Annotated in this window: 54 protein-coding genes (1 of these 54 cut by a window edge); 24 read left to right on the plus strand and 30 right to left on the minus strand. The window is 64.5% G+C overall.

The features are described 5' to 3' along the window. Together U4012_RS32265 and U4012_RS32270 are read right to left on the minus strand one after the other, a co-directional pair. A partial coding sequence (locus U4012_RS32265) for an SDR family NAD(P)-dependent oxidoreductase (protein ID WP_321803645.1) occupies positions 1-201 on the minus strand: 201 nt, incomplete at its 3' end. 51 nt (positions 202-252) lie between these two features. Continuing rightward, on the minus strand, positions 253-993 hold the full coding sequence (locus U4012_RS32270; protein WP_044846508.1) for an acetoacetate decarboxylase: 741 nt from the start codon (positions 991-993) through the stop codon (positions 253-255). 448 nt (positions 994-1,441) lie between these two features. Here U4012_RS32270 and U4012_RS32275 point away from each other — a divergent pair, with 448 nt between their 5' ends. After that, positions 1,442-2,023 (plus strand): undecaprenyl-diphosphatase, encoded by a 582-nt coding sequence (locus U4012_RS32275; RefSeq protein WP_044846507.1) that lies wholly within the window; start codon positions 1,442-1,444, stop codon positions 2,021-2,023. 39 nt (positions 2,024-2,062) lie between these two features. Here the strand turns inward: U4012_RS32275 and U4012_RS32280 are convergent, their stop codons facing one another. From U4012_RS32280 to U4012_RS32290, 3 genes are all read right to left on the minus strand, one after another. Next, on the minus strand, positions 2,063-2,287 hold the full coding sequence (locus tag U4012_RS32280; protein ID WP_124488982.1) for a hypothetical protein: 225 nt from the start codon (positions 2,285-2,287) through the stop codon (positions 2,063-2,065). A gap of 119 nt (positions 2,288-2,406) precedes the next feature. After that, positions 2,407-3,228 (minus strand): siderophore-interacting protein, encoded by an 822-nt coding sequence (locus tag U4012_RS32285; protein WP_321803648.1) that lies wholly within the window; start codon positions 3,226-3,228, stop codon positions 2,407-2,409. A gap of 38 nt (positions 3,229-3,266) precedes the next feature. Continuing rightward, positions 3,267-3,977: a PadR family transcriptional regulator gene (locus U4012_RS32290; RefSeq protein ID WP_321803650.1), complete on the minus strand. Its 711-nt coding sequence runs from the start codon at positions 3,975-3,977 to the stop codon at positions 3,267-3,269. 874 nt (positions 3,978-4,851) lie between these two features. Here U4012_RS32290 and U4012_RS32295 point away from each other — a divergent pair. The 4 genes from U4012_RS32295 (at position 4,852) to U4012_RS32310 (ending at position 11,735) form a co-directional block, all read left to right on the plus strand. Continuing rightward, entirely contained in the window at positions 4,852-7,635 is a 2,784-nt protein-coding gene (locus tag U4012_RS32295; protein ID WP_321803652.1) for a type VI secretion system Vgr family protein, read from the plus strand. Between the two features lie 11 nt (positions 7,636-7,646). Continuing rightward, the gene (locus U4012_RS32300; protein WP_321803654.1) at positions 7,647-9,821 is read left to right on the plus strand and encodes an effector protein Tle3 domain-containing protein; all 2,175 of its coding nucleotides are present in this window, start codon (positions 7,647-7,649) and stop codon (positions 9,819-9,821) included. Positions 9,822-9,970: 149 nt separating this feature from the next. Continuing rightward, positions 9,971-11,455, plus strand: a complete 1,485-nt coding sequence (locus U4012_RS32305; protein WP_321803656.1) for a type VI lipase adapter Tla3 domain-containing protein — start codon at positions 9,971-9,973, stop codon at positions 11,453-11,455. A 19-nt stretch (positions 11,456-11,474) separates the two neighbouring features. Further along, on the plus strand, positions 11,475-11,735 hold the full coding sequence (locus U4012_RS32310) for a PAAR domain-containing protein (RefSeq protein ID WP_027790130.1): 261 nt from the start codon (positions 11,475-11,477) through the stop codon (positions 11,733-11,735). A 69-nt stretch (positions 11,736-11,804) separates the two neighbouring features. On the opposite strand, the gene U4012_RS32315 is transcribed toward U4012_RS32310, so the two are convergent. From U4012_RS32315 to U4012_RS32325, 3 genes are read right to left on the minus strand one after another with little or no spacing between them, the layout of a single operon-like run. Continuing rightward, positions 11,805-12,926, minus strand: a complete 1,122-nt coding sequence (locus tag U4012_RS32315; RefSeq protein ID WP_321803740.1) for an aromatic ring-hydroxylating dioxygenase subunit alpha — start codon at positions 12,924-12,926, stop codon at positions 11,805-11,807. Continuing rightward, on the minus strand, positions 12,920-14,500 hold the full coding sequence (locus U4012_RS32320) for a GH3 family domain-containing protein (protein ID WP_321803660.1): 1,581 nt from the start codon (positions 14,498-14,500) through the stop codon (positions 12,920-12,922). The genes U4012_RS32315 and U4012_RS32320 overlap by 7 nt, the downstream gene beginning before the upstream one ends. A gap of 13 nt (positions 14,501-14,513) precedes the next feature. After that, positions 14,514-15,449, minus strand: coding sequence for a fatty acid desaturase (locus tag U4012_RS32325; protein WP_321803662.1), 936 nt, complete (start codon positions 15,447-15,449; stop codon positions 14,514-14,516). A 113-nt stretch (positions 15,450-15,562) separates the two neighbouring features. Here U4012_RS32325 and U4012_RS32330 point away from each other — a divergent pair, with 113 nt between their 5' ends. Continuing rightward, positions 15,563-16,447, plus strand: coding sequence for a metal-dependent hydrolase (locus U4012_RS32330; RefSeq protein ID WP_063927848.1), 885 nt, complete (start codon positions 15,563-15,565; stop codon positions 16,445-16,447). Then, on the plus strand, positions 16,444-17,364 hold the full coding sequence (locus U4012_RS32335) for a hypothetical protein (protein ID WP_321803667.1): 921 nt from the start codon (positions 16,444-16,446) through the stop codon (positions 17,362-17,364). Before U4012_RS32330 ends, U4012_RS32335 begins: the two co-directional genes overlap by 4 nt. On the opposite strand, the gene U4012_RS32340 is transcribed toward U4012_RS32335, so the two are convergent. Further along, on the minus strand, positions 17,352-18,470 hold the full coding sequence (locus tag U4012_RS32340) for a hypothetical protein (RefSeq protein ID WP_321803669.1): 1,119 nt from the start codon (positions 18,468-18,470) through the stop codon (positions 17,352-17,354). The two genes, U4012_RS32335 and U4012_RS32340, sit on opposite strands and share 13 nt — an antisense overlap. Continuing rightward, positions 18,463-19,152 carry a hypothetical protein gene (locus U4012_RS32345; RefSeq protein WP_321803671.1) on the minus strand — a complete coding sequence of 230 codons (690 nt, stop codon included), beginning with the start codon at positions 19,150-19,152 and terminating at the stop codon, positions 18,463-18,465. Before U4012_RS32345 ends, U4012_RS32340 begins: the two co-directional genes overlap by 8 nt. Here U4012_RS32345 and U4012_RS32350 point away from each other — a divergent pair. Then, positions 19,151-20,710: a fatty acid desaturase family protein gene (locus tag U4012_RS32350; RefSeq protein ID WP_321803673.1), complete on the plus strand. Its 1,560-nt coding sequence runs from the start codon at positions 19,151-19,153 to the stop codon at positions 20,708-20,710. The genes U4012_RS32345 and U4012_RS32350 overlap by 2 nt on opposite strands. 327 nt (positions 20,711-21,037) lie before the next feature. Then, positions 21,038-21,406 (plus strand): cobalamin-dependent protein, encoded by a 369-nt coding sequence (locus U4012_RS32355; protein WP_260444733.1) that lies wholly within the window; start codon positions 21,038-21,040, stop codon positions 21,404-21,406. 165 nt (positions 21,407-21,571) lie between these two features. Here the strand turns inward: U4012_RS32355 and U4012_RS32360 are convergent, their stop codons facing one another. Continuing rightward, a complete protein-coding gene (locus U4012_RS32360) occupies positions 21,572-22,519 on the minus strand; it encodes a 2-dehydropantoate 2-reductase (RefSeq protein WP_321803675.1) in 948 nt (315 codons plus the stop codon). Between the two features lie 10 nt (positions 22,520-22,529). Then, entirely contained in the window at positions 22,530-22,775 is a 246-nt protein-coding gene (locus U4012_RS32365; RefSeq protein WP_321803677.1) for a hypothetical protein, read from the minus strand. 264 nt (positions 22,776-23,039) lie between these two features. Here U4012_RS32365 and U4012_RS32370 point away from each other — a divergent pair, with 264 nt between their 5' ends. The 3 genes from U4012_RS32370 (at position 23,040) to U4012_RS32380 (ending at position 26,005) form a co-directional block, all read left to right on the plus strand. Beyond that, a complete protein-coding gene (locus U4012_RS32370) occupies positions 23,040-23,948 on the plus strand; it encodes a LysR family transcriptional regulator (RefSeq protein ID WP_124489030.1) in 909 nt (302 codons plus the stop codon). 352 nt (positions 23,949-24,300) lie between these two features. Beyond that, complete coding sequence (locus U4012_RS32375) at positions 24,301-25,233, plus strand: MBL fold metallo-hydrolase (protein WP_321803680.1); 933 nt, start codon at positions 24,301-24,303, stop codon at positions 25,231-25,233. A 241-nt stretch (positions 25,234-25,474) separates the two neighbouring features. Next, positions 25,475-26,005: a YbhB/YbcL family Raf kinase inhibitor-like protein gene (locus U4012_RS32380; protein WP_321803743.1), complete on the plus strand. Its 531-nt coding sequence runs from the start codon at positions 25,475-25,477 to the stop codon at positions 26,003-26,005. 16 nt (positions 26,006-26,021) lie between these two features. On the opposite strand, the gene U4012_RS32385 is transcribed toward U4012_RS32380, so the two are convergent. Then, the gene (locus U4012_RS32385) at positions 26,022-26,771 is read right to left on the minus strand and encodes an SDR family NAD(P)-dependent oxidoreductase (RefSeq protein WP_321803682.1); all 750 of its coding nucleotides are present in this window, start codon (positions 26,769-26,771) and stop codon (positions 26,022-26,024) included. Positions 26,772-26,881: 110 nt separating this feature from the next. On the opposite strand from U4012_RS32385, the gene U4012_RS32390 reads away from it, so the two are divergent. Both U4012_RS32390 and U4012_RS32395 read left to right on the plus strand, forming a co-directional pair. Next, positions 26,882-27,766 (plus strand): LysR family transcriptional regulator, encoded by an 885-nt coding sequence (locus tag U4012_RS32390; RefSeq protein ID WP_321803684.1) that lies wholly within the window; start codon positions 26,882-26,884, stop codon positions 27,764-27,766. 430 nt (positions 27,767-28,196) lie between these two features. Next, positions 28,197-29,192 (plus strand): alpha/beta hydrolase, encoded by a 996-nt coding sequence (locus U4012_RS32395; RefSeq protein ID WP_321803686.1) that lies wholly within the window; start codon positions 28,197-28,199, stop codon positions 29,190-29,192. 218 nt (positions 29,193-29,410) lie between these two features. Here U4012_RS32395 and U4012_RS32400 read toward each other — a convergent pair whose 3' ends face one another. Continuing rightward, a complete protein-coding gene (locus U4012_RS32400) occupies positions 29,411-31,135 on the minus strand; it encodes an ATP-binding protein (protein WP_321803688.1) in 1,725 nt (574 codons plus the stop codon). Between the two features lie 205 nt (positions 31,136-31,340). Between U4012_RS32400 and U4012_RS32405 the strand changes: the two genes are divergently transcribed. Beyond that, complete coding sequence (locus U4012_RS32405; RefSeq protein WP_321803690.1) at positions 31,341-31,562, plus strand: hypothetical protein; 222 nt, start codon at positions 31,341-31,343, stop codon at positions 31,560-31,562. Between the two features lie 281 nt (positions 31,563-31,843). Here U4012_RS32405 and U4012_RS32410 read toward each other — a convergent pair whose 3' ends face one another. Then, positions 31,844-32,794 (minus strand): helix-turn-helix domain-containing protein, encoded by a 951-nt coding sequence (locus U4012_RS32410; protein ID WP_321803692.1) that lies wholly within the window; start codon positions 32,792-32,794, stop codon positions 31,844-31,846. A 265-nt stretch (positions 32,795-33,059) separates the two neighbouring features. Between U4012_RS32410 and U4012_RS32415 the strand changes: the two genes are divergently transcribed. Then, positions 33,060-34,547 (plus strand): NAD-dependent phenylacetaldehyde dehydrogenase, encoded by a 1,488-nt coding sequence (locus U4012_RS32415; RefSeq protein ID WP_321803694.1) that lies wholly within the window; start codon positions 33,060-33,062, stop codon positions 34,545-34,547. A gap of 86 nt (positions 34,548-34,633) precedes the next feature. Here the strand turns inward: U4012_RS32415 and U4012_RS32420 are convergent, their stop codons facing one another. The 5 genes from U4012_RS32420 to U4012_RS32440 form a co-directional block, all read right to left on the minus strand. Beyond that, the gene (locus U4012_RS32420; protein WP_321803696.1) at positions 34,634-35,725 is read right to left on the minus strand and encodes a porin; all 1,092 of its coding nucleotides are present in this window, start codon (positions 35,723-35,725) and stop codon (positions 34,634-34,636) included. A gap of 207 nt (positions 35,726-35,932) precedes the next feature. After that, a complete protein-coding gene (locus tag U4012_RS32425; RefSeq protein WP_321803698.1) occupies positions 35,933-36,655 on the minus strand; it encodes an SDR family NAD(P)-dependent oxidoreductase in 723 nt (240 codons plus the stop codon). Beyond that, complete coding sequence (locus U4012_RS32430) at positions 36,633-37,754, minus strand: 2,3-butanediol dehydrogenase (protein WP_321803700.1); 1,122 nt, start codon at positions 37,752-37,754, stop codon at positions 36,633-36,635. Before U4012_RS32430 ends, U4012_RS32425 begins: the two co-directional genes overlap by 23 nt. Position 37,755: 1 nt before the next feature. Further along, positions 37,756-39,066 carry an MFS transporter gene (locus U4012_RS32435; RefSeq protein ID WP_321803702.1) on the minus strand — a complete coding sequence of 437 codons (1,311 nt, stop codon included), beginning with the start codon at positions 39,064-39,066 and terminating at the stop codon, positions 37,756-37,758. 18 nt (positions 39,067-39,084) lie between these two features. Next, a complete protein-coding gene (locus tag U4012_RS32440) occupies positions 39,085-39,618 on the minus strand; it encodes a 2,4'-dihydroxyacetophenone dioxygenase family protein (RefSeq protein WP_044846474.1) in 534 nt (177 codons plus the stop codon). 177 nt (positions 39,619-39,795) lie between these two features. Here U4012_RS32440 and U4012_RS32445 point away from each other — a divergent pair, with 177 nt between their 5' ends. Then, the gene (locus tag U4012_RS32445; protein ID WP_321803705.1) at positions 39,796-40,758 is read left to right on the plus strand and encodes a helix-turn-helix domain-containing protein; all 963 of its coding nucleotides are present in this window, start codon (positions 39,796-39,798) and stop codon (positions 40,756-40,758) included. Positions 40,759-40,850: 92 nt separating this feature from the next. Here U4012_RS32445 and U4012_RS32450 read toward each other — a convergent pair whose 3' ends face one another. The 4 genes from U4012_RS32450 to U4012_RS32465 form a co-directional block, all read right to left on the minus strand. Further along, positions 40,851-42,440, minus strand: coding sequence for a GMC family oxidoreductase (locus U4012_RS32450; RefSeq protein ID WP_415750425.1), 1,590 nt, complete (start codon positions 42,438-42,440; stop codon positions 40,851-40,853). A gap of 187 nt (positions 42,441-42,627) precedes the next feature. Then, positions 42,628-43,596: a helix-turn-helix domain-containing protein gene (locus tag U4012_RS32455; RefSeq protein WP_321803707.1), complete on the minus strand. Its 969-nt coding sequence runs from the start codon at positions 43,594-43,596 to the stop codon at positions 42,628-42,630. A gap of 629 nt (positions 43,597-44,225) precedes the next feature. Further along, a complete protein-coding gene (locus tag U4012_RS32460; RefSeq protein ID WP_124489009.1) occupies positions 44,226-45,173 on the minus strand; it encodes an aldo/keto reductase in 948 nt (315 codons plus the stop codon). A 359-nt stretch (positions 45,174-45,532) separates the two neighbouring features. Then, positions 45,533-46,153, minus strand: coding sequence for a LysE/ArgO family amino acid transporter (locus U4012_RS32465; protein WP_124489010.1), 621 nt, complete (start codon positions 46,151-46,153; stop codon positions 45,533-45,535). Between the two features lie 106 nt (positions 46,154-46,259). Here U4012_RS32465 and U4012_RS32470 point away from each other — a divergent pair, with 106 nt between their 5' ends. After that, positions 46,260-47,153, plus strand: a complete 894-nt coding sequence (locus U4012_RS32470) for a LysR family transcriptional regulator ArgP (protein WP_124663577.1) — start codon at positions 46,260-46,262, stop codon at positions 47,151-47,153. Between the two features lie 60 nt (positions 47,154-47,213). On the opposite strand, the gene fnr is transcribed toward U4012_RS32470, so the two are convergent. From fnr to U4012_RS32485, 3 genes are all read right to left on the minus strand, one after another. After that, complete coding sequence (fnr, locus tag U4012_RS32475; RefSeq protein WP_044846467.1) at positions 47,214-47,960, minus strand: fumarate/nitrate reduction transcriptional regulator Fnr; 747 nt, start codon at positions 47,958-47,960, stop codon at positions 47,214-47,216. 220 nt (positions 47,961-48,180) lie between these two features. Then, positions 48,181-48,648 carry a universal stress protein gene (locus U4012_RS32480; RefSeq protein ID WP_321803714.1) on the minus strand — a complete coding sequence of 156 codons (468 nt, stop codon included), beginning with the start codon at positions 48,646-48,648 and terminating at the stop codon, positions 48,181-48,183. 364 nt (positions 48,649-49,012) lie between these two features. After that, a complete protein-coding gene (locus U4012_RS32485; RefSeq protein WP_321803715.1) occupies positions 49,013-49,423 on the minus strand; it encodes a DUF3005 domain-containing protein in 411 nt (136 codons plus the stop codon). Positions 49,424-49,702: 279 nt separating this feature from the next. Between U4012_RS32485 and U4012_RS32490 the strand changes: the two genes are divergently transcribed. Further along, positions 49,703-49,936, plus strand: coding sequence for a hypothetical protein (locus U4012_RS32490; RefSeq protein ID WP_044846464.1), 234 nt, complete (start codon positions 49,703-49,705; stop codon positions 49,934-49,936). A 137-nt stretch (positions 49,937-50,073) separates the two neighbouring features. Beyond that, positions 50,074-50,994, plus strand: a complete 921-nt coding sequence (gene epsC, locus U4012_RS32495) for a serine O-acetyltransferase EpsC (protein ID WP_124524118.1) — start codon at positions 50,074-50,076, stop codon at positions 50,992-50,994. Positions 50,995-51,115: 121 nt separating this feature from the next. Here the strand turns inward: epsC and U4012_RS32500 are convergent, their stop codons facing one another. The 3 genes from U4012_RS32500 to U4012_RS32510 form a co-directional block, all read right to left on the minus strand. Next, positions 51,116-51,919 carry an SDR family oxidoreductase gene (locus tag U4012_RS32500; protein ID WP_124530168.1) on the minus strand — a complete coding sequence of 268 codons (804 nt, stop codon included), beginning with the start codon at positions 51,917-51,919 and terminating at the stop codon, positions 51,116-51,118. Further along, positions 51,919-52,548: a GTP cyclohydrolase I FolE gene (gene folE / locus U4012_RS32505; RefSeq protein WP_044846461.1), complete on the minus strand. Its 630-nt coding sequence runs from the start codon at positions 52,546-52,548 to the stop codon at positions 51,919-51,921. Before folE ends, U4012_RS32500 begins: the two co-directional genes overlap by 1 nt. Before the next feature lie 101 nt (positions 52,549-52,649). Beyond that, positions 52,650-53,576: a LysR family transcriptional regulator gene (locus U4012_RS32510; protein ID WP_124489016.1), complete on the minus strand. Its 927-nt coding sequence runs from the start codon at positions 53,574-53,576 to the stop codon at positions 52,650-52,652. 117 nt (positions 53,577-53,693) lie between these two features. Between U4012_RS32510 and pobA the strand changes: the two genes are divergently transcribed. The 4 genes from pobA to U4012_RS32530 all read left to right on the plus strand — a co-directional run. After that, a complete protein-coding gene (gene pobA, locus U4012_RS32515; protein WP_321803719.1) occupies positions 53,694-54,926 on the plus strand; it encodes a 4-hydroxybenzoate 3-monooxygenase in 1,233 nt (410 codons plus the stop codon). Between the two features lie 145 nt (positions 54,927-55,071). Continuing rightward, the gene (locus U4012_RS32520; RefSeq protein ID WP_124489018.1) at positions 55,072-55,788 is read left to right on the plus strand and encodes a 3-oxoacid CoA-transferase subunit A; all 717 of its coding nucleotides are present in this window, start codon (positions 55,072-55,074) and stop codon (positions 55,786-55,788) included. A 15-nt stretch (positions 55,789-55,803) separates the two neighbouring features. Next, a complete protein-coding gene (locus U4012_RS32525) occupies positions 55,804-56,460 on the plus strand; it encodes a CoA transferase subunit B (protein ID WP_012365076.1) in 657 nt (218 codons plus the stop codon). An 88-nt stretch (positions 56,461-56,548) separates the two neighbouring features. Then, positions 56,549-56,806: the beginning of a 3-carboxy-cis,cis-muconate cycloisomerase gene (locus tag U4012_RS32530; protein WP_321803722.1), read on the plus strand. Its footprint extends 1,116 nt past the window's final position; only the first 258 of its 1,374 coding nucleotides appear in the window; the start codon lies at positions 56,549-56,551; the stop codon falls past the right edge of the window.

The raw sequence follows: 56,806 nt of genomic DNA on the forward strand, positions 1-56,806 counted from the left end.
CTCGTTGGTCACGTCCATCGCGACGCCGATCGCCTTGCCGCCTGCCTTGACGATCTCGTCGGCAACCGCGTTTGCGCCGTCCTGGTTCAGGTCGGCGATCGCCACGGCCGCGCCCGCTTTTGCGAGCTCCAGCGCGATTTCCTTGCCGATGCCGCTTGCGGCGCCCGTGACGACTGCGGTCTTGCCATTCAGGTTGCTCATTTCGAATTCCCGTGGTGAAAGGGTTGACAGGGAGAAAGGACTGCGGACGTGTTACTGAGCCAGGTAATCGTAGACGACTTCGCCGAGGCCGAGTGTCAAATCCGCGACGAGGTGGCGCGCTTCGACGATCTCGAGCACCGGCAGGTCGGCCACCGGCGCGAGCGCGTGCGGTGCCAGTTCGAGCGACGCGGGGCCCGTCCACGCGCCCTTCATCCTGATGTCCTGCATGTAGTAGCGCACCAGTTCGCACACGCGTGCGGTGCCGTCGACGTGCGGGATGATCTTCAGCAGGAAGTTCGGGCCCGCGAGGCGCTTCGTCTGCTCGTCGATGTCGAGCTCCTTGTGCTTGTAGCCCATCGTGCCGGTCGCGACGCGCACCTTGCCGTAGTCGAGCGTGCCCAGGAGGTGGTCGGTGTTCACGTGCAGCGTGGGTGACGCGAGTTTTTTCGGGAAACCCCAAAGCTCGCGGCCGCCGGCGATCGGCGGGTGATCGTCGAGGTACATCGCGAGCGTGTAGCCGCCGGCCTGGCCGTTGTACTCGACGGGGATCACCTGGCCGCTTTCCGTGTAGTCGCCGAAGCCGGTCGAATCGGCCATGCGAATGAATTCGTAATGGACGAGCGGCTCTTTGACCTGCAACGGCTCGGGCACGATTTCACGCAGACGGTCCGGATCGGTGCGGTACGTGATGATCAGAAACTCACGATCGACGAAACGGTACGGGCCCATCGGAAAGGCCGGGCTGGTCAACGGCATCGCAAACGCTTTCGATCGGACATCGCTGGGTTTCATGCGGACTCCTTGTTGTTGATCGCTTCGTGGATGAGTGCTCGTAAGCTCGTAATCCTATGCCTGTGCGTTGCCGTTGTGCGATGCCGCATATGGAATTAATTGTTGCCGATTTCGAATGATTTGCGACGCAAATATTGAGACGAACGGTGCAAACGGCATGGCGCGCGTGAGCGGTCCGATACTCGCACGGGTCGGTGACGCCACGATGTGAAAAAGGTGAGCCTTTACGGGATAGTCGGTGAGCTTTTACGGGAGACAGTCGCGCGTGAATGTGACAATTGTGTGAACTTGTGTTGCAGTACAGGCTCTAAGTGCGTTCGCGCGCGGGCCCCGGTCCGGTCACCGGCCGTCCGTCGCGTTAAGCACTGCTTAAGCGAGTGAGCACTAGCATCGTTCGCATCCGACCGGCACCGCCGGTCCCGTCACGACATCCCACGCAACCGGATTCATGCAGAACCTCAATCTCACCCTGTTTTCCGCCTTCAATGCCGGCGCCGCGCCGCACCCCGGCGTTGCCCACCTCGCGATCTTCGCCGCCGACTGGCTCGTCTATGCGCTGCCCGCGATGCTGCTGCTGACCTGGATCTTCGGCGAACGCCCGACGCGCCGCCAGGCGATCGAGGCCGGCGTCGGCACGTGTGTGGCGCTGGCGCTCGCGCAGGTGATCGGGCATTTCTGGTTTTCGCCGCGGCCGTTCATGGCCGGAATCGGCACGCAACTGATTCCGCATGCGCCGGACAGCTCGTTTCCAAGCGATCACATGACGTTTGCCTGGAGTCTCGCGGTCGGCATGATGCTCGCCGGTACCACGCGGCTGACCGGCGTCGTGATGGCCGCGATGGCCGTCGCGATTGCATGGGGGCGTGTGTATGCGGGCGTGCACTGGCCGTTCGACATGGCCGGCGGCGTGCTGGTCGGCACGGCCGGCGCGCTGGCCGCGCACCTGTACGGACAACGCGTGGTCGAGCTGCTGGAACGGATCGGCGACGTCGTGCACGCGGTGCTGATGGGGCGCGAGCGCACGCCCTGAGCGGCAGGACTACGCGGGAGAAGTGCGGGCCGGACGCCGTCAACCGGGCGTCTTGGCCGCTTCCGCCGAAGCGGACGGGCCGCCGCCCGCTTCATGCAGTTCGGGCGTCTCGCCCGGATGCTGCGCGGCGTCACGTTCGAGCGCGCTTTCCTTCAGGATCGCGCACATCGCGACGAACAGCGCGAGCACGACGACCGCCAGGCCGCAATAGCCGGCGATCTTCAGATTGCGAAGGAAAGGCGAAGCGTGGCTTTCTCTTGTCATGACCGGGCGCTCCTGGGCGGGCTGCGGCGGCTGTCGCCCGACAGCGGCGTCGCAGACACAGATATATACCAGCCGCCCCGCCGATGCCAAGGCCGCCCGTGCGCGGGCACCCGTTCGCGTCAGTCTTCCAGCGTTTCGTGCACGGCCGTCGCGCCGCGCTTCCAGTAGGCCGCCGCGCGGATGCGCGACTTGTCGACGCCGCGCTCGCCGGTCAGGTGCTGACGCACCGCGCGCATCGATTGCGCTTCGCCTGCCGCCCACACGTAACCGTCGCCGGAGGACGGCAGCGGCAGCTCGCGCACCGCGTTCAGCAGCAGGTCGCCGTCCGCGGCGTCGGCTTCGGCGCGAAAGCGCCAGATTTCATGCACGTCGGCACGCGTATCGAACGCGATCTGCGCGGTGCGATCCGCGACTTCCAGCACGACCGCCGTGCGTGCGCCGGCCGGCAATTGCTCGAGACGCCGCGCGATCGCCGGCAGCGCCGTATCGTCGCCGATCAGCAGATGCCAGTCGAAATCGATCGGGACCACGAACGATCCGCGCGGGCCGCCGATGCCGAGCCATTGGCCGATGCGTGCCTGTGCCGCCCACTGCGATGCGGGGCCTGGATGGTTCAGCACGAATTCCAGATCGAGTTCGCAGGCGGCGCGGTCGAAACGGCGCGGCGTGAAATCGCGCGCGACCGGCTTCGGTTCGCCTTCGGGAAACTCGGGGCCGTTCGCGCCGAGCGTCGACATCGCGGGGCGTTCGGCGCCGGGCGGCGGGAAGAACACCTTCACGTGATCGTCGAACGACGACGATTCGAAATCCGCGAGGTCGGGGCCGCCGAGGGTGACGCGCAGCAGGTGCGGCGTCACGGCGTGCACGCGCACGACCTGCAGCAGGCGGAACTTGAGGGTATGGCGCACGCGGGTGACGGCGCGTTCGGATAGGTTCTGCATCAATCCGTTCTCCTTGGGTTTTGACGGGGCGGCGCGGGTTACGTGCCGGTGCCGCCTTCGATTTCGGCCGTCGCGCGGCGCATGATTGCCGCGATGCGCCGCTGTTCGTCGGCATCGGCCGCGCTCTTGTGGAGCAGCGCCCGCTTCAGTGCGAGGCGGGCCTCGACGAACTCCGGCAGCCAGCCGGGCTGCGTGTCGTCCTGCGCCTCGCTGCCCGCCGCCTCGCCGGCGAACGCGCGACGCATGAATTCCATCTTGCGTGCGAGGTGCGTGAGGCGCGCGAACAAGGTGTCGACGCGTTCGCGCTGTGCATCGAGATGCGCGCGGCCGGCGTCGGTCAGCGCATAGCGCTTGCGGTTGCCTTCCGCTTGCGACGCGACGAAGCCGACTTCGTCGAGATACGTGAGCGCCGGATACACCATGCCGGGGCTCGGGCTGTAGAAGCCGTTCGAGCGCGTATCGAGCGCCTTGATCAGTTCGTAACCGTGGCTCGGTTGCTCGGCGACCAGCGCGAGCAGCAGCAGCTGGAGATCGTCGGAGCTGAATTGGCGGCCGCGCGGCATGCCGTCGTCGCCGAAATCGCCAAAGCCGCCGCGTCCGCCACGGCCACCGAACGGGCCGCCGCCGAACGGATCGTGGCCGCGCCGATGGCGGCCGATCAGTTGCCAGACACTGGTGTACCAGTCAGGGCCCGCATGCGCACCATGACCGTCGCATCGGGCATGGCCGCGGGAGGAGTTGTGTCGCATGATCGTGTCCTATATGTCGTAAAACATATCTAAAGATATATATCGAAAGATAGGGTGTCAAGGAGGATTATTGGGGGGCGGATGTTGATGGGAGGGGATGTAGGCTGGAAAAACGGTGGCCCTTTTTTGCAGTATTTGAACAAAACTATTAATTTCACAATTCAATAGCTACCGCTCGAGGTTGACGGGAAGTTCCGCCTAAATGGCGCCCAGCGTCTCGAGACGGGAGATCGTTGCTGTGGCATTGCGAATTGGCAACGGGCATTGCGATACCAGAAGAGCGTGCTCTGTACGTCGCCGGAAATATCGGTTGCTGCCCGAATGATCCGAGGCGCGTCTCCAAGGAACTTCTGTACGCTCTCGGAGCCTGCCAAACGGCTCATCATGTTACGGTGTACATGGGCCAGCCCCGCGAGCGTTTGCATATGGATGTGGATGTGCAAAGCGAGAGCGAATCGCTTCGCCGAGATGATCGGAGCGATGCTCGTCGGTCCTCTCAATGACGCCATGAATTAGGCGAAATCGCTGGAACTGCCGGTGATATCGGATTCCACGACTGCTTTTTATTGCACGCTATATGCACATTTATAGCATCAGCATTCACTTCGGCCCGTCTAGCCAAGACGAACACAGCGATGGAAGCGTGTACGCGCCTTGGGCGGGGCCCGGGAGACATCCGACGTTCGGAGCACTGCGCGTCGGTCCAGATAGAGCGGCGGAATATAGTGTTCTTCGTCGAATAACATGAAAAATTGTTAGTCGGCATCCCCGATTGTTATTTCCGTGTCACATTTTGGTAAACTCGCGCGCAGCCGCCAGCTATTTAGAACAGCAACATCCGGCGGGTCATAACGAATCAAACTGAGAGACCGTCGTGGATATCCGAGAGTCGTTCCGCAAATTCGTATCGGGAATCGATGCGAATCGCCGGCCGGTCGTGCTGAATTGGGGTAAGGCGCAGCACGCGCTGGCGTCGAAGATCGCGTTGCAGCACGCGAGCATCCGCGAAAGCATGATGACCGGCATCAGCGGCTATCTGACCTGCATTTCGCAGCAGGGCGATTTGCCTCCGAAGCTTTTCATTGGTGCGCCGGTCTCAGTCGGTATCGTCACGGATCGCGGCCAACTGCATGCCATCAACGCAATCGTCAGCGCCGTTCAGATCGGCCGGACCGACGGGGAGCTGACGGTTTACCAGTTCACCGTGACCGACGCGGTGAACCTGCTGCAAAAGCGCACCAATTCCCGCATCTTCCGTAACGTCAGCGTTGTCGATGTACTTGGAGTCGTCCTGAGCGAATGGCGACAGCGTAGTGTTGCCCTCGCGCAGGCGTTCGAGTTCGACCTGTCCCAACTCGACAGATCCCGCTATCCAAGTCGCTCTTTCGTACGCCAGGTCAACGAATCTGATGCCCGTTTCATCTCCCGGATTGCACGTCGCGACGGCATCACGCTGTTCGTGCGCGCCGGACGGGTGAGCGGGGAGGCGAAAGACGGCGATCCTCCCGTGCATACGCTGGTGTTCTGCGATGACCCTCAGAAACTGAGCGAGTCCGCCGCAGGTACAGTGCGCGTCCATCCACGAGACGCTGGAACGGAACAGCGCGACACCATCACCGCTCTGACGATGCGCCAGCAACTGATTTCGGGGGAATCGGGGCGACCTTCATGGGACTACCGATATGCCCGCGTGGACCAGTCGAGCGCATCGACAAGGATCGATCAAGGCGAATCGGGTAACGATCTCGCGAAATTGCTATCGGACTTCGTGATCGACGTCCCGCATATGGCGGACTCGTGGGCAGACCACGAACGGATGACGGAAGATCGCATTCTGGCTCATGAAGCGCAGGCGGTTCGATACGACGGCGTGAGCGGAATTCGCGACCTCGCAGTCGGCTCATGGATCACGATCGCCGGAGAGGACGAGTGGCGCACGCTCCCGTCCGACAAGCAGCAATTCGTGATTACGTCACTGCACCACGAGATCTGGAACAATCTGCCCAAAGGGTTGAACGAGCGTGCGCAGACGCTGTTCGCCGCCAGCCACACGCTTCAGCAGCCACGCTCGCTGAGCGATGGCGACCCGTCCGGGCAGGATACGCGCTACGAAAATACGTTCTCGTGCGTGCCGCGTGGCACGCCTCTCACGCCGCTTTACGATCCCAAGACCGACCTTCCGCCGACGCCGTTGATTACCGGGCGCGTGGTCGGGGCCGAGGGCGAGGAGGTCAGTTGCGACGAGAATGGCTGCGTGTTCGTGCAGATTCTCGGTCAGGATTCCCGCGATCATGCGCACGCGCAGGGTGCCGGAACGAACAGCAACGAGAGCGACAGCGCACCGATCCGCGTGGCATCCAGTCTGGCCGGGCCGAATTTCGGGGAGACTTTCTTGCCGCGGGTGGGCACCGAAGTTCTGCTCGGGAGCCTCGGCGGGGATCCGGACAGGCTGGTCATCATCGGCGTGCTGGCAAACGGCGCGAACATGCCGGCGAGTTTCACTCATACGGGCAGTCTGCCGGGCAATCGCTTTCTCTCCGGTATCAAGACGAAGGAAATCAAGGGGCAACGCTACAACCAGCTTCGTCTCGACGACACACCGCAGCAAATCAGCGCGCAGCTTGCATCGGAGCATGCGCATAGCCAGTTGAATCTCGGCTACCTGACGCAACCACGCGACAACGGACAGGGTGCAGACCGCGGCCATGGCGCCGAATTGCGCACGGACGCGGCAGCTGCGTTGCGCGCGGCGCAAGGGATGCTTCTGACGACTTACGCGCGTACGCAGGCGAGCGGCGGACAGCTTGACCGCAATGAACTCGTCGAGTTGCTCGGCGAATGCGCTGAGCTGTTCAAGGCGTTGGGAGATTACGCCGGACAGCACGGCGGCACGGCGACCGATGCGACGGGGCAGCAAGCTGTCGTGACCGCCTTCAAGGGATGGACGCCGGGCGGCCACGCTTCAGGCGACGATCGTGCGTCGAACGCCGACGCAGACGACTCTCAGGCGCTGATGGCATTCGGCGCAAAGGCGGGCGCGCTCAATATCACCCCGAAGACTTACGTGACCTACGCCGGCGAGAACATCGATCAGATCGCGCGGCAGAACCTGCAATTCGCCGGCGGTCAGCGCGTAATCACGACGGCGGGCCAGGGCATCCACCTGTTCGGGCGCGGAGAAGGCGTCCGTGCGATTGCCGGCGAGGGCCCCGTTGTCTTGCAGGCGCAACAGGACACGCTTGCGGCGACTGCTCAGAAGGGGATACAGATCATGTCGGTCGGCGACGAGGTGTTGATCTCGGGCAAGTCGATCCGGCTCGTCGCGGAAGACGGAAGCTACGTGAAAGTCGGTGGCGGCGTCGAGGTCGGTTCCGACGGTGCGTTCACCGCGCACACGGCGGGACATGATTTCGTCGGCCCGAACACGGACCACGTTGCGCCGCCGGCGTTCAATCGCGGAGGAGCCGATCAGAAGTTCCGCTTGCGGTACCCCGGCACAGACGGTGACGACGGTACGCATCCCGTGCCGAATCGTCCGTACAAGATCACGCTGCGCAATGGCCAGGTCATTAACGGGGTCTCGGATGCACACGGGTTGACGGAGCTGGCATCGAGCGACGCGATGCACATTGCACACATTCAGGTTTTCGACGTTTAAGGCAGGCGATCATGTCCGATACCACAACCTCGTCGCCCCGGATCGTCGGCGAACATCAGGCGATTCTCAATTGCAACCGGCCGCAGGATGCGTTCGTCAATACCGACGTACAAAATCGCTTCCCCTGCACGACGATCCTGATCCATGGCGTTAATGACCTTGGAACGGATTTCGGCACAGTCGAGGGCGGACTGTGCGATGGATTGAACGACCGCCTCGGTCGCACCGATTTCAAGGGCGCGGAGTACTCGCACGGCCGCATGGCGAACGACCCGAGCCAGGTGAGCGTTGCCGACATGATGAAGAACATGGACGACGTCATCTATCGTCGGCGGGAAAGCGAAGAGACAAGGAGCCCGTTGATTCCGTTTTATTGGGGGTTACGCGTCGGGAAGGAGGATTTGCCCCGGGACCCCAATAAGGAAACCGTCAACGGCCAGTACGTCGACCGGTTCGGCAACCGCCTCGATGAGCACCGCGCGCGCAACGGCGGATTCTTCGCCAACGCGACCAACAACATCCCCGACATGTTCGACTCGAATTTCAAAGGGGGAATGACGACGAAAATTCTCGACCGGATGCAGGGCGACCCGACGCACCCGCTTCGCGAGGCAGAGAATCGGCATTACATGTTGCTGGCAGCTCGGCGGCTCGCGGCATTGGTGCGGCAAATCCGCCTTATCGACCCGGACGGGACGGTCAACATCATTGCGCACAGTCAGGGCACGCTGATATCGCTGCTCGCCCAGGCGTATCTCGTCGAGGGGCTGATTCCCAACCAATGTGGCCCGGCTGACCGTCCTGCCGACACGTTGGTCCTGATCGACTCGCCCTACAGCTTGAGCGAGGAGTTCATGGATCGGCTGCTGCAACGCGGGGACCAGCAGCAGACGGCTTACGCGCGTGCAAAGACCCTGGCAAACCTGGCCGGGTTTGTGGCGAGCGGCAAATATTCGACGCCACCACTCGATCAATTGAAGTACGAGCCAGGACGGGACAATTTCGGCATCGTCGGCCCGACGTGGGATCCCGTGCAGGCGACGCGCCTGAGCGGGTTGCAAGGCAACGAATGCGTCGTGTTCGCCGAGCGCGACAATCGCGGCAAAGTGTATATGTACTTCAGCCCGGAGGATGCGACCGTCGGTCTGCGCGGCGTCAATGGCATGGGTTGCTCGGGCTTGCCCGACTCAATCCACGTGCGTGCGGCGCAGCGGGGAAGCAAGCCTGAGAAAATCAATCTGCTGTCGGCGGCTTTCCGGCAGCGTGTCTTTACCCGGCGTCTGCGGCAGGGCAAGCCGGTTCAGGTTGGTACGCCGCCCGGAAACTTTACGATGCGGGAAAAGGGTGAAACATCCCATGGCTTGCCCGGCGGCTTCACGACATGGGTGAAATCGACGCAGATAAGCGTCGGTACCGAGCGCAATATCAATGGCGAAGCATTGACGCCACCGTTCGATCCCGAAATGGAAGGCAATGTGCTGCCTGGAACGGAGGCAACGCCGCTTTCGGCAAATAATGCTGGCGAGTATGCGCCCGGCAAACAATCCATTGACCAGCTCGAAGCGGAAATTGCCTTGAGCACGAACAGTGGCGAAGGTGCGTTGCAGCCATTGCCCGCACAAACCATCGAATGGCCAACGAGCGAGGATGGGACGCTGCCGACCACCGCCGAGGTCGAGGCGTCGTTGAATGCGGGCAAGGATCCAGACGATCAGTGCAAGGTAGGCCGGGTCGTGTCGACGGTACCGCCGTCGCCCGGGCACATCGTCGTCTATCGGCAGGAGACGCTCAACGAAGCCAAGGTTCGGCTGATGAATAATCATCAGGGAGAAAGCTCATATCACTCGGCGGTCATGAGCGGTCGTAGAAATCACCGCTGTGCGACCGCGTTCGATGTATCGGTAGGCCAGGCGCGTGCGCTGGACGATCCGGACTGGGCAAAACTCCTGCGGGCAATTGCTGATTGGAGACTTCCGGAGAGCGATATAGTAAAAGCCGAGAGAAAACTCGGCAAAAAGCTCGACCCCGTAACGTCCGAAATAGTAAAAGCCAATTGCAGCTATTACGAAAGCGGAGTTTTCCCGGAAGAAAATATCGTGCCCAAGGATTTTCCTGACGGTGTGGTCAGTGAAACCAGGAAAGATCGAAATAGCGAAGATGCAAAAGAAGCACGATCGGTACATTGACAAATTGATGCGCCATGATTACGACAAACGTCACACGACCACCGGCTTCACGAATATTTCTGCTCGCACTCGCAATCCTGACTCTCTTATGGATTGCAGTCTTGGAGTTTGTTGTTGGAAGGGAGGGATTTTTGGGAGGGAATATTGCAATGTATCGACGCTTGTCGCTGTTGATCTTGCCGCCGCTATTGTTGGCGGCATGCGTCAGTATCGCCTATGGTGCCTCGTTGCGTCGAGACTCGCCGCCTCGAGACACGCCCGCTGCCGCTCGTCCCACCAGCGTAAATGAAGCTGTCGTTGCCGGGGACGGATCTCGGGACGCACGGTTCACATTGGAGATACGACGCTTTGGCGTCGCCGTTGACCGGTTTCGCCAGCGTGCGCTATTGATGCGGCTGGACGAGGCAGGGACCAATGGAACGTTGCTCCTGCAAGATCCCAAACAATATCCGTGGTCGAGTAGTGATCGAAGCTTTGCGGGACATAAGCGCGAGAACAACGTTTTCGGCTATACATTGCGCGGATGGGTCGATTATTGGCCGATTCCCGTGATAGTGGCCGGGCCGCCCCGAAACGAGAGTGATCCGGATGCGGGCCGGATGGCAACCCACATCAGTAGTGCGGATAACGGGGCGGGGATTGGCAATACAATTTATACGAGACTCGATGAAATACATACTGCGTATGGGGACGATGTAGTCTCTAGAGCGTTTGATATTTTTGACCGCGAGCCGGACTTGCCGGCAGTAGTGTTGCTGGTTGAGGATGGAATCAACACGCGATCCTATTTGGGTACTCCGGGCGCCGATTACCTGGGTTTGTCCACAAAAGATGGAAACTTCGTACCAAAGAATCCGGACAGTTACGTTGCGTTGCTCGTGACGAGAAAGGATCGCGTTGACCGATTGATTCGTCCATATGTGGTGGACGCACCAGAGGCGATCGACAACACCCAGACGCGATATGACGTGATCAAGCTGTGGAATTATTTCTGGCAGCTTCAGAAAGCCTACTGGAAGAAGGGTGAAAAGGAGATGCCGGCGGATTATTGGCAGGCGAAGCTCCCCGAGTTCTGGAAGACCGCGTCGCTGAAGATACCGGACGGCTTCAAGCCGAACCCGTGGGTGCCGATTCCGTGGACGACGTGGCAACTGAAGGAGTACGACAAATGGCCGGTCCTGGCCAATCTGCATCGGCCGGTGCGAGTCGATCTGAGCAACGGGCACGGGGCGCCGTTGAAGAAGGGCGAGCGAATCGAAAAGATCCGCGCCGGCTGGCAGCAGGCAGTGGGCACGCTTGCGCCCGGCGAGCAGCCGGGACGGATGTTCTACGACACCGGCTCTTCGACCGCCAATCTCGCGTTGCTGGTGCAGTCGCTGCACGACAACCCGCAGCATATCGATATTGACGATCCGAAAGACGCATTCGACATGCAACGCCGTATCGGCGGCGACACCGGAACGAGCTCGATCTGGGTCCAGACCGCGCTGGCGCTGATGATGGGTTATGGCGACGGGAAGACGAGCGCACTGATCAACCTGCGGGATCCGCTGCATGCCACGATCGTCATGCTGACGCCGTCGGACGCCGCGTCGCGGCAAGCGCATCCGCAGACGTTCAGCTGGGATTTCTGACGGACCGGATCGACACGTCATGGGTCAAAAGCGATACATCATCGAAGGCGATGTGCACAGCCACGGCGGACGCGTTGTGTCCGGGGCGCCGAACTCGCGAATCAACGGGCGCGCGATTGCACGCTTGCACGATCCCGCGATTTGCGAGATTCACGGCCTGACCTTCATTGCGACGGTGTCGGGTCACGCCCGGTTCGACGGGCAAGTCGCCGCATGCGACGGCGACTTGCTGGCATGCGGAGCACGCCTGATCGCGAGCCAGGACCAGACGGGAGGCTAACGGAAATACGGGGCACGTGGGCGGTGCGCCGGTCGAGCCGGGCGCCTCGCCCGATCGCGCCGGTGACGCTTAGATCACGAATTCCATCGGCTTCGTGCCGCATTGCGCATCGGGCAACGGCTCGCCACGCTGCGTCGCGGCCAACAACCGACCGATCGCAATGTGGACCACATCGGCGCGCACGCTCGACGGCGTGAAGCCTGCGGCGTTGTCGAGTCCCTCGCGGTGCGCGCGCATGATTCGCACGTCTTGCTGGATCACGGAATGCGTGTAGAGGTGCAGCAGCGGTTTCAGCGCGCGCAGCACCGCAGCCGGCAAGGAAAAGCGATAGGCGATGTATGTATAGACACGCGATCGACGCGTGTCGAGCGGCGTGATCTGGCTGATGATCAGAAAACTCGAACGGCTACCCCAGTGATAGTCGCACCGTGTGACGTTCGGTGCATAAAAATGATCGGTATGCCGAAGCGGTTCCCTGGACGGATTGGTCAGCCAGTCCAGCATGCCGATCTTGTCGCCATCATCGTGATACGTGACCTCGACGCTCTGCTGCTTCAGTTCGACGGTCGCCCGTAGTCGCCGCCCAGTGGATGAGCGAAAGATCCGGTCGTGCACGAACACCGTATGCGGGACGTCCATGAAGTTCTCGACCAGCGCACCGAGATCGCCATCGAACGTATTGACCATGTAGTACGACTGCCACGGCCGTTCGCCGTGGTGTGGCATGTCGAACGGCCGCTTCAGCGCTGGATCACCTCGCCCGCGATAGACCCAGACGAGGCCGTGCCGAGTCAGCACCGGCAACCTGCGCTGACGATATGGGTAGGTCGTACCGGTCGATTCGGCGCTTGAGCCGTCGATGCTGGGAATTCGGGTGACGCTGCCGTGCTGGTCGTAATGCCAGCCGTGATACGGACAGACGAGGCAGCCGTCGATGACTTTCCCGGCCGACAACCGGGTGCCGCGATGCACGCATTGGTCGACGAGCGCGACGATCTCGCCGTCTGCCGCCCGGAATAGCACGATGCCGAGGCCGAGTACGCGCGTGCCGAACGGTTTGTCCCGCTTGACCTCGGCTTCGGTGCCCGCGACGTACCATTGCTCGACGAGCGCGCCGAAGGCTTCGCCATCGGCGTCCGGCTCGGATTCGTCGCACGGGGGGCACGTTGATGCGATCGATATGTTCAACATGAGCACGTGTCCTCGATGAATGCGCGGAGTGCGTCCGCCACGGCGGGCTTGGCCACCAGTGCGCGGGGTTTGACGTCGCCAGCCCGGATGCCAGCACGCTCGTGGGCTCGCTGGACGAGATCCGCCAGCTGGGCGGCACCCCCGGGTATACGAACCACGCGCAACGGGCCAAGCTGGCCGACCGTGCGTGCGTGTCGGTAGTGAAAAGCGCGGGCGAGAGCCTGTTCCAGCGCATCACGCAGGGCGGCGACATCCTGCGTACCGCTTGCAAGCAACAGCAGGTAATGGGGCGGATCCGCGTCTGCGCACGGAATCACGCAACCTTCATCGCCCGGTTGCAGCACCTCGGAAAGCGACGCAGCCAGATAGGCTTCGTCCAGCTTTTCACCGACCAGATCGCTTTGCGTGCCAGCCCGCCCGACGAAGGCCACGCATGGCGTTCGTCCCGCATATCCGGTCACACGGACCCGATCGCCGAGCCGATAGCGGTACAGGCCGCCTCCGGTCGTCACGACGACCTCGACCGTATCGCCCGGCTTCAGTTCTTCCACGCCTATCGCGGTTCCATCGTCGAGCAGGAACTCCAGGAAGTGGCTGCAGACGGCGAGGGGACAGCCGGCCATATCGCCGAACGGCAAGCTGACCACCGCCTCGGTGGAAAACAAGCCTTTCGGAAGCCATGCGGCCTGCGGAAACAAGGTGCGGGCATGTGCGGCGTAGTGTTTGCTCGGACCGTCCATCCAGCAACTCACTGCCGCGAGCTGCGGCCACAGCCGGCTGCAGTGGCCATCGTCGAGTGCGCGCCGCAGCGCTGCCGTACGGTTCGACGGCAGCGAATCGAACAGGAAGGTGAGCGTATCGCGGCGTTGCGGTTCGGCTTCGTCGAACAGCGGACGAAGCAGACTGGTCAGGAAGGTCGGGCTCCATACGCTGATGAAGGCCAGATCATCAGCGGCGATCAGCGCGCGCAACGTTTCGTTGCGCCACGCCCGACCGTCACCCGATAGCGATGGTGCGACGAGCGTCGGCAGCAGATCGACGAGCGGGCTGTCGGCCAGGTATTCGAGATCGCTGTCCGATCCGATCATGATGCCGTTGGGAGCGCGTTCGCGCGCGTGCATTGGAGGTGACATCGACCAGTACGCGCGCCCGGCCGCGACGCCGGGCACGGCGCGATGCAGATCGGAGAGCCAGACGATCAGCGCGAACTGCAATTCTTCGAGAAAGGCCGGCGTATAGGGAATGAGCTTTTGCTGCTCGCTGCCGCCGCTCGTGCGCTCGAAGAAGCGTGGCGCTTGCGCGGTCAGGATCGGAGCGGACTCCTTGAGTGCACGATCGATCCATCGGGACATGCCGGCGTAGGGGGCCACCGGCACGCGCTCGCGAAATTGTGCCGGATCTGCGATATCGGCAAACCCGTTGGCAATGCCGAACGTCGTGTTCCGATTCGCGGCGAGCAAGCGTGACAGATAGGCCGCCTGCGCGTCGCCCGGCGCATCGAGCGCGCTGAGCCACGCGCGACGGAAGGGTTCTGCTGCCGCGCCAAACGTGGCCCACGCATCCTGTGCACGCACGTGCGTCCTCTCGTCAGAAATAGGTCTTTTCGAGCTGTGTCGGATCGCTGGGCAAACGCCGGGGCGCCTCGAACACATGCAGCCAACCGTACCACAGCGGTCGCGTCTCCGCTGCGTCGGAGCATGCATGAAGCTCCTGCCAGCGCAGGCTCGGATGCCGGTGATGCGTCAGGTTGTAGTTGAAGTTGAGGAACGCCCAGCGGATCAGTGCGGGGGCACGCATGTTGTATGTGCCCTCGACAACGTCGAGCGGCGTGTGCATGTGGTACACCCATTGGAGCGACGACCACGAAAACGCGAATGCGAGGTAGGCAATCGCGATGTCGAGCACGCGCCAGTCCAGCAATGCACCCAGTGCAATCCACGCGGCCACGGCTGCGAGGGTTTCGTATCGAATTCGTCGAAAGTCGGCCTGGTCGAAGTCCCTGAACGCAGCCGCATACGTGTTGTCGTGTCCGTACTTCGCCCAACCATGCGGGATGCGACTCGGAAGCACGGCCAGGACGAAGCTGCCCGCGCAACTCGCCAACCAAATGCCGCCGACGATCGCCACGTAGTATTCGATTCGCTTGCGCCACAGCGAAACGTCCGGCTCGACGAAGTCCACCCGCTCCGCAGGCGTTCGATTCCGCACGTGGTGACCGAGATGATTCACGTGGATCAGCGTTGCTGCGGCGCCGAACATCGTCGATGCCCACCACATCATCAAGTAGTTGATTTCCCCGCGCCGATGCCCGAAACCGTGGAATGTTTCGTGCATCATCGAAAACACACCTTGCATGATCAGGCAGAACGGTACGAGCGACACCCAGCGCAAGGGGCTCGTACCATGCGACAGCCACGTCAGGATGCCGGCCCATGCAACGCTCTGCAGCGCGAGCACGCAGAGATTCAGCCGATCGAACCGTCGCGAACGATTATCTATGGCGCTTGCATTGGCAACGAACATACAATTCGGACATGGATGGTGGCGGCGACGCAGAGCATACCTTCGATCGCCATCATCGAACAATACGCCCGCCTGCGCTGACCCTGCGCGTTACGCCACGATTGGCCACGACCATGTACGCCAAACGAACCGACGATTCAACGCATGAACGCCGCAACGACGCGGCAGACATCCGTCGGCGCAATCCGCGTTTTTGTTTCGCCGACCACATTCCGCGCTATTGGTATCGTGACAACCGCCGCGTGACGCGCTTTTTCGACGCGTTCTCGATCATGTTTCCGCTTGGCGAGAAGTTCTTTGTCGATAGCGTGAGGCAGTACTGCGACGCGCTGCCGGCCGACGGCACGCTCGCCGCGCAAGTGGATGCTTTCCTGTACCAGGAAGCCGCTCACATCCGCGAGCACCGCGCGTATAACCGGCGCCTGGCTCGCCAGGGCATGCCGGTCGACGCACTCGAGGCGCTCATGCGGAGACGGCAGCAACAATGCCGGCGTGTCGCTTCGCCGCTGCTTCAATTGACCTTCACGGCATGTCTTGAGCACTACACGGCCATTCTGGCCGATCTGCTATTGCGCGATCCGGCCATTCTCGACGGCGTCGACCCGTCGATGGCCGCGATCTGGCGGTGGCATGCGATAGAGGAAACCGAACACAAGGCCGTCGCGTTCGACGTATTTCGCGCTTGCGGCGGCGGCGCGATCAAGCGCTATTTCATGCGGACGGCGGCGATGCTCGGCGTTACGGCATGCTTCGTCGTCGATCTGGGCTATTTCATCGTCCGTCTCGCGCGTGCCGACCGCGACGCCGGCAATTGGCGAAGCTGGGCACAGCTTGGCTGGTGGCTGTTCGGCGCGCCGGGCATCGTTACCCGCGTGCTGCCTGCGTGGCTGGCATGGTTCTCGCCGCGTTTTCACCCTGCCCGAATCGGGAATCCAGCCACGCTGGCTGCTGCCCGCGCGGCGCTCGCTGCCGATGGCGTGACAACGGAGCCGGCATGAGCGCACGGTGTCCGGCATGGTCGCCGTCCGGCTTCGACGAGTGGCGGCAACACTACCCGTTGACGCCGTTCGAACCGGCGCCCGCAGCACTCGACTGGACCGGGCGCTTCATCGAATGTTGGCACGCGCATGGCGCTCACGCATTCCCGGACACCGTCATCGTGCTGGTTGCGGGACTCTATTCCGAATGGATACCTGCCTGCTTCGGGCATGCTGCGCGGGCGTTGCGTGCCGCGCGGTACTCAGTCCTTCGTGTGCCGGTCCGCTCGTCGCGCGCCGTTGCCGAGCAGGGCGCGCATATCGTGCGCAACCTGTATGCGCGCTTGCCCGCTGATCGCCGTTTTATCGTCCTTACCCATAGCAAGGGCGGGCTCGATGCATTGGCGGCTCTGCATGCGGATTCAGGGCTTCGTGCTCGTTGCGACGGTATCGCACTCGTTCAGCCGCCCGTCGGCCCGAGTGCGATCGTCGATGGCCTGCTCGAGCAACGGGGGGCGCGCATCGATCCCGCATGGTTGGGTCGAGCCGCCGGGAGATTGCTGCGCACACGCTGGCTGCATGCAGGCTCGCGCGATATCGGCAGCGGGCGCGACGCGGGCATCGCGAATCTGTTGTCTGCGGTGCCCGGTGGCCTGCACTGTGTGCATGTCGTGAGCTGGTCGATAGAACGCACGTCCCGGTTCGACGCACATCACTCACGCCTCGACCGCTACCGTCCCGGTTGTGCGCATGACGGACAGTTCTACCTCGATCACCAGACGATTCGCGGCATGCCCCAAGTGTGCGTGCCGCATCTCGACCATGGCCAGCCTGTACTCGGCGGCGCCGGCTTCGATGCGGGGCGTTTCTGGCTTGCACTCGTTGCGCTCCTGAACGACACGCGAGCGGCTGCGGTCGCGTGCGGTCAGACGAGATAGATTTCGAATCCCGGGATCGCTTCGGTGCCGCCCGGATCAAGTGCGCTCGCGCCGGGCGTGGATAGCGTGTATAGATCCATCGGCAGTGCGGTGTACCGATAGCCGTGCAAGGCGGGCCATAGCGGGTCGTGATCGTACAGGCAAAGCTGCAGCAACGCATAGCGGCTCCGCTCTCGTTGCCAGACCGCATCGAGCAGTGCCTGTGCGATGTCCGGGTTGCGTCCGCTCACATGCAGATGAGTCAGGTAGATGTCCTGAAGCGGCTGGCCGGGTGCTGCGATGGGAGGGCGTCCGAGCAACGGCGCGATGGCGTTGAAGCCGTGACGCAGCGCACCGAGCGAGCGCGGCAGACGTTCCAGCACGATGCGCTTGATACGTCCTGCATCCCACGGAGCAACGCAGCCCACGATACGCCGCTGCGCGTTACGTGCGACCAGAAAGCGCTCGATTCCAAAGTCGGGCCAGACGTTCAGGCGGCGCGCGAATTCGTCCGCCGTAAAGACGCAACCGAAGGGTTGGGAACGCGACTCCTGGTCCAGAAATGCGCGGAGCGCGTCGGCGTCGGCGGCCGACGCGTTCGTGATCCTGACGGAGCCGGCGCTCCGCGCAGCGATACGCCGCGCATAGATCGACACGTTACTGTAGCCGCGCCAATGTCGAAATCCGAGCCGGGTCCGCTTGCCTGTCTTGAATAGCGATTGCGTTGCGATCCTGTTGTCGCGAATGACGCAGCAGTACGTATGCTGCACATCTTCGTGCCGGGCGAGATCAGCGAGGCGATCGACGACATAGTCGACCCACGTGTGCGCCAGTTCGCGATCGGGTGCGATGCGCAAGTCGCCGAGGTAAGCGATGCGCTGTTTCTCGCCGGCGATGTAGCCGTCGCGAACGACCATGCTGGCTATTCCTTTGACGCGCCCGGCGCTGTCCTCCGCGAGCCAGGTTCGATAGTCGTTCGAATGACACCGATGCAGTGCGGAGTAATCCGGCGAGCGATCGAAGCGAAGCGGCATCCCGCTTAGCATCGCGTAACGTGTTTGAAACGCGAGGAGCCGTTCGTTGTCGACCGCTGTGGCTAGCCGGATCCGCGTCATCGGCTCATTCACCGGTGAAGATTCGTCTTGCCATCGGGCGCAGGTTTTCCGGCGTCAGTTCACACAGGCAGGCGAGCTCGTTGCCGCATGCGTATTCTGGATTGCGCTCCAGAAAATAGGCGACATCCGGCAGCCGTCGATGCACGTCCGGCACTTCGGCGAGGGCTGGGGCGAGGCGGCCTTGCGGTACCGGAAACTTGAGCACGCCGGACGCGGCGTCGTATGCGTGCCCGAAGCGCTCAACTGCCAGATGATCGAGCAGTGCCTGATTCACGGGCTCAGTCGGTCGGTCGAATCGCGGGGTGAAGTCATGGGCGAACGCTCGCAAGTAGCGGTACGTACGATGCCCTTTGCAGATCAGAAACCAGTATAGTGCCACGTCGGGCGAGTAGCGTTTGAGCTCACCTGCGAGTCGAATCCAGCAAAACGCGAGTTGCTGGCTGCCCCAGCAGGCCGGATCCACGATCGTGTCGCCGGAAAACAGGATGCGCAGTGTGGTGTCGCACCACTGCTGTTCATATAGTTTCAATGTGGAGAAGCCGCGCAGCTTGCCGGTGTCATCGCGCATGATGACGCAATGTGTCTTGTCGTCGAGATCGTGTTCGAAACGTGCCTGTTCCGTATCCCGGTAACAGGTCGAGTAGAGCGCGTACATATGTGCAACGTCGACGTCGCGCAGCTGCGCACGTGTCATGGAACTGGCTCGAAGCGGCATAGCGTCGTTATTCATGCGAGCTGAAACGATTTATCATGATACGCGATTGAGCCGCTCCTTTTTTCACATGCGCGCCATACCTCCTGTTTCCGCCTCCTATATACCGTCAGCGTTCGACGCGTGGCGCTGGCTCGCAATCTATGTCGTCGTGTCGGGTGCGCTGTACTTCTGGGTCACACACGCGCCGATGGCACCCGTGGCGCTGTTGCGTCCGGGGCCGTACGATGCGGTCATTCCGCGCGTGTCCGCCAGCGTGCCGCTTTATTTGAGTTACGCGCTCGTGATGCCGTCGATCGTCTGGTTCGGCCGATGCCGAAATTGGCTGCTGCCCGCGTTTTTCGCAGGTGCGCTTGCCGCAGGCCTGTGCATCGTCAGTCATCTGCTATGGCCGACTGCCGTGAGCCGGTCGCCGGCTGCGACAGGATGGATCGCGTGGCTGTATCGGATCGACGCGCCACTCGCCGCGAGTCCATGCGGGCATGTTGCGCTGCCTGTGGCTGTAACCGTGGTATTGGCTGCGCTACGTGTCCGTGCAGCGCGCTATTACGCTGCGTGGAGCGCAATGCTGGCGCTCACGGTTTTGACGACCGGGCAGCATCTGATCGCGGACATGCTCGCGGGACTCGCACTCGGTATTGGCGTTGGCGGTGCGACGACCGTGCTCATTCGTCTCGACGTTGACCTGCGTACGGCCGCCGCATTGTTGCTTGAATGGCTATGTATCGTAGTTATGCTGCGAGTTGCGTTATCGGTGGGGCATTGGGGAGGCTACCTCGTCGCTGCCGTTGTTGTCGCGACCCGGCAACACGCGTTATTCATTCTGTATCACGACGCGACACACTATCATTTGACCCGCCGCCGTTTCGCGAACGACTTTCTGATCAACTTGGCAATCGGCGTACCGGGACTCGTGCCCATCGAGTTTTATCGCCCGCTGCATCTCGCACACCATCGTCACGTCGGGACTTCGGAAGATCCAGAGCGGAATTATCTGTACCACGCGCAGCCATGGAAATTCGAGCCACTCGACACACTCCCGCTCGTCCGGCAACTGCTCGGTGATTTGTTCCTGGTCAACATGGTGAAAAACATGCGCGCATACCGGCGTGCGAACGGGCGTGGTGCGTCCATGTCACTGCCGCTGCTTACGGCGATAGCGACTTGGGGCATCCTGCTCGTGCCGCTCCTGCATGCATGCACGGTACGCGAACTGTTGACGCTTGCGGCGCTTTGGTTCGTTCCTCTTGTGACAATTGGGGCGCTGGTGCAGAAGATCCGTAGTATTGCAGAGCACAGCGGCGGGCCGGGTGTCACGGCTGGCTGGAATGACTGGACTTATTCGTGGCGCGTCGGGTTACTGGGCCGCTTCTTTATCTGGCCGTACAACATCAACTATCACCAACAGCATCATCGCGAACCGGGCGTGGCGTGGCATCGCTTGCCCGGATTGCGTTCGTCTGACGAGCCGGTTCTGTCTTCGCGGCAATTGCTTGCATTGCTCTGGTCGGGTGCCTCGCGCCGTGGTAGTCAAAGATAGAAAAAATCCCTTCCACGACGCGATGAAGTTTCCTATCGGTCCTGGAGCGAAAGAACGGCTCGACCCGTCGCGATCCGTCTGACGCGTGCCGCGGAACCATTGCACACGGATTGCGTCATGAGGTCCCACCGCTGCCCGGCAGATAGTCGAAAGTGATCGACGTGTTGCACACATTCAATGCGGCGATCCGAGCGTCGTCAGCGACGCGCCGAAGCGCATTCCGAACCCGCCCGTACACGCGGCCGTGTCGGTCAGCTCGCTCGCCGGCATCACCGGTTCGGCGTCGACCGCCTGGCAAAACGCGCGGGACGCAGGCCGCGCATCGCGATCGCCAAGCTCGGCCAGGACGGACACGACCGCGGTGCGGCCGTCGTCGCAGCCGCGCTCGAGGACGCCGGATTCGACGTCCTGCGCCTGCCGCTGTTTCAGCAACCGGCGTCCGTGGCGGCAGCCGCGCAGGCGCATGGCGCCGATATCGTGGGCATTTCGTCGTTGTCGGGTGCCCACCTCGAGCTCGTCGAAGGGCTGCTCGACGAACTGGCATTGCATCGCGCCCGGATTCCGGTGGTGTTGGGCGGAATCTTTCCGGCCGCGGATATTCGCCATCTGAAGGCGAAGGGCGTCGCGGCGACGTTCGGGCCCGGCACACCGCTCGATGCGATCGCGCAAGCGCTGTGCGCATGTCTCGACGCATGAGTCGTTCCTTGAGAAGTTCAGGGCGCGGTTAGAACGAGGTCTAGAGGAACGGGTGATCGTCGCCGATGCGCCGATTTGCGTGACGCTCCGCACCGCGGCCAGCTGCGTGGATGGGTCGACGGACGGACGCTTCGACGAAGCGCCCGGCGGCAACCGCCATGCGCTTCAATGTCGAGGCGTCGCGCCGCCCGACTGACGTGTACGCGCGTCGACGAGCCTGACGAGGCAGGCCACGCTGTTCGTATATGGCACCTCCACCCCGGCCTTGCGAGCGGCCTCGACCACCGCGCCATTGATCGCTTCGATCTCGGTGCGCCGGCCGGCCAGCACGTCCTGCAGCATCGATGGCCGATGCGTACGATGATGGGCGAGCGCATCGCGCACATTCGACGCCACGTGCGCTTCACTTGCCGAAATGCCGAGCGCACGCGCGACGGCCATCACCTCTGAAACGATCTTCAGCGCCAGTTCTTCGCCGTCGGGGGTATTCGTCAACTCGCCGACCATGCATTGCGTCACGGCACACAGACTGTTGAGGGCGGCGTTGAATGCAACCTTCTCCCAAATCGCGGCCCAGACGTCGGGATCGACATGGCACGAGAGGCCGGCGTCATTCAACGCATGCACGGTCTGTTCGAGCGCGCTCGTATGCGTGCCGTTCGCGTTCATCAGCCGGATCGTGCCCTGGCCATGCGAGCTGACGGCGCCAGGCTCCGACTTGTCGGCGGGCCACGTGGTGACGCCGACCATGACCCGGTCGGGCGAGACGGAACGGGCGAGCCGTTCTGCGTTCCCCAGACCGTTCTGCAACGACAGGATGACGGTGTCAGGGCCGAGTACGGCGCTCGCGGCAGCGAGTGCGGCGGTCGTATGCATCGTCTTCGTGAAGACGATGACGACGTCGACGGGCTTGCCGGCCTCCTCCGGCCTCAGCGCGACGAGATTGCGCACGATTTGCTCGCCGGAATCAGTCGAAAGCCGCAGGCCGTGGCTGCGAATCGATGCGAGATGAGCGTCGTCGATATCGAGCAGGCTGACCGAATGCCCCGCAAGCGCGAGGCGGCCGCCAAAGAACGAGCCCATCGCACCGGCACCCAGAATGGCGATCTGCATGGCGTGCTCCTCAGAACGGATCGTGGTGGAGAGTGGTCTGCAGGGTAATCCCCCGCAAGTCGGTGAATTCCGCGACACCCGCGCGGCCGCCGAAGCACCAGAAGCCGCTGCCCCGCTTGAGCGGGCCGAATCCCGACCAGATCGGGAATGCGCGGGCCGCGGCGTCCACCGCTGCCTCGGCATCCTCGACGCCGGCGGCGGCGGCGGGCGCGCGTGACGCTACCTCACCGTCGATGAGCATCGACACTGTCTTCATCGTTTGTCTCCTGGATTTCTTCGACGCCGATGTCCTCGGCGAGACGGGCTTCACTCGGCGCTTGCAGCGCGACGGCGACCGACATGCGCTCTCACCCGGACCGGGCGCAAGCGCGCGCGGCGGAAACTGACGGGGCGCCTAGCGGCGGGAGGCCGAGCTCCATTGAAGTCTCCTGTCGTTCAGTACGGTTCTGGTGAACGCATTATCGAAACATCAGGAAGAATCCGAAATTGCCGATTTCGCAAAAAGGCATTACCTTCAGGCATGACTTTCAATCTCCAGCAGCTTCACGCATTCGTCACGATCGCTTCGGCCGGTAGTCTCGGGCGCGCGGCCGAGACCTTGCACGTCACCCAACCGGCCTTGAGCCGCGCGATCCGCCGGCTCGAAGATGAGGTTGGCGCCCCTTTATTCGAGCGCCATACGCGCGGCATGCACCTGACGGCGGTGGGGGAGGCGCTGCTGCCGCACGCGATTCTGTTGCAGCGCGAGGCGGAGCAGGCGCGTGAAGAGATCGACGCGATGCGTGGGCTCGCACGCGGGACGATTCGCTGCGGAGCGGTAGGCAGCATCGCGAGCCTCGTGCTGCCGCTCGCCGTGAGCGGCGTGTTGCAGAAGTGGCCCAATTTGCGCGTTCACGTCATCGAAGGCGTCTGGGATCGTCTTGCCGAGGCGCTGGTGCAGCGCGAAATCGATCTCGCACTCAGCATGGTGATGCCCGACACCGAGGAGATCGTCGCGATCGAGGACTGTCGCTGGGAGGACAACAGCTACGTGGTGGCGGCGCTCGATCACCCGCTGCGGGCAAAGCCGGGGATCACGCTGGCCGATACGCTGGATCAGCAGTGGGCGATCCCGCCGCGCGGCACCGCGCCGTTCGAGCACATGCAGCAGGTGTTCGTCGCAAACGGGCTCGGCTTGCCGAACGTCGTGGTCGAAACCCGATCGATCACCGTGCTGAAGAGTCTCGTCGCCCGATCCGGTTTTCTGAGCTGGATGGCCGAACCGATGTACGTGACGGAGAGCAAGGCGGGGGTGTTCGATACGCTCGAATTGCCGGGGGTAGTCGGGCGGCGCACGTTGACCGCATTTCGGCGTCGGCACGGTTTGTTGCCGAGTCCTGCCGTCAAGCTGCTCGAACAGTTGCGGCAACTGACGGCTGAACCGCGCTAGCGCCAGCGGTTGGACACATGCACGTCGGCGTTGCCCTTCGAGAGAAAAAAGGTCGGCGCCGACGGTGAACTGATTTGCGCTGAAATCCACCTCCTGTCGAAGGATCCGGTCGAACGCTCAAACACGACGGGTGACGGATCGGCTCGTGTTGCCTGCCGGACCTCGATTGTTGCCGGTTGGACAACGCGGTGTGTGCATTCCCGACGCTACTGGCGTTTGCCTCCCCCTGACTACAATCCGTCTCACGTTCGGTTGAAATGCGAGCGAAACCAGGCGAGCGAAATTCGTGGCCGCGCTCGTGAATCGCGCCGCGCCGAGCGCCTCACCCACTTGACCAACAGGACAATCGAAGATGAGCGAAACGACCCGCAATGTGCAGCCGGTTACCTCCGGGCTCGGCAAAGAAGGATCGGGAGAACTCGTGCCTTCCCGTTACGCCGTGCGCGTGGGTAACGTCGACGTCGTGCTGATCAGCGACGGCGTTCTGCCGCTGCCGACTTCAACCATGTCCACCAACGTGAGCGAAGCAGACCGAAACGAGTGGTTCGACGGCCGTTTCCTGCAACGTGACATGTTCGACTGGGCACTGAACATCGCACTCGTGCGAAGCGGCGAACGCCTGATCCTGATCGACTCGGGCGTCGGCGACGGATTTGAATACTTCACGCGTGCAGGGAAGTCGGTGATGCGACTGGAATCGGCCGGCATCGACCTGGCTGCGATCACCGATATCGTGATCACGCATATGCACATGGATCACGTCGGCGGGCTGAACGTCGATGGCGTCAAGGCCAAGCTGCGTCCGGACGTGCGCATTCATGTATCGGCCGAAGAAGTGGCGTTCTGGAAAAATCCGGATTTCAGCAAGACGGTGATGCCGGAAACGGTTCCTCCCGCGCTTCGCAAGGCAGCTTCAAAGTTCGTGGAACTCTATGGCGAAAACATCGTGCAGTTCGATCAGACCGTGGAAGTTGCAGCGGGCGTGTCGGCGCGCGTGACGGGGGGGCACACGCCGGGGCACTGCGTGGTGGATGTCGCATCGAACGGCGAGAAGCTGACGTTCGTAGGCGACGCGATTTTCGAAGTCAACTTCGACAATCCCGACTGGCAAAACGGCTTCGAGCACGATCCTGAAGCCGCTGTGGACGTACGTATCTCGCTGTTGAACGAAGCAGCCGAGACCGGCGCTCTGCTGGCCGCGGCACATGTCGCGTTCCCGTCCGTCGGTCATATCGCAAAGAAGGGGAGCGGTTTCAGTTTTGTGCCTGTTCTGTGGGACTACTGATTGATTTTTTAATGTCGACGGCCGATGCGGAAGGAGTCCGTACTTCGTCGGGCGAACGCACACAAGCGAGCAAGGTGATCTGGGCGGGGTGGCGTGCGCGCCGGCACCCTGGCAGCGCAAGTGTCGTCTCGTCTCGACCCGCTCGGCCGGATCGTTCTCACCTCCTGCAGAAACGCCCTCCTTTTCAACGGAGCACACCTTGAGATTCAACTTCTTTACGCGCTCGACCCTCTGCTCTGCAATGCTCTTGTCGATCGTGCCGACGATCGCTGTCGCGGGCGCGTTCTCCGTTAAAGTCGATCGCCTGAACCGTGGCCGGTTCGTGAACGAACAGGTCTACGGCGGCTTTGGCTGCCACGGCGACAACGTCTCGCCACGCATTTCGTGGTCCCATCTTCCTCACGGAACGAAGAGCGTCGTCGTGACCATTCACGACCCCGACGCCCCGACAGGCGGGCTGGGCTGGACGCATTGGGGCGTCGTCAATATTCCGGCGTCGGAGGCGTCGATCGAAAAAGGCGCGTCCGGCAATCCGAAGCGGATGCCGGCGGGTGCCATCGAAACGCTGACCGACTTCGGGGCGGCGAAATACGGCGGGCCTTGCCCGCCTCAGGGGGAGTCGCACCGATACATCGTCACGGCATCGGCGCTCGCCGTGCCAAGTATCGACGTGAACGCCACATCGAGCCCGGCCCTCGTTGCCTATCAGATGCACGGAAAGGTGATTGCGCAGGCACGCTACGTTGTGAAGTATCACCGAGCGGCGGAGTGAGCGCCCTGGCGAGAGGTCAGCGCAGCGACATCCCGCCGTCGACATTCAGGTTCACGCCGTTGACGAAGCTCCCTTCGCTGCTGACGAGAAACAGTGCGGCGCGAGCCAGTTCTTCCGGGCGGCCGAAACGACCGAGCGGGATGCTGTCCGCGACGGCCGCCTCGAATGCCGGTCGGTCAGCGGATTCGATACCGAGCTTGGAAAGAATGGGCGTGTCGGTGGGACCGGGACTGATTACGTTGACCCGGATGCCGCGGGTATTGAATTCGAGCACCCAGCTGCGGGCAAATGCTTCGATGGCGGCCTTCGTTCCCGCATAAACGGCATGGCCGTCGAACACTTTGGAACTGGCGATCGAACTCGTCAACAGGATCGCTCCGCCGTCGCGCATGTGGGGCGCGATCTTTTGCACACCGAAGAACACGGCTTTGGTATTGGTGACGAAATGATCGTCATACGACTCGACGCCCACCTGGCTCGACGGTGCGATCGTATTGACGCCGGCATTCGCGACGTATATGTCGGCGCCGCCGAACCGTTCGGCCACCAGGGTTGCGACGCGATCGTGCGTTCGAAGATCGGCGAGATCTCCTGTCAGTCCCGTCGCGCGATTTCCGAGTTCGGCCACGGCCGCGGTCACGGCCTCGGAGCGACGGCCCACGATGACGACGTTTGCGCCTTCCTCGACGAACAGCCTTGCCGTGGCATACCCGATTCCACTGTTGCCACCCGTAATGACGGCAACCTTGTTTGCGAGTCGATTCATTGAAATCTCCGTTGTTTCGCGCCGATCTGGCGTATGGCGCCAATATAGTCCGGGGAATTCGAGCGCTGTAGTCATGCAACGGAACTATCAATTTTGCCGAAGAGTCACGAATGGCATTCGAGAAATTCAGCGGTCTTCCAGCGTTCGTGAGGTCGGTCGAGGCAGGTTCGTTCACGGCCGCAGCACGGTCGCTTGAAACGACGCCGTCCGCCGTGTCGCGGAGCGTCGCAAGGCTGGAGAAGCGGCTCGGCGTAACGCTGTTTCAGCGGTCGACGCGGGCGTTCGTCCTGACGAGCGAAGGGCAAACATACTATGAGCGCGTTGCGCCGCTCATGCGAGGTCTCGAGGATGCGAGCGACGTTCTGACGACGCCCGAAAGAGCAGTAGGAAAGTTGCGCGTGAGCCTTCCGGTCGATCTGGGGCGGACCCTGCTGGAGCCGATCACGCGGGAATTGATGGGCAGCAATCCCGAATTGTCACTCGAAGTCAACATCAGCGATCGTCACGTCGATGTGATCCGTGAGGGCTTCGATATCGCCATCAGAGCCGGGCGCGCCGTCGACAGCAGGCTCTACGCGCACACGCTGATGAGCCTGCCGCTGGTGCTCGTGGCTTCCCCGAACTATCTGCACAAGCATGGCATGCCCAAGGGAAAGGACGATCTCGTTGCGCATCTTCATGTGCGTTACAAACTCGACGGACGCGTCGTACCGATCGTTTTTGCCGACGGAACGAGCATCCCCATCGATGGCATATTCGATGCCGACAATGGTGATGCGATGAGAGTGGCTGCATTGAACGGACTCGGTATCGCCCAGATTCTGAGAACGGCAGTACAGCCTGATCTCGATTCCGGCCGGTTGACAGAGGTGCTGCCTGACGTGAAGTTGAGTGCGGTGCCGGTCATTGCGCTGCACGCATTCGGAAAAGGTTTGCCCGCCCGCGCGAGAATATTCATCGATTTCGTCTCGCAACAGCTCGCTCGATCCAGATAGCGCGAGAAGGAACATGGGCCGACATGAATGAGACGCTCAAATTTGGCCGGCGAGACAAAATCGTCGAGTGATTCCTGTCGAAATGCGTGAGGTGCGGATATTCGGCCAGGCGTCTGCTCCGGCGTCAAAATCTCGATGGCCGACCGCGTTCATCTTCACGCCGCAATCCCCCACATCTCCTGGTCCGGGCGAGGGCATGTTCCGACGCGCGGATTGGTGCTGTTTGAACAACACCGTGAGCACTTCTACGTAGCTACCGCCGGGTTAATGGCCGTCCTACGATTCCCGCCATATCGAGCAAACATGATCGCGAGTTCCAATCTCCTCGTGAGCGCGTGCTTGTAACTGAAATTCGCCAACGGCGCGGCGGGTTCGTCTGGCCGATCGATCGGCCGGCATGACGATTTCTTTCACAACAGGAGCATATTGCATGAAGCCTGATTCTCACCTGTCTCCCGACGATGCCAGCCGTCGAGGTCTGATGCTGGGCGGTGTTCTGGCAACCGTCGCTGCCGTTGTACCGGCTGCAGCGGACGCAACGACTGGGCGCTTGTCGAAGTCCACTGCGGTTTCCGGCGCGGGGAGAAATCAATCGGCGGACAGGATCATCACCAGGGACGGCGTGGAAATTTTCTACAAGGACTGGGGACCGAAGGACGCTCCGGCAGTCACGCTCAGCCACGGCTGGCCCCTTAGCTCGGATAGTTGGGACAACCAGGCATTTTTCCTTGCGTCGAACGGCTTCCGGGTGATTGCTCATGACCGGCGTGGGCATGGAAGATCAAGCCAGCCGTGGGACGGCAACGACATGGACCACTACGCCGACGACCTGGCTGCCGTCATTGACAGGCTGAACCTCAAGAACGTGACGGCGATCGGCTTTTCGACCGGAGGGGGCGAAGTCACGCGGTATATCGGCCGCCATGGTGGCTCGCGTGTGACGAAAGTCGGCCTGATCTCGGCCGTTCCGCCGTTGATGCTCAAGACTCCCGCCAACCCGCAGGGGGTACCGATAGAGGTTTTTGATGCCATCCGTTCGGGGATGGTGGCTGACCGGTCTCAGTTGTTCAGGGAGATTGCCAGCGGCCCGTTCTATGGCTTCAACCGTCCCGGCGCCAAGGCGTCTCAGGGGATGATCGACTCGTGGTGGAGCCAGGGAATGATGGGAGGCTTCAAGAACACTTACGACTCGGTGCGGGCATTCTCGGAAACGGATTTTTCTTCGGACCTGAGCAAGTTCGACATGCCGACGCTGATCGTGCACGGGGACGACGATCAAGTCGTGCCGGTCGACGTCGGCGGGCGCGCCACGAAGAAACTGGTTCCGCACGCCATTCTGAAGATTTACAAGGGGGCGCCGCACGGTTTGACCGAAACGCACAAGGCGCAGCTCAACCAGGACCTTCTTGCGTTCCTGCGTAGTTGACCGGGACGAGGACCTGTCGACCAGGGACCGCTCGCCGCATTGATGTCGCAATGAAGCCGGTGAAGGGCGTTCCTGATGATCGGTCGGAAACCGGGAACCTCGAATGAGGCGTCGGTGGTCGATCGTTTCAATATCCAAACCGCGAGCCCGCATGGACTGACACCGCTTCAGAGTACGTGGCACCTTGCGGGCGAGTGGCGGCGCTTCAAGGAACCGGATCAGGCACCGTCCTGTATCGACGAGACACCCGGCAACGTCAGGATGAACGTGCAGCCTTCGCCCGGGCGGGTATGCAAATCGATGTTGCCGCCATAGCGCTTGGCGATCGTCTTCACGAAAGCCAGCCCGAGACCGGCGCCCGAAGGGTAACGAGGCGGTTCGACTTGCAGGCGTTGAAATGGCTCGAACAGACGTTGTTGGGCTTCGGCCGATATGCCGGGCCCGTGGTCTGCAACGGAAATGGCGTAGCCATGTTCGACGCCGGTCAGGCGCACGGTTACCGTCGCATTGCCAGGACTGAACTTGATGGCATTGCTCACGAGATTGACGACCGCGCGCATCAGCAGGAAGGGTTCCACGCGTGCGATGCAGACCTCGTCCCCGACGTTCACGTCGAGCCGGATGCCGCGCGCTTGAGCGAGTGCCCACAGTTCGTCGATCGCATCGAGTACCACGCTGCCGATATCCGTTTCCACCAGTGACCAGGTCGGTGCTTCGGCGCGCGCCAGCAGAACGAAGTCGTCGGCCAGTGCCAGCGTACGGCGCGCGTACGCGGCAATTCGATCGAGCAGGTCCTTGGCGGGCGGGGCCGGTTCAGCGGCTCGCTGAAGATCGATCAACGCGAGAATCGATGCCTGAGGCGAGCGCATGTCGTGGGAAATGAAGTGCAGCCATGCCTCCCGGCGCCGCTCCGCCAGGCGAATCTTCGTCACGTCGAGCACGAACCCGATCGTTCGCTGGGTCACGCCGTCTTCATGCTGCGGATAGGCGGTGGACTGAACCCATCGAATCTCGCCGTTGGGCTGAATGACGCGATACTCGACGCGATAATCCCTGCCGAACGAATTGAATTCCTCCGCGGTCCGAGTGACCTTCATCGCCTTGTCGACGTCGTCCGGATGAATCAACGCGCGAAACTGGTCGATCGAGGTAATCGCCGTCCCGGGAGCGTGGCCCATGATTCGATGCCAGTTCTCGTCGCAGTGCAGTGTGTCCGATGCGATGTCGTAGTCCCAGATTCCCAGTCCGCCGACGCGGGCCGCGATGGCCAGCCTTTCTTCGCTTCGCCGAAGCAGATCGAGCGCCACGCGCTCGCGCGTCACGTCTCTCGAAACACACAGAATGGCGGTCGTTTTTCCATCGGCGTCCAGGATCGGCGTCAGCATGTTGTCCCAGTATTGAACGTCGCGCCCCGGACGCTCGCTGCGCCCGGGAAACCTGCCGAACACACCGTTCCTGGCGGATTCGAGCGCGACATTTCCGTCGGGCCACACGTCTTCGGGCAGGAGCGGCAGCCACGGCATACCGAATCCCGAGTCTTCGTCGACGCCCAGCGCCTGGCATCCGGCGCGGTTCATGTGCAGCACGTTGCCTGTCGGCGAAATCAGTTTGATGCAGTCGATGCTGATATTCAGCATGTCCGTCTGTATCGACGTGTGACTCTTCAGTTCGATTTCCTTGGCCTTCAGGTCATGGATATTCGTGCAAGTGCAGAGCCATCCGTCGTCGACACGGTGAAGGTCGACGGTGAACCACTGGTCGATGCCGTGGGAACCCGCCAGCCGGCACTCCAGCGTTTCGTGTACCGAGCCGGGTTGCGCCGCGTGAAGTGTCGACTCGGCGGTGCAGCGGTGCTCCGGATGGATCAACTCCGTCCATTGGAGTCGATACGTGGCCTCGGCGGAGCGATCCGCGTAGGCAAGCCATGCATCGTTGATGCTCACGACCCGCCCGTTCTCGTCGAAATGGCATGCCGGTGTCCGAAGGACATCGATCAGGCGGGCAATCCTGAGACAGTCGGGGCGTGCGGGGGCTGTTTCGTCGGGCGAAACAACAGGAGATTCCGTCTTCGAACGTGTGGGGGGCGCAAGGTCCGGGCCGTCTACGTTGCATGCGCAAGAAATTTCATTTTCAAGACGAAATCCATTCATGTTTGTTACATTCCATGCATCGCTGACACGCTTCCAGAATGTCAGACATCAAATGATGCATCAATGGGTAGTCAGCACTATGGATTGGCACCGTAGTAGTGCATATTATTTTCGAGTGATGGAATCAGGTGAAGATGCGGAGCTCATCGAGTGGAAGTTGGGCCTGATTGAATCTCATGTTGCACATAGTGTCGGCCTCAAGCGTCGCATTGAATGCTGATCATGTTGAATGACTTGTGCGGAGGCCGGACGGGGCGATACGCGTGGTGTCGCCGATTTTTTGCAGTAACGGACCGTCGAGCCGACACGCTGGAATCGCAAGTGGACGATCGCATGTGCGTTGGCCGACGTCGTCGAACCGTGCCGGGATGACACGAATGCACGTGTGGTCGACACCGGGCGGCGATGCCAGGTTGCGGATGATGCATACTTCCCCGGGGCACGCGAGCGTCGCCCTCGAGATCGTTCATCGAAGCCGCTGCAGTTCGCGGCGATCCCGCTTCACGCCTCCGAAATACCGCGACATGCGACGCGATACGCCCCGGGGCTGCATCCGAACCGTGCCTTGAACGCGCGCCCGAAATGCGTGATGTCCGAGAAGCCGCACGCGATCGCCAGCTCCAGCAGGTTGCGGTTGGGATCCGCCGGATCCTCCAGCGCACGCCTGCTCGCCTGCAGCCGGTATTCCTGGATCAGGCTCTGCGGCGTGCGCCCGGTCGCGGCCAGCGCGCTGTACAACGTGCGCCGCGACACGTTCAGCGCACTCGCGAGCTTGTCCGGCGACAGGTCGGGATCGCTGTAGTGATGCGACAGATGGATTTCCGCATTCATCCGCAGCGTCGCGCTGCGCGCATCGGCGCCGCTCAGCGAATCGCTCGCCTCGCGGCGGATCACCGAATCGAGCAGCATCAGCGTCGACTGCTCGAAGCCGAACAGGCTTTCCGGATCGTTCGGCACCTGCCCGTCCATCAGGTAATGGATCGATTGAAGCGCCAATTGCGCATTGCCGACGGTTCGACGGACCTGCACGCCCGCGCGCTCCACGAACCAGCGCCACATCGTGCCGCTTCTCGGCGGCGTCAATGCCGCGACGAAGCGCGACGCGTTCGCCGATTCGATCATGTACGGCTGCGTCGCATCGTAGATCACCCACTCGCCGGGATTGACCGTCGACGCCGCGTTGCGCTGCGTGACGCGGCTTTGTCCGGCGATCTGGAACAGGATCTTGTAGCAGTCGCTGTCGGCGCGCGACGCGAGCGAGCGGTCGCGATCGACGCGGATCGCGGTGGTGTCGACCTCGGCCATCCGCAGGCCGCCGACCGTGGCAACCCGCACCGACATCCGGAACTGCGGGCCGGTGTCGTGAAAGACCAGCGGCAGGAAGCTGTCCGCGATCAGGTCGCGCAGATTCACATCGCTGTTGCTGGCGTCGACGACGAGTTCGTGTGCCATTGCCGGAAGAGGGAGAGGGCCGGGGAATGCGTCGAGCTTAATGCATTCGGCGTGGACGCGGGGGCGAAACGCAATCATCGTCGGCAGCGGCGACTTTCAGCGTCAACGGTGGTTTCCACAGGGAAACCGTTGCGTCGCACCGATCTGCACGCTGAAGCCAAAAGTGTGCACGCAACGCCGATCCGCGTGCGCGACGCGTCCCTAGAATCGAAGAGAGGCCGGCAAGTCGGGCCTTTCACTCAATTCGAATTCCGGAGGGATACAGATGGCACTCGTACGGATGCTGGACGAAGTCAGCGCGTTTCTCGCGCGCGAACACGGTCACTACATCGACGGCCGGGCGGTAGCCGGCCGCGGCGAGCGGATCGACGTGCGCGATCCGTCGACGCGCGCGGTGATCGGCTCCGTCGCGCAGGCGACCGACGACGACGTCGAGGCCGCGGTCGCGTCGTCGCATCGCGCGTTCCGCGGCGAGTGGGCCAGCCTGACGCCGGCCGATCGCGAGCGCATCCTGCTGCGTTTCGCCGACCTGATCGACGCGCACGGCGAAGAGATCGCGCAGATCGAAACCGCGCAGTCGGGCAAGCTCATCGGGCTGTCGCGCGTGATCGAAGTCGGCTGGTCGGCTCGCTGGCTGCGCTATTACGCGGGCTGGGCGACGAAGATCGCGGGCGAAACGCTCGCCCCGTCGTTCCCGAGCATGAACGGCGAGCGCTACACGTCGTTCACGCTGCGCGAACCGCTGGGCGTCGTGTTCGGGATCATTCCGTGGAATTTCCCGGTGATGATCCCGGTATGGAAATTCGGCGCGGCGCTCGCGACCGGCAACACGGTGCTCATCAAGTCGTCGGAGTTCACGCCGCTCACGATGCTGCGCATCGCCGAACTGGCGACCGAAGCCGGCCTGCCGCCCGGCACGCTCAACGTGATCAACGGCACGGGCCAGGTCGGCGCGAAGGTGATCCGCGATCCGCGCGTGGCGAAGGTGTCGTTCACGGGGTCGGTGCCGACCGGCCGCATCATCGGCGCGGAGGCCGTCAACGCGAACTTCACGCGTTTCACGCTCGAACTGGGCGGCAAGAACGCGGCGGCGTTCCTGCCGGATACGCCGGTCGACAAGATCCTCGACGGCATCGTCGAAGCCGGGTTCCTGCATAGCGGGCAGGTGTGCGCGTCGGCGGAACGCTTCTTCGTGCATCGCGCGAAGTTCGACGAGGTGGTCGAGAAGATGAAGGCGCGCCTGGACAGCTTCCAGCCGGCCGACCCGATGGACGACGCCGGGATGATCGGCCCCGTCTGCAACGAGCCGCAGTTCCGCAAGTGTCTTGACGCGTTCGAACTCGCGCGCACGGAGGGCGATACGATCGTCACCGGCGGCGGCGCGTATGCGCGTGACGGCTTCTACGTGAAGCCGACGATCGTGCTGCCGCGCTCGCTGGAATCGGCTTCGTATCGCAAGGAGATCTTCGGGCCGGTCGGCGCGTTCGTGCCGTTCGACGACGAGGAAGAACTGATCGCGATGATGAACGACACGCCGTTCGGGCTGACCGCGAGCCTGTGGACGAACGACCTGTCGAGGGCGCTGCGCTACGTGCCGCGGATCGAAGCCGGCACCGTGTGGGTGAACATGCACACGCTGGTCGACCCGGCCGTGCCGTTCGGCGGCGCGAAGGGCTCCGGTATCGGACGCGAGTATGGCTCGTCGTTCATCGACGCTTATACCGAGCCGAAATCGGTGACCATTCGCTTCTGACGGCTTCGCTTCTGACGACATGACCCGCCAACGGAAACCCGCCCGGCATCGACCGGGCGGGCGTTTCCGTTCAAGGCCGACATCAATCAAAACCGCGTACTGAACCCGATCCGCGCGACCGACTGCAGCGCGCCGCTCGACGCGCCGTTCGCATCCATCACGCCGTTGATCTGCGCGTTGCTGCCGTGGCTTGCACGCTGATGCACGCCCGCGACATACACCATCGTGCGTTTCGACAGCCAGTACTGGACGGCGGCCAGGAACTGGTGCGCATGCGCGTTGTCGAGCGTGTCGTTGCCCTTCATGTACGTGTAGCTTGCCCCGATCACCCAGACCGGCGACGGATGCCACGCGGCGCCGGCTTCCGCCGACCACGCGCCCGCGCCGTTCCACGCGTTGTGCACGGTCGTGAAGAGCGCCTTCGCCGTGACCGTGCCGAGCGTGTAGTGGGCGCCCGCGCCCCAGTTGCGCACGGTGGTGGCCGGCAGCCCGCCCGCCGCGCCGTACTTCTGGTTCGTATAGGCCGCGCCCGCGCCGAACGGGCCGTTGTCGTAGCTCGCGCCGACGCTGACCGTATTGTTCGCGCCGACCGATCCCGCGACGTTGCCGAAGCCGTACAGCGCGCCGAAGGTCAGGCCCGAGATCGACGCGCTCGTGTACTTCACGGAATTCGCGACGCGGTTGCTGCCCGCGACGCGATCCCAGTCGAACGCGCCGGTCGGGTTGTTCGGCAGCGCGAGCTTGTCGAACGGGCCGTTGCGAAAGCCGTACAGCCCGACGAGATCCTGCGCGATCTCGTTGCCGCTCGCGGCCAGCGCGTCGACCATGAACTCGTACTGGTTGCCGAGCGTCAGCGTGCCGTAGCGGTCGTTCTGCAGCCCGACATAGGCCGTGCGCGCGAACAGGCCGCCGCCGATCATCGATCCGTTCGCGAGCGAGAACTGATTGACGAGCCGGAAGATCGCGCGCGTGCCGGCGCCGAGGTCCTCCTTGCCCTCGAAACCGAGCAGGTTCGGGAAGAAGATGTTGTCGTCGAATTTCGCGTTGCCGTGGCCGCCTTCGTTGCTCACATAGCTGAGGCCGGCGTCCAGCAGCCCGAACATCGTCACGCTGCTCTGCGCGAACGATGCGGCCGGAATCGTGCAGGCCGCGAGGGCGAGCAAGGTCTTTTTCGTCATCTCCAAAGTGCTCCTCACATGTCCGGTCACGCCGGAATATTTTTGATGGGACTACTAATTGATATGAAGATAGTGAAGCGTGCAACGGTCGATCGGGTCGCGCCAGGAAACAGGACCTGAAAACAGGAGCCGGAGGCGCCACGCCGGCATTCCAACACGCGGACACCGGCGCACACCTCCTGCGCCGATGCCCGCGCGCCCCCGGCGCTAGACCGTCGAATACCCGCCATCCACCGGCACGATCGCGCCGGTGACGAACGATGCGCCGGGCGAGCACAGGAACAGGATCACGTCCGCGACCTCGTCGGCCGTGCCCCAGCGCGCGAGCGGCGTGCGATCGAGAATCCGCCGCGACGCCTGCGCGTCGGCCATCAGCCCGCTGCTGAGCGGCGTGTCGATCCAGCCGGGCGCCACGGCGTTCACGCGGATGCCGCGCTCGGCCCACGCCTGCGCGAGCGAGCGCGTCAGTTGCGCGATGCCGCCCTTGCTCGCGCTGTATGCCGGGCGATCCTTGCTGCCGAAGTACGTGTACATCGACGCGACGTTGACGATGCTGCCGCCGTTCGCCGACAGAGCCGGCAGCGCGGCGTCGGACGCACGCATCACCGACGTCAGGTTCACGTTCAGCACGAGTTCGAACTGGTCCATCCGGTATTCGTCGGCGTGCCGGCTGATGCCGACGCCGTTGACGAGCACGTCGACGCGCGACAGCGAGCGGATCAGCCGTGTCAATGCTGCGTCGTCGGTCACGTCGAGCGCCACGCAGCGGATGTCGGGATGCGCCGGCGCATGCGGGCCGGCGGCATCGAGCCCGAGCGCGACGACCGACGCGCCCGCTTCCGCGAAACGCCACGCGGCGCGCGCGCCGATGCCCGACGTGCCGCCGGTGACAACGACGGTCTTGCCGTCAAACGACCAGGGGCGGCTCATGTTCGATGCTCCCGACGGTGTGAACAGGGCGCGCATGCCGGCGCGATGGTGCAACCAGGATCTTGATCTGCGCGCGATCGGCGAGCAGCGCGTCGAAGCCGTCGGCGACGGCATCCTCGAGCGAGACGGTGCGCGTGACGATCGATGTGAGATCGAGCGCGCCCGACCCGATCAGCCGCAGCAGATCTTCGTACACGTGCCGGTAGCCGACGCTCGCCGTGAAAGTCAGCTCGTCGTTGACCGCGCGGAACGCGTCGAAGCCCGCGTGCGGCATAAGGCCGACCATCACGAGGCGGCCGCCCTTGCGCAGCCCCTGCATCGCCGCCTCGAACGTGGCCGGCAGGCCGGCCGCCTCGAAGCTCACGTCGACGCCGAGCCCGCCCGCTGCTTCGCGGATCGCGTCGCGCAGCACCGGGGCGTCGAGCGAGCGCGCGTCGAACGCGTGCGTCGCGCCGAAGCGCGCGGCCGCCGCGAGCCGCTCGGGCGACACGTCGACCGCGACGATGGTCGTCGCGCCCTGCAGTTTCGCGAGCATGATCAGCAGCAGGCCGATCGGCCCGAGCCCGAACACCGCGCAGGTGTCGCCGAGCCGCAGCTCGCCGCGCCGCAGCGCGTGCAGCGCGACGGCCGCCGGTTCAATCACCGCGGCCTGTTCGAGACTGACGTCGTCGGGCAGGCGGTGCAGCATGTAGGCCGGCACGACCGCGAAATCGGCCATCCCGCCGTCGCCCATCAGGCCGGCGAAACCCATCGATACGCACAGGTTGTACGACCCCGCGCGGCAATACGCGCACTGGTGGCAGTGATACTCGGGCTCGACCGCCACGCGGTCGCCGGGGACCAGCGTCGTGACGCCCGCGCCGACTTCGACGACGGTGCCGCAGAACTCATGACCGAGCGTCAGCGGCGCGGTGCGGCCGGACAGCGGATGCGGTGCGTGGACGGGAATCGCGTGCGGGCCGTCCGCGTATTCGTGCAGGTCGCTGCCGCAGATGCCGCAATACGCGACCGCGATGCGAACCTCGCCGGGCCCGGCGCGCGGCGTGTCGAGATCGACCAGGCGGATGTCGCGCGGGCCGTGCCATTGAAGTGCGCGCATGTCAGCGTCCTCCGAGGTTTTGCGTATCGAGACGGGGAGCGGCATCGGCGCGCGCGCGCTTGCGCAGCACCGCGGGCGCGGTTTCGACCAGGCCGAACGACAGCACGCACGCGAGGATCGCGCCGGCGGCCGACGTCCACATCGCGAACTGCAGGCCGTACTTGTCGGCCGCGAAGCCCGCGACGGTCGGCGCGACGAAGCCGCCGATCAGCTCGCCCGCGCCCATGATCAGGCCGAGCGCGCTGGCGATCGCGCGGGGCGGCACCGTTTCGGCCGGGATCGTCGCCATGAACAGCGTGAAGCAGCCGAGGCCGGTGTACGTGACGAACACGAGCGCGCCGAGCGCCCAGAGCGAATCGACGTGGATCATCACGACCGGGCACGCGGCGGCGATCAGCGCGAACGCGATCATCGTCGGCTTGCGGCCGATCCGGTCGGAGATCGCCGGCACCGCGAAGCCCCAGAACACCCACGCGGCGCCGAGGCACGTCATCACGACGCCCATGTCGGCCGGGGACAGGTGGCGGCTCTCGACGAGGAAGACCGGCGCGAACGAGATGATCACGATGAACCACGTGAGGAAGAAGCAGCTGATCAGCACGCAGAGCAGGATGTTGCGCTCCTTCAGCAGCGCCCAGCGGTCGATCGCGGTGCCGCCGACCGTCTGCGTACCGTGCGTGGCCGCGCCTTCGGCCTGGGCGTGCCGTACGCCGCCGGGCGGCACCTCGCGCACCCAGCGCCAGATGCAGAACGCGATCAGGAAGCCCGGAATGCACGACACGTAGAACGCCTCGCGCCAGCCGTAGGCGGTCGCGATGCCGATCACGACGGGCGGGCCGATCATCGCGCCGAGCAGGCCGGCGGCCGAGCCCTGCAGCAGGCCCATGTTCAGCCCGCGGCGGCTCGGCGTCGAGCTCTCGACCATCAGCGATTGCGACAGCGGCAGCACGGGGCCCTCGGCGATGCCCATCAGCGCGCGGAACGCGATCAGGCTCGCGAAGCCGCCGACGAGCCCCGACAGCGCCGAGCATACGGAAAAGCCGAGCACGGCCGCGATCAACAGCGGCTTGCGCGTGCCGCGCGCATCGGACCACGCGCCGGTCGCGGCGCCCGACAGCGCCCACGTGAGCGCGAGGGCGGACGACACCATGCCGAGCTGCGTGTTCGACAGGTGCAGCTCGGCCGACATGAACGGGAACAGGAACGACAGCGCGAGGCGGTCGAAGAACACGAAGCCGAACGTCATGAACAGGATCAGCAGCAGCCTGTTCTCGTACGTCCATGCGAGTTTGGGGGAAGGGCGGGATGTCATGGGCGGCCTCGTCGCGCGTCAGCGGAACAGCTTCTCGATCGCGTGCGCGCCGAGGCCGACCTTCTCGTAATGCGCCTTGCACATCGCGATGTACGAATGCACGTCGAAGTAGCCGTCGGGGTTGCCTTCGTCGTCGAGCCAGATCAGCGGGCCCTTGACGATGAAGAACGCGCGCATCGGTTCCGGATGATCGAACGCGACGAGCGTGTGGCCTTCGCCGGGCGTTTCATACACGAAATCGCCGCGCGTCGCGGTCCATTCGTGCTCCAGGTAGCCCCACTTGCCGGACAGCGTGTAAGCGAACACCTCGTGCGGGTGGTAGTGCCGGTTCACGAGCCCGGCTTCCTTCGCCATCAGGATGTCGCACCATTTGTTCTGCGACGGCGAGATCCACAGCGGCCGCGACGAAACCGTTTCGGTGAACGGAACGTAATAGCGCGCGTCCTCGGTGGCCGCGTTCGGGATGTACGCTTCCGGCAGCGCATCGGGCTTGAACGGATTGGCAATCGGCGCGATGTTTTGCCAGAATTCGGATACGGCTTGGTCGACCACGGTTCGTCTCCTTGTGGTTAGGTGTCGTGGGGTCGACTTTAGCCAGCCGGTGCGCGCCGCTCTTGACTGGGCTGGACGAATTGCTTGATCGGGCCGGACATCGCGCAGCACCTGTAATCACAAGAACCATTCCCCAATCCGTGCCGCTCCGCACGACAGGCGCCCGCAGGAGGCGACGTGACGAATTCGACCGTTCTTTCATGCACGCGCGGCTCGACGGCCGACGTGCCGGTGCGCGACCGGATGGACTACTGGGATGCGTTCAACGCCGCGACGCTGGTCGGCCTGCGCTGCTCGTCGCTGTCGCCGGCGGGGCTCGAGGTCGAGAAGACCGATCTCGCGCTGCCGGGGCTCGGCGTGGCCGACATCAGCGGCCGCGATCACGTGATCGAGCGCAGCCCCGCGCTGGTGCGCCAGTTGCCGAAGGAGTCGCTGTTTGCGTGTCAGATCCTGAGCGGTCGCGCGTATTTCATCCAGCGCGAGCGCTGCCTGCTCGCGGAAGCCGGCGACGTCGTCGTGTACGACACGCGCGTGCCCTATCTGTTCGGATTCCTGACGCCGATGCGGCAATTGCTGATCGATATCCCGATTGCCACGTTCGACGATCGATTCGACGCGGAGCTGGCGGCGCTGCCGTTGCGGATCGCGCCGAAACCGGGCGCGGGCGCGATGCTCGGCGCGACACTGCGCGCGAGCGTCGAGCGCTTCATGAAGGCGCCGGTCGAAGACGACGCCGCGCGCTTCGTCGAACACACGCGCATGCTGGTCGCGGAACTCATCGATGCGGAAGTGAACGGCGCAGGTGCATCGCGCGCGTCGCTGTCGTACCTGCTGACCGCGAAGCAGTACATCGCGACCCGTCTCGGCGATCCGGAGCTCGGGCCGCAGGCGGTCGCCGATGCGGTCGGGCTGTCGTTGCGGCACCTGGGCCGGCTCTTCGCCGCCGAAGGCGAGTCGATCACGCAGCACATCTGGTCCGAGCGGCTGACGCATGCGCATCGCGAGCTGACCGACGCGCGCCTGCGCAAGACGAGCATCGGCGAGATCGCGTTTCGGTGGGGGTTCTCGAGCCAGGCGCACTTCAGCCGTGCGATTCGCGAGCGCTACGGTGCGTCGCCGATGACGCTGCGCAACGCTTGACGCTGCGGCAGCGAAACCGATGCCAGTGCGGCGCGTGGCTCACGCGCCGCTTTCGTTTTCATTGCATGCCGGTCGCGGCGTGAGTCGCCGCGTCACTCCGCGAGCATGAACTCGGCACAGCGTTCCGCGATCATGATCGTCGGCGCGTTCGTGTTGCCCGATACGATGCGCGGCATCACCGACGCGTCGCAGATCCGCAATCCGTCGATCCCTTGCACCGCGAGACGCGGCGTCACGACCGCGGTTTCGTCGCTTCCCATCCGGCAGGTGCCGGCCGGGTGATAGACGGTTTTCGCGCGGCGCCGCACGTAGTCGGCCAGCGCGTCGTCGGTCAGCGCTTCGGCTTCGCGGACGATGCGGGCGAGCGACGGCGCGCGGATGATCTTCCGCGCGAGCGCGACGCCGCGCACGAGGCCGTCGACGTCCGCCGGATCCGACAGTGCGCCGCTGTCGAACCGGATCGGCGCGGCCGGATCGTTGCCGCGCAGTTGCACCGAGCCGCGCGAACGCGGCCGCAGCAGGCACGGATTGATCGACAGGCCGTGGCCCGGCAGCGGTTCGCGATCGACGTCGCCGACGAGCGTCGGCAGCACGTGGAACTGGATGTCGGGGCGGCCGCTGCCGGTCGTATCGACGAACGCGCCGGATTCGACGACGTTCGACGTCAGCAGGCCCGTGCGGGTCAGCATCCATTGCAGCCCGTGCCGCAGCGCCTTCAGCCCGCGATCCTCGCCGAACAGGCTGATCGGCGCGTGGCTGTAGCCGTAGATCGAGACCTCGAGATGGTCCTGGAAATTCGCGCCGACTTCCGGGCTGTCGTGCAGCACGTCGATGCCGTATGCGCGCAGGTGCGCGCCGGGTCCGATGCCCGACAGCATCAGCAGCTTCGGCGTACTGAGTGCGCCGGCGGCGAGTACGACGTCGCCGCGCGCGGTGGCCGAGCCGGTCGCGCCGTTTTCCATCCGCCATTCGACGCCGGTCGCGCGCCGGCCGTCGAAGCGCACGCGGGTCACGCGGCAGCCGGTCAGCACGCGCAGGTTAGGGTGGCCGAGTGCGTCGGCGAGATAGGTTGCCGCGGTGCTGCCGCGCTGCCCGTCGAAAATCGTCGTGTGGTAGAAGCCGGCGCCGTGCTGCGCGGCGCCGTTGAAATCGTCGTTGTACGCGATGCCGGTTTCCTGCGCGGCCTTCACGAACGCGAGGCTCAGCGGATGCCGGAAGCGCGTGTCGCCGACCTTCAGCGGCCCGTCGGTGCCGTGGAACGGCTCGGACAGCCGCAGGTGCGACTCGGCGCGCTTGAACACCGGCAGCACGTCGCTCCAGCGCCAGCCCGTGCAGCCGAGCGCGGCCCATTCGTCGTAGTCGGCGCGCGTGCCGCGCACGTACAGCATCGCGTTGACCGAACTGCCGCCGCCGAGCGTGCGGCCCTGCGGCACGTAGGTCCTGCGTCCCGCCGCGCCGGCCTGCGGCTCGCTTTCGAACGTGACCGTGCGCTGCGTGCCGAGCACGCGGATGAACGTCGCCGGAATCCGGATGAACAGGCTGTCGTCCTTCGGGCCGTCCTCGAGCAGCAACACGCGCCTGCCGGCCTTCACCAGTCGATGTGCCACCGTGCAGCCGGCCGAACCGCCGCCGACGACGATATGGTCGTACGTCTCCATCCCGCTTTGTCTCCTCGCTGTCAGGCGGCGGAACGAGCACCGCCGCGCAGGAAGCCAGCTTAGCGACGGGCGCGTGTCCCCGTTTGACCGGGGCGGACGCCGGGCTTGCTTCGCGCGGACACGGCGGGGCGCCGCGGCGGCTCATGCAGCGATCTCGTTGCGCTGACCATTGGCCGTGGATTGCGCAGCGGGAGAACCCGACGACGAGCGGCTAGCGCGAGTTGCGCGGCACGCGCGTGTCGCTAGGCGTTTCGCCGAAGCGCGCGCGATAGCTGCGGCTGAAGTGCGCGCTGTTGTTGAAGCCCCAGCGGAACGCGATTTCGCTGACCGTCAGGTGCTTCAGCGACGGGTCGCGCAGATCGGCGCGGCAGCGTTCGAGACGCCGCGCGAGGATGTAGCGCGTGAGCGGCATCCCTTCGATTTCGAAGATGCGCGCGAGCTGGCGCGGCGACAGGTTGATCGCGCGGCTGACCGACCGGGTGTCGAGATCGTCGTCGGCGAGATGGCTGTCGATGAATGCCTTCGCGCGCGACAGCGTGTGGACGGTCGACTTGGTCGGCGACGCGTCGCCTTCGCGCAGCCGCAGCATCGACTGCATCAGGTCGAGCATCGCGGCGGCGCGCCGTTCGCGCGCGTCGGGCATCGATTCATGCGGTTCGGCGAGCAGCGCGTAGAGCTGCCGCACGGCCCACGACGTGACGCCGTCGTCGCGGTCGATCTTGACGACGCTGCGATGGCGCCACGGGCCGACGTGCGCTTCGAACACGTCGCGCGGCACGTCGAGCACGGTCATCGCCATGTTCGCGGGAAAGCCGTGACCGTACGGCATCGACGTGTCGTACAGCACGATGTCGCCGGGCGCATGCTGGATGCACTCGACGTCCTGGAACGTATAGCCCTGCCCTTCGTGCATCAGGCACACGAACACGGCGTCGCGCGGGTCCGCGTGGATGTTGTGCGGCGTGCGCACGACCGCATGCCGGTTCGCGACGATGTCGCACACGCCCAGCAGCCCGAGGTCGCGCTTGCGCAGCGACGCGTCGATGCCTTCGGACGATTTGCCGCTGCATTCGATGCGCACGAGCGAGCGGGCGACATGGTCGACCCAGAAGTCGACGCGTTCGTCGCCGCGTACGGCGCGCGTCGAGATCGACACGATTCCCGTGCTGATATCCGGCATGACGTTCTCCCAATGACCGCCCGAGCGGCGCAGTCTCGGATACGCCGGCGGGCGCGGTCAATCGGTGAAAGACCCGGGGCGGGCCCGGGATGCGCTCGCGGCGGCGCGTTGCGGCCGGATGTCCGTGTGAGTCAACGAATATGGCCGGGAAAGGCAAAACGTGCGGGCGTGTTCGGGGTACGTTGTTCGGTTCGGTTCGGTTCGGTTCGGTTCGGTTCGGTTCGGTTCGAACGATGAGGCGCGCAGCTGCTTCGTTACGCAGCTGCTTCGTTATACGGAATAAAAGTCGCGTGCCGCCGGATCGTGTCGTCGAAGCTGCGCGGTGCTCGCGTGATTCGTCGAGCTCGCATCTCGCGCGCTGGCGAAGCGATGGCTGTATGCATGTTTGCGTGCCGCCGATGACCTGGGGCAGCGGTGTGTCGTGGATTTTTTTCGTTGTGTTGGAGCAGAAGCGCGTGTTGTCGGATCGCATTGCCGAAACCGCGCGCCGGTCGAGTGATTCGCGGCGCTCTTCCCGCGCGCGCGGCGTGAGCGATGCCGACATCCCTGTTCGCGTCACCCGCGCGTCGCACCGGCGGCTTGAAGCGCGAAACGCCGCGATTCAAGCCGTCATCTGCTTGTACGCGACGTCAGACCGCGCTGGCCGCGTCGATCTTCCGAATGTCCTCATCGTCGAGCCGCACGCGGATCGCTTCGCCGAGCAGCGCGAGCTGTTCGAGCGACGTCGCGCTCGCGATCGGCGCGGTGATCGTCGGCCGCGCGATCTGCCATGCGAGCGCGATCGCGGCCGGCTGCGTGCCGTGCTTCGCCGACACATCGTCGAGCGCCGCGAGAATGCGCAGGCCGCGCGCATCGAGATAGCGGGCGACGCGGTCTCCACGCACGCTCTTCTTCAGGTCGGCCTCGCTGCGGTACTTGCCCGACAGGAAGCCGCTCGCGAGCGCGTAGTAGTTGACGACGCCGAGCTGCAGGTCGCGCACGACCGGTTCGAGATCGCGCTCGTAGTCGGCGCGGTTGATCAGGTTGTATTCCGGCTGGATCACCTGGTACGCGGGCAGGCCGTCGCGCTTGCTGATGTCGGCGGCTTCGCGCAGGCGCGCGCCGCTGTAGTTCGACGCGCCGATGATGCGCACCTTGCCCGCGTCGATCAGCGTCTGGTATGCGGCAAGCGTTTCTTCGAGCGGGGCCGTATCGGCCAGATCGCGGTGCGAAAAATACAGGTCGATGTAGTCGGTCTGCAGGCGGCGCAGCGAATCGTCGGCGGCCTTCAGGATGTTGTCTTTCGTGAGGCCCGCACGCGCGTCGAGCAGGCCGACCTTGGTCGCGATCACGACCTGGTCGCGCTTGCCGGAACGCTTCAGCCACTTGCCGATGATCGTCTCCGATTCGCCGCCGCGGTTGCCGGGCACCCAGGCCGAATAGACGTCGGCGGTGTCGATGAAGTTGATGCCGGTGTCGGCGAGCGCGTCGAGCAGCGCAAACGATGCGTTTTCGTCGACGGTCCAGCCGAAGACGTTGCCGCCGAAGGCGAGCGGGGAAACCTGGATGTCCGAGGTGCCGAGGGTGCGTAGTGCCATGTTGCTCTCCGGAATCTGAAGGGTGACGGGTTGGAACGACGGGATTGGCCGCGATGAATGCGACGGGACGGCGGTCGGGTGAAGCACGTTCGCCGTTGTCGCGGGACGCTGGAACATTCTCGCCGATCGACCGGATTCGTGCAGCGGGCGCGCGGCCGTGAAGACGGAGGAATTGCAGCGGACGGCGGACGCGTCGTCTGCTGCGTGGGTCATTCGTGCCGCCGCGTTCGATCGGGAACCGAATTTTGTTGCGGCCGGGCGTGGCAGCGGGAGAGACGGGCGGAGCCGGCCGCTTCGCCGCGGCGGAACGAAAAACGGGCGGCAAGTTGCCGCCCGCGATCGATCATTCACCGAGGCCGTTATCGCAACTGCACGGCCGCCAGGAACAGCACCATGCTGCCGATCGCGCCGTCCAGCACGCGCCACGCGACGGCCTTGCGGAACCACGGCGCGAGCAGTCGCGCACCGTATCCGAGCCCGAGGAACCACACGACGCTGACCGACATCGCGCCGATCGCGAACGCCAGCCGCGTGCCCTCCGGCTCCCGCGCACCGGCCGTGCCGATCAGCAGGAACGTATCGAGATACACGTGCGGGTTGAGCCACGTGAACGCGAGCGTCATCAGCACGATCGCGACCGCGCTCTGCGGCGGCGGCGCGACGGCGTCGCCGCGCACGTCGAGCGTTGCGTGTCCCGGCTTGAACGCGCGACGCAGCGCGTTGAAGCCGAACCATGCGAGATACGCGAGACCGACGTACAGCACCATGTGGACGAAGGTCGGATAGCGTTCGACGAGGACCGACGCGCCGCCGACGCCCGCGCCGATCAGGATCATGTCGGACAGCGCGCACAGCAGCACGATCTTGCCGACATGCGAGCGCATGATGCCTTGCCGGAGCACGAATGCGTTCTGCGCGCCGATGGTGACGATGAGCGACCCGCACAGGGCGGCGCCGTGGGAAAAAGCGATCCAGTTCATGATGGGGAGCGGTGACGCAGTAGACGGGTGAATCGGTTGGCGCTAGTCTGCGGTCAGTTGGAACATAAGAGAAGCTAATTCACCTAATGCCGATTAAGGAAATCTAATGCTCGACTACGCATTGCTCGATGCCCTCGCGGCGGTGATCCGGCACGGTTCGTTCGAGCGGGCGGCCAAGGAGCTGAACGTCACGCCGTCGGCGGTATCGCAGCGCGTGAAGCTGCTGGAGGAGCGCGTCGGCAGCGTGCTCGTCAAGCGCGGGCAGCCGTGCGTCGCGACGACGTCGGGTGCGCTGCTGTGCAGGCATACGGAGCGCGTGCAGTTGCTCGAGGCCGAACTGGGCGGCCGGATGCCCGCCTTGCCGGGCCAGATCGCGAGCGCATGGCCGACGTTGCGTGTCGCCGTCAACGACGACAGCGTCGCGACCTGGTTCATCGATGCGGTCGGGCCGTTCTGCACCGAGCGCGAGACCTTGCTCGACCTCGTGATCGACGACCAGGACCATACGGCCGCGCGTATTCGCGACGGCAGCGTGCAGGGCGCGGTGACCGCGCAGGCCGAGCCGATCCAGGGATGCCGGTCGACGCGGCTCGGGCGTATCCGCTATCGCGCGGTGTGTTCGCCGGCGTTTTACGCGCGCTATTTTGGTGCGGGCATCACGCGCGATGCGCTGCGCCGCGCGCCGTGCGTGATGTTCAATTCGAAGGACGGCTTGCAGGCGCGCTTCATCCGGCGCGTGACGCGCGCGGATCTCGATCCGCCGCAACACTGGATCCCGCACGTCGCAGGCTACCTGCGCGCTTGCGAAACGGGGCTGGGATGGGGGATGTGCCCGGACCGGATGGTCGATCGCCAGCTGGCGGCGGGCGAACTGGTCGACATGTCGCGCGGGCGGACCGTCGATATCGATCTGTACTGGCAGAGCTGGCGCCTGTCGATCGGCTGGCTCGACGACTTCAGCGCGGCACTGAAGGCGCGCGCCGCGCTGTTTCTCGACTGATCGAGGCGGGCGCGGCGGATCGTGGCGGGCGGCGGCGCCCAGGTCACGCGCCGCGCGGGGTCAGACGTGGTGCAGGCCGTCGAAGTCGACGATCTGCACGAGGCGGCCGTGCATTTCGATCAGGCCGCGCTTCTGGAACTTCGACAGTGTGCGGCTGACCGTTTCGAGCGTCATGCCGAGGTAGCTGCCGATGTCTTCGCGCGTCATCCGCAGGTTGAATTCCGACGGCGAGTAACCGCGCTTCAGGTAGCGCGCCGACACGTCGAGCAGGAATGCGGCGACGCGCTCTTCGGCGTTCAGCGAACCGAGCAGCATGGTCTGCGACGTTTCGCGCACGATCTGCTCGCTCATCAGCTTGTGCATGCGCAGCTGCATCGTGCCGGCTTCCGAGCACAGCGACTTGAGCGCGCTGTACGGAATCACGCAGACCGAGCTGTCTTCCAGCGCGACCGCGGTGCGCGGGTGCGTGTCGTCGCAGATGCCGTCGAGGCCGAGCGCCTCGCCCGCCAGGTGCAGGCCGGTGACCTGCTCGCGGCCGTCGTGGCGCGTGGCGACGGTTTTCAGCGAACCCGAGCGCACGGCGTACAGGTTGTCGAAGGTGTCGCCTTCGCGGAACAGCGCTTCGCCGCGCTTGACCGGGCGCGCCGCGCAGATGACCGATTCGAGGCGGCTGAGCGCGTCGGGTGCGAGGCCCTGCGGCATGCACAGGTGCCGCATTGCGCATGACGAGCAGTGCGGGGCCTGGCGGGGCGCCCAGGTGCCTGCATGGGACGGAACGGCGGGGCGTGTGGCGACGGGCGTCAACATGATCGTTTACTCCGGCATTGAATCGACGGAATCATTGTCCCACCGCAAGTTGCCGCTGTCGGGCGACAAAACGTCGCGACCGCGCGCACATGCCGCGGGCATCGCAGCAGCCTGCGTGCAGGCATGCCGCTGCGCATGCGCGGCGCGCCGCGCACGCCGATGCCGATGCCGATGCCGATGCCGATGCCGATGCCGATGCCGATGCCGATGCCGACACCGATCAGCCCTCCTGATCGTCCGTATGCGCGGCGGCCGGGATCAGCAGCACGGGCAGCGTCGCATGCCGCACGCACTGTTCGGCGATGCTGCCGAGCACGAGGCGACGGAACCCGCGGCGGCCGTGCGTGCCGAGCACGAGGAGGTCGGCGCCGAATGCTTTCGCACCGTCGAGGATCAGCGTCGACACGTCGTTGAGCGACGACGCCTCGCTCGTCAGCGTCTCGCCCTTCACGCCGGCCGTCTGCATCAGCTTCTTGAATTCAGCCGCGAGCGCATTGCCTTGCGCGATGAGCTGATCGCGCAGCACGGACGGGTCGTAGCCCGGCACGTTGTAGTAGATCGCGGCGTTTTCGACGACGTAGAACGGCTGCAGTTCGGCACCGTGCTCCTTCGCGAGCGCGAGGGCGGCATTGAACGCGTGGCGTGCGGTGTCGCTGCCGTCGATGGCAACCAGAATGCGCTTGTACATAGTGTCTCCAAGTGGCGGATTGAACGGAAGTCGGCCGAACGGCCGGGCCGGCCGTGCGTCGCTGCGAGGCAGGGTAAACCAACGGCAGGGACTTTGCAGCGACGTGCCGGTGGTCGCGAATGGGCATTGAATCGCATCCGTATCGCGAGGACGTGACTTCGATCAACGCCGATGCATCGACGTCGTGAAATCCTGCGGGCCGAACCCGAACCGGGCGCTGATATCGATTTCAGCGCCGATTTGGAAGATCGCACCGCCTGCGCATCGACCGACCGGCGCGCAAACGCGCACGCCGGTCCGCCGCCATCGGCCGTCGGCGCCCTTCAACCCGCCGATCGAACGATCGATTCAAACGCTGCGTGCGTTATCGCGGCACCGCGGTGATTTCGATCACCCGTTCCGGCCGGCGTCCGTGGCCGGGCCAGTGCGCGCTGCCGTACATCCGGTGAACCGGGCCGTACGGCGCGTCGCCCGCGCGCGACGGCGCGTCGAACCCCTTCTCGATCACCATGTAGCCGGCCCGCAGCGCGAACGCCGGATGATTGCCGCCCGGCCGGCTGTCGAAGCCGGCGAGGCCGTCGCCGGCCTCGGGCATCGCGTTGACGAGCGACGCGTTGCTGCCCGTGATCTGGTCGGGCGGGAAGGGGGCGCCGCTCGCGAGACGCGCCGCTTCGCGATTCTTGCCGTCGGTGTCGACGGTGCTGTCGTGCGTGTCGTCGTTGTCGAGTTCGATGCTGCGCGGATGCGCGGCGTGCGCTTGAGCTGACGTTTCCATCACGGCTCTCCTGGCGGCGTAGCGCTCCGGATCGAAGCAAATCCCGTTCCGGGCAAGACGGGAAAATGGTGCGCGGGCGATCGCCGCAGTCGCGTGGCGCGCACTGATTTGTCATGATTTATTTCAGCTAGAACACCCGTTTTCTACAGAGTATGATTCTTTTCCTGCGAAGCGGCGACAGGGGATGCAGTACGCGCCGACTCTGCCCGCACCGGGCGCCGCAGCACCCTTAGAGACGGGTAGCGAACAACAAGCAAAGGGACTAGAGGTGGCGGATTCATGCAAGCGACTACTGCCTTCACGCACCGCGGTTATCTGTTGAATTGCGCGCCCGCGCGCGCCACTGACGGGTCGTTCAAGCCCTACGTCGTGATCTCCCGATCGAGTGACGGGGAACTCGTCGCGAACCGTTTTTTCCCGAGCGAGCTCCAGTTCAACGACGAAGGCGACGCGATCGCGCATGCGCGCGACTGGGCCGTGCGCTGGATCGACGCGAGCAGCGTCACGATCTGACGCCGTCGCGCGGCGGCAGCGGCGGCCGTCCGGCCGATCCCCCGGCGTGCCGCTGCCCGGCAAAAACGCGGTAATCTTGCGGAACCCGTCACTTTATTAGCGGCCGTGCGATCGCGCGCGGCTGCCTGCATTGGCATATGTCGACATCACCCGCCCGTCAGTGGGGCCTCGAAGAAATCGTTGCCGGCTTGCGCGAATCGCGCGAGGAACTTCACCGCACGCGTCATCCGCGTGGCATCCGCGAGCTGCCGTCACGCGACGCGATCTGCAAGATCGTCACCGGCCTGCGTGCGTCGATGTTCCCGACGCACTACGGCGCGCCGGATCTGACCGACGAAAGCGTCGACTACTACGTCGGCCACACGCTAGAAAGCACGCTGCGGATCCTGTCCGAACAGATCCGCCGTGCGCTGCCGTTCCTGCCGGAGCATGCGGACACGCCATTCGCGGAACTCGACGAACGCGCGTTCGAGATCGCGCGCGAGTTCGGCCGGCAGTTGCCGGCGGTTCGCGCGCTGCTGGTCAGCGACATCCAGGCTGCCTACGCGGGCGATCCGGCCGCGCAGCACATCACCGAGATCCTGCTGTGCTATCCCGGCGTGTTCGCGATGATGCACCATCGGCTCGCGCATGCGCTGCACCAACTCGGTGTGCCGCTGCTCGCCCGTTTCATCAATGAAATCGCGCACTCGGCCACCGGCATCGACATTCACCCGGGCGCGCAGATCGGCCCGAGCTTCTTCATCGACCATGGCACCGGTGTCGTGATCGGCGAAACCGCGATCATCGGCGAGCGCGTGCGCGTGTACCAGGCCGTCACGCTCGGCGCGAAGAGCTTCCCGGCCGATGGGGACGGCACGCTGGTGAAGGGCAACGCGCGGCATCCGATCGTCGAGGACGACGTGGTGATCTATGCGGGCGCGACCATTCTCGGCCGCGTGACGATCGGGCGCGGCTCGGTGATCGGCGGCAACGTGTGGCTCACGCACAGCGTGCCGCCCGGCACGAGCGTCGCGCAGGGCAAGGTCCGCGAAGGCGGCAGCGGCGAGAAGCCGTAACGCGGCGCGCGAACGGCGAAACTGTCGTTCACGCGGCGCAGGCGCAGGCGAAGGCGCGCACCCAACACCAGCACACCGGTGTGCCAAGAGGGTGCACGGCTGCCGCCGCACCCCCGCTTCGTCAGTGCTTGCCGGCCGGCGAGCGATGCTTGTAGAGCACGTCCTGGTCGACGCGGATCAGGTTCTGCCCCGCATCGACGACGAAATCCACGCCGTTGTACGCGCTGCCCGTCAGCAGCAGGATCGCGCTCGCGACATCGTCGGGGCCGGCGATGCGCGCGAGCGGCGTCGACGCGCGGCTCGCGTGTTCGAAGTCGGCCTGCGTCTGGTCGTCGCTCGGCAGCATCAGCCCAGGGAACACAGCATTCACGCGCAGCACCGGCGACGACGACAGCGCGAGCATCTGCGTGAGGTTGCCGAGCGCGGCCTTCGCGACCGTGTAGCTGAAATGGTCGCGGTGGAAGTTTTCCTTGATCTTCTGGTCGACCACGTTGACGACGACGCCCTGCGTGCCGGCCGCACGGGCCCGTTCGTAGAACGCGCGCGTGAGCAGGATCGGCGCGCGGCAGTTGACGGCCCACGCCTGGTCGAATGCCGCGAGGTCGAAGCTCGGGAAATGGTCCTGCCAGAACACCGACGCGTTGTTGACCAGCACGTCGAGGCGGCCGAAGCGCGCATACACCTGGTCGATCAGTGCGGTGATCTGCGCGGCATCCGACAGGTCGGCCTGCAACGCGACCGAATCATGCCCGCGTTCGGCGATCGTGCGGGCGGCCGCCTGCGCGGCATCGGCGGAGCGGTCGTAATGGACCGCGGTGCGATAGCCGTGCGCGGCGAAATACTCGGCGAACGCGCGCCCGGCCCGGCGCGCGGCGCCGGTCACGAGCACGACCGGCGCGTGTGCCGCTTGCTTCGTGGACTGCATTACGTATTCGTCAGGTTGACTGAAGAAGGATTCGCGACGATCGACAGGAATTCGCGCCGCGTCGACGGATCGGTGCGGAACGTGCCGAGCATGCGCGACGTGACCATTTCGACGCCCGGCTTGTGAATGCCGCGCGTCGAGATGCACTGGTGCGCGGCTTCGAGGATCACGCCGACGCCCTTCGGCTGCAGCACGTCGAACAGCGTGTCGGCGATCTGCACGGTCATCTTTTCCTGGATCTGCAGGCGCTTCGCGAACGCGTCGACGAGGCGCGCGAGCTTCGAGATGCCGACGACGCGATGGTTCGGCAGATATGCGACGTGCGCGCGGCCGATGATCGGCACCATGTGGTGCTCGCAATAGCTCTCGAAGCGGATGTCCTTCAGCACGATCATCTCGTCGTAGCCGTCGACTTCGCTGAACGTGCGCGCGAGGATGTCGCGCGGTTCCAGCGCATAGCCGGCGAAGAACTCTTCGTATGCGCGCACGACGCGCGCCGGCGTGTCGAGCAGCCCTTCGCGGGCGGGATCGTCGCCGGCCCAGCGCAGCAGCACGCGAACGGCATCCTCCGCTTCTTCGCGGCTCGGCCGGGATGCGGCCGGCTCGGGCCGCGCGTTCTTTTTACCCATCTAGTCGCTCCATCGAATGCGGCCGCCTGCGGCGGCGCGGATATCCGGTCATTGTTTCATGCTTTCGCGGGTCGTGCGTGCGGCCTGCCGCACACCCCGCGTCACTTCGGCCACTCGTCCTGCTCGTCGTTGAACAGCGACGCGACGACGCCGCGCAGCCACGCGGTGCGCGGATCGTTGTGGAACTTGCGATGCCAGTGCTGCTTCAGGTCGAAGCGCGGCAGCGGCACCGGCGGCTCGACCGGCACGATGAACGCGTGCTCGGCCGCATACGCATAGCCGATCGCATGCGGCACCGTCGCGATCAGGTCGGTGCGGCTCAGGATGAACGGCAGGCTCATGAAGTGCGGCGTCTCGAGCACCGCGCGGCGCTGCATGCGCTGCTTCGCGAGGTATTTCTCGAGCACCTCCTGGCTGCGCCCTTCGGCGCGCACCACCGCATGCCCGCATGCGAGGAACTGCTCGGCCGTGAACGGGCGCGCCTGTTCGAGCGGATGGCCGCGCCGCATCAGGCAGACGAACCGGTGTGTAAACAGACGCTGCTGGAAGAAGTTGTTGCCGTCGAGATCGGGGAAATAGCCGACCGCGAGATCGATCGAGCCGGCTTCGAGGCCGCGGCCGACTTCGTCGTGTGCGAGCGAGACCGAGCGCAGGTTCGCGTGCGGCGCGCGCGTCGCGAACGCCTGCAGCAGCTTCGGCAGGAATACGATCTCGCCGACGTCCGACAGCGCGATCGAGAACGTATGCGTGCTCGCCGCCGGATCGAAGTCGTGCGGCGCGACGAGGCCGCGCTCGATCTGCGCGAGCGCATCGCGCGCGGCCGGCAGCAGCGCGAGCGCGCGCGGCGTCGGCTCCATCCCGCGCGACGTGCGCACGAACAGCGGATCGCCGAAATACTCGCGCAGGCGGCCGAGCGCGGTGCTCACGCGCGGCTGGCTCACGCCGAGCAGGTCGCCGGCGCGGCTGACGTTGCGCGTGTCGTCTAGCGCGACGAGGTACGGAATCAGGTTCAGATCGAGCGTTTCCATCACGGGAGCCAGTATCTTCAAAGCGTATACAACATATCTCCTGAATCGCGTTGCTGCATAGTCGGGAAAGCGCTCAAATGGGTTCCATTACTCGAACCAATGTTCTGGAGACGAACAATGCGCACCCAGGTCGCCATCATCGGCGCCGGTCCGTCCGGCCTTTTGCTTTCCCATCTGCTGCGCCTGCAAGGCGTGGATTCCATCCTCGTCGAGGCGCGTTCGCGCGAATATTGCGAGAACCGCATCCGCGCCGGCGTGCTGGAGCAGGGCACGGTCGACACGCTCAACGAAGCCGGCCTCGGCGACCGGATGCGCCGCGAGGGGCTCGAACACCACGGCATCGAGCTGCTGTTCTCGGGCCAGCGCCATCGCATCGACCTGAGCGCGCTCACCGGCGGGCGCGCGATCACCGTCTACAGCCAGCACGAAGTGGTGCGCGACCTGATCGCGGCCGGCGTCGAGCACGGCCACGCGATGCATTTCGAAGTGAGCGACGTTGCGCTGCACGATGTCGAGAGCGAGCACCCGTTCGTCACGTTCAAGCATGCCGACGGCCGCGAAGACCGCATCGACTGCGACTACATCGCCGGCTGCGACGGCTTTCACGGCATCGCGCGCCAGACGATTCCGGCCGAGCGACTGAACACGTTCGAGCGCGTCTATCCGTTCGCGTGGCTCGGCATCCTCGCCGACGCGGCGCCGTCGCTCGACGAACTCGTCTACGCGCATCACGACAACGGTTTCGCACTGTTCTCGATGCGCTCGCCGACGGTCACGCGCCTCTACCTGCAGTGCAAGCCCGACGAAGACCTCGCCGAATGGTCCGACGCGCGGATCTGGGACGAACTGCACACGCGCTTCTCGAACGACACCGGCTGGACGCCGACCGAGGGCCGGATCACGCAGAAGAGCGTGACGCCGATGCGCAGCTTCGTGTCGGAGACGATGCAGCACGGCCGCCTGTTCCTCGCCGGCGACGCCGCGCACATCGTGCCGCCGACCGGCGCGAAGGGGATGAACCTCGCGGTGGCCGACGTCCGCGCGCTGTCCCGCGCGCTCGGCGCCCGCTATCGCAACGGCGACGCCACGCCGCTCGAGCGCTACTCGGCGACCTGTCTCGAACGCGTGTGGCGCGCCGAGCATTTCTCGTACTTCATGACGAACATGCTGCATGCGTCACCGGAGGACTCGCCGTTCGTCAATCGCCTGAAGTTTGCCGAGCTGAAGTACGTGACGCGCTCGCGGGCCGCCGCGCAGTCGCTCGCCGAAAACTACGTCGGCCTGCCGTTCGACGACCAGACGCCCCCCGAGGGATCCCGCCTTGACAACGCGCTGTGCGCGACTCTATGATCGGCCCAGCGTTCGCTAATCGAATCTCGGTTCGAATAGCGAACAAATGCCGAAGGTCGACGACGGCCTTCGACGCGGCACGCGACACGCGCGTGTCCCCTCGACAGGCCGCGCATCGTGCCGCGGGTTCGTATCAGGAAGAGACATGGTCAACAAGATTTTCGAATCGCTTCAATCGGCGGTCGCGGACGTCCACGACGGCGCGACCATCATGATCGGCGGGTTCGGCACGGCAGGCATGCCGTCCGAGCTGATCGACGCGCTGATCGAGCAGGGCGCGCGCGGCCTGACGATCGTCAACAACAACGCGGGCAACGGCGAGACCGGCCTCGCGGCGCTGCTCAAGGCGAAGCGGGTGCGCAAGATCATCTGCTCGTTCCCGCGCCAGAGCGACTCGCAGGTGTTCGACGCGCTGTATCGCGCGGGCGAGATCGAGCTGGAGCTCGTGCCGCAGGGCAACCTCGCGGAGCGGATCCGCGCGGCGGGCGCCGGCATCGGCGGCTTCTTCACGCCGACCGGCTTCGGCACGAAGCTCGCGGAAGGCAAGGAAACGCGTGTGATCGACGGCAAGTCGTACGTGTTCGAGACGCCGATCCACGCCGATTTCGCGCTGGTCAAGGCGTACAAGGGCGATCGCTGGGGCAACCTCGTCTATCGCAAGACCGCGCGCAACTTCGGGCCGATCATGGCGAGCGCCGCGAAGGTCGCGATCGTGCAGGTGTCGGAAGTCGTGCCGCTCGGCGGGCTGAACCCGGAACACATCGTGACGCCGGGCATTTTCGTGCAGCGCGTCGTCGAAGTGCCGCAGGCCGCGCACGCGGCCGAGCTGGCTGCCGAACATGCTGCATCGCAAGCTGCCTGACCGAGGAGACCCGACATGAAACGACTGACCCGCGATGAAATGGCCAAGCGCGTCGCCCAGGACATTCCCGAAGGCGCGTACGTGAACCTCGGCATCGGCGTGCCGACGCTGGTGGCGAACCACCTCGATCCGAGCAAGGAGATCTTCCTGCACAGCGAGAACGGCCTGCTCGGGATGGGCCCGGCGCCCGCGCCCGGCGAGGAAGACGACGAACTGATCAACGCCGGCAAGCAGCACGTGACGCTGCTCACCGGCGGCGCGTATTTCCACCACTCGGATTCGTTCGCGATGATGCGCGGCGGCCACCTCGACTACTGCGTGCTCGGCGCGTTCCAGGTGTCGGCGAACGGCGATCTCGCGAATTGGCATACGGGCGCGCCCGATGCGATTCCGGCCGTTGGCGGCGCGATGGACCTCGCGATTGGCGCGAAGCAGGTGTTCGTGATGATGGAGCATCTGACGAAGCAGGGCGAGAGCAAGATCGTCGCGCAGTGCTCGTATCCGGTCACCGGCGTGCAATGCGTGAGCCGCATCTATACCGATCTCGCGGTGCTCGACGTGACGGCCGACGGCCTCGCGGTGAGCGAGATCTTCACCGACCTGTCGTTCGACGAACTGCAGAAGCTGACCGGCGTGCCGCTGATCGACGCGACGCGCAAGGCCGCGGCCTGACCGGCAAGCGTGCCGGCGCGCGCGATCGCGCGCACGCCGGCACGCTTGGGTAGACAATAAGCGCACGCCGTTTCCCCAATCTGATGCCATGCTCGAAGACAGCGCCCGCCTGACCTCCCTCATTTGCGGCACCGAGCCGCTCAACCGGATCTGGTCGCCCCGCGCGACGATCCAGCGGATGCTCGACGTCGAGGCCGCGCTCGCGCGCGCGCTCGCCGCGCAGCAGGTGATTCCCGCCACCGCGGTCGCGCCGATCGAACGCGCGTGCGACGCCGGCCGGCTCGACGCCGACGCGCTCGCGCACGGCGCGGCGCTCGGCGGCAATCTCGCGATCCCGCTCGTCAAG

It is taken from the genome of Burkholderia sp. BCC1988 (assembly GCF_905339895.1).
In the GTDB taxonomy this organism is placed as follows: domain Bacteria; phylum Pseudomonadota; class Gammaproteobacteria; order Burkholderiales; family Burkholderiaceae; genus Burkholderia.

Excerpts from the sequence above, each read along its gene's own strand:
- U4012_RS32270 (WP_044846508.1), bottom strand. The coding sequence starts at position 993 with ATGAAACCCAGCGATGTCCGATCGAAAGCGTTTGCGATGCCGTTGACC.
- U4012_RS32275 (WP_044846507.1), top strand. The coding sequence starts at position 1,442 with ATGCAGAACCTCAATCTCACCCTGTTTTCCGCCTTCAATGCCGGCGCC.
- U4012_RS32280 (WP_124488982.1), bottom strand. The coding sequence starts at position 2,287 with ATGACAAGAGAAAGCCACGCTTCGCCTTTCCTTCGCAATCTGAAGATC.
- U4012_RS32285 (WP_321803648.1), bottom strand. The coding sequence starts at position 3,228 with ATGCAGAACCTATCCGAACGCGCCGTCACCCGCGTGCGCCATACCCTC.
- U4012_RS32290 (WP_321803650.1), bottom strand. The coding sequence starts at position 3,977 with ATGCGACACAACTCCTCCCGCGGCCATGCCCGATGCGACGGTCATGGT.
- U4012_RS32300 (WP_321803654.1), top strand. The coding sequence starts at position 7,647 with ATGTCCGATACCACAACCTCGTCGCCCCGGATCGTCGGCGAACATCAG.
- U4012_RS32305 (WP_321803656.1), top strand. The coding sequence starts at position 9,971 with ATGTATCGACGCTTGTCGCTGTTGATCTTGCCGCCGCTATTGTTGGCG.
- U4012_RS32310 (WP_027790130.1), top strand. The coding sequence starts at position 11,475 with ATGGGTCAAAAGCGATACATCATCGAAGGCGATGTGCACAGCCACGGC.
- U4012_RS32315 (WP_321803740.1), bottom strand. The coding sequence starts at position 12,926 with ATGTTGAACATATCGATCGCATCAACGTGCCCCCCGTGCGACGAATCC.
- U4012_RS32325 (WP_321803662.1), bottom strand. The coding sequence starts at position 15,449 with ATGTTCGTTGCCAATGCAAGCGCCATAGATAATCGTTCGCGACGGTTC.
- U4012_RS32330 (WP_063927848.1), top strand. The coding sequence starts at position 15,563 with ATGTACGCCAAACGAACCGACGATTCAACGCATGAACGCCGCAACGAC.
- U4012_RS32335 (WP_321803667.1), top strand. The coding sequence starts at position 16,444 with ATGAGCGCACGGTGTCCGGCATGGTCGCCGTCCGGCTTCGACGAGTGG.
- U4012_RS32350 (WP_321803673.1), top strand. The coding sequence starts at position 19,151 with ATGGAACTGGCTCGAAGCGGCATAGCGTCGTTATTCATGCGAGCTGAA.
- U4012_RS32345 (WP_321803671.1), bottom strand. The coding sequence starts at position 19,152 with ATGACACGTGCGCAGCTGCGCGACGTCGACGTTGCACATATGTACGCG.
- U4012_RS32360 (WP_321803675.1), bottom strand. The coding sequence starts at position 22,519 with ATGCAGATCGCCATTCTGGGTGCCGGTGCGATGGGCTCGTTCTTTGGC.
- U4012_RS32365 (WP_321803677.1), bottom strand. The coding sequence starts at position 22,775 with ATGAAGACAGTGTCGATGCTCATCGACGGTGAGGTAGCGTCACGCGCG.
- U4012_RS32370 (WP_124489030.1), top strand. The coding sequence starts at position 23,040 with ATGACTTTCAATCTCCAGCAGCTTCACGCATTCGTCACGATCGCTTCG.
- U4012_RS32375 (WP_321803680.1), top strand. The coding sequence starts at position 24,301 with ATGAGCGAAACGACCCGCAATGTGCAGCCGGTTACCTCCGGGCTCGGC.
- U4012_RS32380 (WP_321803743.1), top strand. The coding sequence starts at position 25,475 with ATGCTCTTGTCGATCGTGCCGACGATCGCTGTCGCGGGCGCGTTCTCC.
- U4012_RS32385 (WP_321803682.1), bottom strand. The coding sequence starts at position 26,771 with ATGAATCGACTCGCAAACAAGGTTGCCGTCATTACGGGTGGCAACAGT.
- U4012_RS32390 (WP_321803684.1), top strand. The coding sequence starts at position 26,882 with ATGGCATTCGAGAAATTCAGCGGTCTTCCAGCGTTCGTGAGGTCGGTC.
- U4012_RS32395 (WP_321803686.1), top strand. The coding sequence starts at position 28,197 with ATGAAGCCTGATTCTCACCTGTCTCCCGACGATGCCAGCCGTCGAGGT.
- U4012_RS32405 (WP_321803690.1), top strand. The coding sequence starts at position 31,341 with ATGTTTGTTACATTCCATGCATCGCTGACACGCTTCCAGAATGTCAGA.
- U4012_RS32410 (WP_321803692.1), bottom strand. The coding sequence starts at position 32,794 with ATGGCACACGAACTCGTCGTCGACGCCAGCAACAGCGATGTGAATCTG.
- U4012_RS32415 (WP_321803694.1), top strand. The coding sequence starts at position 33,060 with ATGGCACTCGTACGGATGCTGGACGAAGTCAGCGCGTTTCTCGCGCGC.
- U4012_RS32420 (WP_321803696.1), bottom strand. The coding sequence starts at position 35,725 with ATGACGAAAAAGACCTTGCTCGCCCTCGCGGCCTGCACGATTCCGGCC.
- U4012_RS32425 (WP_321803698.1), bottom strand. The coding sequence starts at position 36,655 with ATGAGCCGCCCCTGGTCGTTTGACGGCAAGACCGTCGTTGTCACCGGC.
- U4012_RS32430 (WP_321803700.1), bottom strand. The coding sequence starts at position 37,754 with ATGCGCGCACTTCAATGGCACGGCCCGCGCGACATCCGCCTGGTCGAT.
- U4012_RS32435 (WP_321803702.1), bottom strand. The coding sequence starts at position 39,066 with ATGACATCCCGCCCTTCCCCCAAACTCGCATGGACGTACGAGAACAGG.
- U4012_RS32455 (WP_321803707.1), bottom strand. The coding sequence starts at position 43,596 with ATGCCGGATATCAGCACGGGAATCGTGTCGATCTCGACGCGCGCCGTA.
- U4012_RS32460 (WP_124489009.1), bottom strand. The coding sequence starts at position 45,173 with ATGGCACTACGCACCCTCGGCACCTCGGACATCCAGGTTTCCCCGCTC.
- U4012_RS32465 (WP_124489010.1), bottom strand. The coding sequence starts at position 46,153 with ATGAACTGGATCGCTTTTTCCCACGGCGCCGCCCTGTGCGGGTCGCTC.
- U4012_RS32470 (WP_124663577.1), top strand. The coding sequence starts at position 46,260 with ATGCTCGACTACGCATTGCTCGATGCCCTCGCGGCGGTGATCCGGCAC.
- fnr (WP_044846467.1), bottom strand. The coding sequence starts at position 47,960 with ATGTTGACGCCCGTCGCCACACGCCCCGCCGTTCCGTCCCATGCAGGC.
- U4012_RS32480 (WP_321803714.1), bottom strand. The coding sequence starts at position 48,648 with ATGTACAAGCGCATTCTGGTTGCCATCGACGGCAGCGACACCGCACGC.
- U4012_RS32485 (WP_321803715.1), bottom strand. The coding sequence starts at position 49,423 with ATGGAAACGTCAGCTCAAGCGCACGCCGCGCATCCGCGCAGCATCGAA.
- U4012_RS32490 (WP_044846464.1), top strand. The coding sequence starts at position 49,703 with ATGCAAGCGACTACTGCCTTCACGCACCGCGGTTATCTGTTGAATTGC.
- epsC (WP_124524118.1), top strand. The coding sequence starts at position 50,074 with ATGTCGACATCACCCGCCCGTCAGTGGGGCCTCGAAGAAATCGTTGCC.
- U4012_RS32500 (WP_124530168.1), bottom strand. The coding sequence starts at position 51,919 with ATGCAGTCCACGAAGCAAGCGGCACACGCGCCGGTCGTGCTCGTGACC.
- folE (WP_044846461.1), bottom strand. The coding sequence starts at position 52,548 with ATGGGTAAAAAGAACGCGCGGCCCGAGCCGGCCGCATCCCGGCCGAGC.
- U4012_RS32510 (WP_124489016.1), bottom strand. The coding sequence starts at position 53,576 with ATGGAAACGCTCGATCTGAACCTGATTCCGTACCTCGTCGCGCTAGAC.
- pobA (WP_321803719.1), top strand. The coding sequence starts at position 53,694 with ATGCGCACCCAGGTCGCCATCATCGGCGCCGGTCCGTCCGGCCTTTTG.
- U4012_RS32520 (WP_124489018.1), top strand. The coding sequence starts at position 55,072 with ATGGTCAACAAGATTTTCGAATCGCTTCAATCGGCGGTCGCGGACGTC.
- U4012_RS32525 (WP_012365076.1), top strand. The coding sequence starts at position 55,804 with ATGAAACGACTGACCCGCGATGAAATGGCCAAGCGCGTCGCCCAGGAC.